64 protein-coding genes, 1 tRNA gene and 1 pseudogene (1 of these 66 running past the window's edge) are annotated in these 54,989 nt (G+C 60.2%); 13 read left to right on the top strand and 53 right to left on the bottom strand.

The window, feature by feature from the left end; all coding sequences use genetic code 11:
• Together B2M20_RS07155 and B2M20_RS07150 are read left to right on the top strand one after the other, a co-directional pair.
• Positions 1-141 carry the 3' end of a DUF3572 domain-containing protein gene (locus tag B2M20_RS07155; protein ID WP_079446384.1) on the top strand. The gene continues 162 nt to the left of window position 1, outside the view, so the window shows 141 of its 303 coding nt (coding positions 163-303); its start codon lies beyond the left edge, outside the window; its stop codon occupies positions 139-141.
• Complete coding sequence (locus B2M20_RS07150) at positions 138-1,430, top strand: DNA polymerase IV (RefSeq protein WP_079446383.1); 1,293 nt, start codon at positions 138-140, stop codon at positions 1,428-1,430. The genes B2M20_RS07155 and B2M20_RS07150 overlap by 4 nt, the downstream gene beginning before the upstream one ends.
• Positions 1,431-1,517: 87 nt before the next feature.
• On the opposite strand, the gene B2M20_RS07145 is transcribed toward B2M20_RS07150, so the two are convergent.
• Complete coding sequence (locus B2M20_RS07145) at positions 1,518-2,405, bottom strand: cell envelope integrity EipB family protein (protein WP_079446382.1); 888 nt, start codon at positions 2,403-2,405, stop codon at positions 1,518-1,520.
• 221 nt (positions 2,406-2,626) lie between these two features.
• Here B2M20_RS07145 and B2M20_RS07140 point away from each other — a divergent pair, with 221 nt between their 5' ends.
• The 3 genes from B2M20_RS07140 to B2M20_RS07130 all read left to right on the top strand — a co-directional run bounded on the left by B2M20_RS07140 (position 2,627) and on the right by B2M20_RS07130 (position 5,254).
• Positions 2,627-3,094, top strand: coding sequence for a RidA family protein (locus B2M20_RS07140; protein ID WP_079446381.1), 468 nt, complete (start codon positions 2,627-2,629; stop codon positions 3,092-3,094).
• Positions 3,095-3,099: 5 nt separating this feature from the next.
• A complete protein-coding gene (locus tag B2M20_RS07135; protein WP_079446380.1) occupies positions 3,100-3,852 on the top strand; it encodes a glycerophosphodiester phosphodiesterase family protein in 753 nt (250 codons plus the stop codon).
• A gap of 157 nt (positions 3,853-4,009) precedes the next feature.
• Positions 4,010-5,254 (top strand): GNAT family N-acetyltransferase, encoded by a 1,245-nt coding sequence (locus B2M20_RS07130; protein WP_173815942.1) that lies wholly within the window; start codon positions 4,010-4,012, stop codon positions 5,252-5,254.
• Positions 5,255-5,321: 67 nt separating this feature from the next.
• On the opposite strand, the gene tsaA is transcribed toward B2M20_RS07130, so the two are convergent.
• The 4 genes from tsaA to rplM form a co-directional block, all read right to left on the bottom strand.
• On the bottom strand, positions 5,322-5,813 hold the full coding sequence (gene tsaA / locus B2M20_RS07125) for a tRNA (N6-threonylcarbamoyladenosine(37)-N6)-methyltransferase TrmO (protein ID WP_079446378.1): 492 nt from the start codon (positions 5,811-5,813) through the stop codon (positions 5,322-5,324).
• A gap of 130 nt (positions 5,814-5,943) precedes the next feature.
• Complete coding sequence (locus tag B2M20_RS07120) at positions 5,944-6,957, bottom strand: lytic transglycosylase domain-containing protein (RefSeq protein WP_079446377.1); 1,014 nt, start codon at positions 6,955-6,957, stop codon at positions 5,944-5,946.
• Between the two features lie 138 nt (positions 6,958-7,095).
• The gene (gene rpsI / locus B2M20_RS07115) at positions 7,096-7,572 is read right to left on the bottom strand and encodes a 30S ribosomal protein S9 (protein ID WP_079446376.1); all 477 of its coding nucleotides are present in this window, start codon (positions 7,570-7,572) and stop codon (positions 7,096-7,098) included.
• A gap of 2 nt (positions 7,573-7,574) precedes the next feature.
• Complete coding sequence (gene rplM / locus B2M20_RS07110) at positions 7,575-8,039, bottom strand: 50S ribosomal protein L13 (protein ID WP_079446375.1); 465 nt, start codon at positions 8,037-8,039, stop codon at positions 7,575-7,577.
• 497 nt (positions 8,040-8,536) lie between these two features.
• On the opposite strand from rplM, the gene B2M20_RS07105 reads away from it, so the two are divergent.
• Positions 8,537-9,814 carry an O-acetylhomoserine aminocarboxypropyltransferase gene (locus tag B2M20_RS07105; protein ID WP_079446374.1) on the top strand — a complete coding sequence of 426 codons (1,278 nt, stop codon included), beginning with the start codon at positions 8,537-8,539 and terminating at the stop codon, positions 9,812-9,814.
• Positions 9,815-9,897: 83 nt separating this feature from the next.
• Here the strand turns inward: B2M20_RS07105 and B2M20_RS07100 are convergent, their stop codons facing one another.
• On the bottom strand, positions 9,898-11,154 hold the full coding sequence (locus B2M20_RS07100) for an MFS transporter (protein WP_079446373.1): 1,257 nt from the start codon (positions 11,152-11,154) through the stop codon (positions 9,898-9,900).
• Between the two features lie 287 nt (positions 11,155-11,441).
• Positions 11,442-12,524, bottom strand: a complete 1,083-nt coding sequence (locus B2M20_RS07095; protein WP_079446372.1) for a COX15/CtaA family protein — start codon at positions 12,522-12,524, stop codon at positions 11,442-11,444.
• Between the two features lie 96 nt (positions 12,525-12,620).
• On the opposite strand from B2M20_RS07095, the gene B2M20_RS07090 reads away from it, so the two are divergent.
• Positions 12,621-12,827, top strand: coding sequence for a DUF2842 domain-containing protein (locus B2M20_RS07090; RefSeq protein WP_079446371.1), 207 nt, complete (start codon positions 12,621-12,623; stop codon positions 12,825-12,827).
• Positions 12,828-13,020: 193 nt separating this feature from the next.
• A complete protein-coding gene (locus B2M20_RS07085) occupies positions 13,021-14,214 on the top strand; it encodes a GNAT family N-acetyltransferase (protein ID WP_079446370.1) in 1,194 nt (397 codons plus the stop codon).
• A 22-nt stretch (positions 14,215-14,236) separates the two neighbouring features.
• Here the strand turns inward: B2M20_RS07085 and B2M20_RS07080 are convergent, their stop codons facing one another.
• The gene (locus tag B2M20_RS07080) at positions 14,237-16,402 is read right to left on the bottom strand and encodes a GumC family protein (RefSeq protein ID WP_079446369.1); all 2,166 of its coding nucleotides are present in this window, start codon (positions 16,400-16,402) and stop codon (positions 14,237-14,239) included.
• 247 nt (positions 16,403-16,649) lie between these two features.
• Between B2M20_RS07080 and B2M20_RS07075 the strand changes: the two genes are divergently transcribed.
• The 4 genes from B2M20_RS07075 (at position 16,650) to B2M20_RS07060 (ending at position 21,341) form a co-directional block, all read left to right on the top strand.
• Positions 16,650-17,264 carry a polysaccharide biosynthesis/export family protein gene (locus B2M20_RS07075; RefSeq protein WP_079446368.1) on the top strand — a complete coding sequence of 205 codons (615 nt, stop codon included), beginning with the start codon at positions 16,650-16,652 and terminating at the stop codon, positions 17,262-17,264.
• A 3-nt stretch (positions 17,265-17,267) separates the two neighbouring features.
• A complete protein-coding gene (locus tag B2M20_RS07070; protein ID WP_079446367.1) occupies positions 17,268-18,401 on the top strand; it encodes a glycosyltransferase in 1,134 nt (377 codons plus the stop codon).
• Between the two features lie 108 nt (positions 18,402-18,509).
• A complete protein-coding gene (locus B2M20_RS07065) occupies positions 18,510-20,042 on the top strand; it encodes an undecaprenyl-phosphate glucose phosphotransferase (RefSeq protein ID WP_079446366.1) in 1,533 nt (510 codons plus the stop codon).
• 33 nt (positions 20,043-20,075) lie between these two features.
• Positions 20,076-21,341: an O-antigen ligase family protein gene (locus B2M20_RS07060; protein WP_079446365.1), complete on the top strand. Its 1,266-nt coding sequence runs from the start codon at positions 20,076-20,078 to the stop codon at positions 21,339-21,341.
• 392 nt (positions 21,342-21,733) lie between these two features.
• Here the strand turns inward: B2M20_RS07060 and B2M20_RS07055 are convergent, their stop codons facing one another.
• The 8 genes from B2M20_RS07055 to B2M20_RS07020 form a co-directional block, all read right to left on the bottom strand.
• Positions 21,734-22,915 (bottom strand): saccharopine dehydrogenase family protein, encoded by a 1,182-nt coding sequence (locus tag B2M20_RS07055; RefSeq protein ID WP_079446418.1) that lies wholly within the window; start codon positions 22,913-22,915, stop codon positions 21,734-21,736.
• Between the two features lie 156 nt (positions 22,916-23,071).
• Positions 23,072-23,149: transfer RNA gene (locus tag B2M20_RS07050), tRNA-Pro, on the bottom strand.
• An 81-nt stretch (positions 23,150-23,230) separates the two neighbouring features.
• Positions 23,231-23,827 (bottom strand): MerR family transcriptional regulator, encoded by a 597-nt coding sequence (locus B2M20_RS07045; RefSeq protein WP_079446364.1) that lies wholly within the window; start codon positions 23,825-23,827, stop codon positions 23,231-23,233.
• A gap of 38 nt (positions 23,828-23,865) precedes the next feature.
• Positions 23,866-24,186: an integration host factor subunit alpha gene (locus tag B2M20_RS07040; RefSeq protein WP_079446363.1), complete on the bottom strand. Its 321-nt coding sequence runs from the start codon at positions 24,184-24,186 to the stop codon at positions 23,866-23,868.
• A gap of 128 nt (positions 24,187-24,314) precedes the next feature.
• Positions 24,315-25,292: a beta-ketoacyl-ACP synthase III gene (locus tag B2M20_RS07035; protein ID WP_079446362.1), complete on the bottom strand. Its 978-nt coding sequence runs from the start codon at positions 25,290-25,292 to the stop codon at positions 24,315-24,317.
• Positions 25,289-26,350: a phosphate acyltransferase PlsX gene (gene plsX, locus B2M20_RS07030; protein WP_079446361.1), complete on the bottom strand. Its 1,062-nt coding sequence runs from the start codon at positions 26,348-26,350 to the stop codon at positions 25,289-25,291. The genes B2M20_RS07035 and plsX overlap by 4 nt, the downstream gene beginning before the upstream one ends.
• Positions 26,351-26,592: 242 nt before the next feature.
• Complete coding sequence (locus B2M20_RS07025; protein ID WP_244553446.1) at positions 26,593-27,156, bottom strand: YceD family protein; 564 nt, start codon at positions 27,154-27,156, stop codon at positions 26,593-26,595.
• A gap of 34 nt (positions 27,157-27,190) precedes the next feature.
• Positions 27,191-27,730 carry a ubiquinol-cytochrome C chaperone family protein gene (locus B2M20_RS07020; RefSeq protein ID WP_079446359.1) on the bottom strand — a complete coding sequence of 180 codons (540 nt, stop codon included), beginning with the start codon at positions 27,728-27,730 and terminating at the stop codon, positions 27,191-27,193.
• 105 nt (positions 27,731-27,835) lie between these two features.
• Here B2M20_RS07020 and B2M20_RS07015 point away from each other — a divergent pair, with 105 nt between their 5' ends.
• Complete coding sequence (locus tag B2M20_RS07015; RefSeq protein ID WP_079446358.1) at positions 27,836-28,309, top strand: outer membrane protein assembly factor BamE; 474 nt, start codon at positions 27,836-27,838, stop codon at positions 28,307-28,309.
• Between the two features lie 45 nt (positions 28,310-28,354).
• Here B2M20_RS07015 and B2M20_RS07010 read toward each other — a convergent pair whose 3' ends face one another.
• The 37 genes and pseudogenes from B2M20_RS07010 to B2M20_RS06830 form a co-directional block, all read right to left on the bottom strand.
• Positions 28,355-29,782, bottom strand: coding sequence for a DUF1254 domain-containing protein (locus tag B2M20_RS07010; RefSeq protein ID WP_079446357.1), 1,428 nt, complete (start codon positions 29,780-29,782; stop codon positions 28,355-28,357).
• A 203-nt stretch (positions 29,783-29,985) separates the two neighbouring features.
• Positions 29,986-31,518 carry an acyl-CoA carboxylase subunit beta gene (locus B2M20_RS07005; RefSeq protein WP_079446356.1) on the bottom strand — a complete coding sequence of 511 codons (1,533 nt, stop codon included), beginning with the start codon at positions 31,516-31,518 and terminating at the stop codon, positions 29,986-29,988.
• Positions 31,519-31,615: 97 nt separating this feature from the next.
• The gene (locus B2M20_RS07000) at positions 31,616-31,885 is read right to left on the bottom strand and encodes an EscU/YscU/HrcU family type III secretion system export apparatus switch protein (protein ID WP_079446355.1); all 270 of its coding nucleotides are present in this window, start codon (positions 31,883-31,885) and stop codon (positions 31,616-31,618) included.
• Positions 31,882-33,546, bottom strand: coding sequence for a flagellar hook-length control protein FliK (fliK, locus tag B2M20_RS06995; RefSeq protein ID WP_079446354.1), 1,665 nt, complete (start codon positions 33,544-33,546; stop codon positions 31,882-31,884). The genes B2M20_RS07000 and fliK overlap by 4 nt, the downstream gene beginning before the upstream one ends.
• A 48-nt stretch (positions 33,547-33,594) precedes the next feature.
• Positions 33,595-34,380 (bottom strand): ATP12 family chaperone protein, encoded by a 786-nt coding sequence (locus B2M20_RS06990; protein WP_079446353.1) that lies wholly within the window; start codon positions 34,378-34,380, stop codon positions 33,595-33,597.
• 50 nt (positions 34,381-34,430) lie between these two features.
• A complete protein-coding gene (locus B2M20_RS06985; protein ID WP_079446352.1) occupies positions 34,431-35,684 on the bottom strand; it encodes an RluA family pseudouridine synthase in 1,254 nt (417 codons plus the stop codon).
• A gap of 180 nt (positions 35,685-35,864) precedes the next feature.
• Positions 35,865-36,602: a tetratricopeptide repeat protein gene (locus tag B2M20_RS06980; RefSeq protein ID WP_079446351.1), complete on the bottom strand. Its 738-nt coding sequence runs from the start codon at positions 36,600-36,602 to the stop codon at positions 35,865-35,867.
• Between the two features lie 68 nt (positions 36,603-36,670).
• Positions 36,671-38,002, bottom strand: coding sequence for a replication-associated recombination protein A (locus B2M20_RS06975; RefSeq protein ID WP_079446350.1), 1,332 nt, complete (start codon positions 38,000-38,002; stop codon positions 36,671-36,673).
• Positions 37,999-39,393: a DegQ family serine endoprotease gene (locus B2M20_RS06970; protein ID WP_079446349.1), complete on the bottom strand. Its 1,395-nt coding sequence runs from the start codon at positions 39,391-39,393 to the stop codon at positions 37,999-38,001. The genes B2M20_RS06975 and B2M20_RS06970 overlap by 4 nt, the downstream gene beginning before the upstream one ends.
• 364 nt (positions 39,394-39,757) lie before the next feature.
• On the bottom strand, positions 39,758-40,171 hold the full coding sequence (gene rplQ / locus B2M20_RS06965) for a 50S ribosomal protein L17 (protein WP_079446348.1): 414 nt from the start codon (positions 40,169-40,171) through the stop codon (positions 39,758-39,760).
• A 116-nt stretch (positions 40,172-40,287) separates the two neighbouring features.
• Complete coding sequence (locus B2M20_RS06960) at positions 40,288-41,319, bottom strand: DNA-directed RNA polymerase subunit alpha (protein WP_079446347.1); 1,032 nt, start codon at positions 41,317-41,319, stop codon at positions 40,288-40,290.
• Positions 41,320-41,413: 94 nt separating this feature from the next.
• Positions 41,414-41,803 (bottom strand): 30S ribosomal protein S11, encoded by a 390-nt coding sequence (gene rpsK, locus B2M20_RS06955; RefSeq protein WP_006021048.1) that lies wholly within the window; start codon positions 41,801-41,803, stop codon positions 41,414-41,416.
• A 108-nt stretch (positions 41,804-41,911) separates the two neighbouring features.
• On the bottom strand, positions 41,912-42,280 hold the full coding sequence (rpsM, locus tag B2M20_RS06950; protein ID WP_079446346.1) for a 30S ribosomal protein S13: 369 nt from the start codon (positions 42,278-42,280) through the stop codon (positions 41,912-41,914).
• Between the two features lie 353 nt (positions 42,281-42,633).
• Positions 42,634-43,218, bottom strand: a pseudogene (locus B2M20_RS06945) (adenylate kinase); the annotation flags it as partial.
• 337 nt (positions 43,219-43,555) lie between these two features.
• Positions 43,556-44,887, bottom strand: a complete 1,332-nt coding sequence (gene secY / locus B2M20_RS06940; protein ID WP_079446344.1) for a preprotein translocase subunit SecY — start codon at positions 44,885-44,887, stop codon at positions 43,556-43,558.
• 116 nt (positions 44,888-45,003) lie between these two features.
• The gene (rplO, locus tag B2M20_RS06935) at positions 45,004-45,489 is read right to left on the bottom strand and encodes a 50S ribosomal protein L15 (RefSeq protein ID WP_079446343.1); all 486 of its coding nucleotides are present in this window, start codon (positions 45,487-45,489) and stop codon (positions 45,004-45,006) included.
• 120 nt (positions 45,490-45,609) lie between these two features.
• A complete protein-coding gene (rpmD, locus tag B2M20_RS06930) occupies positions 45,610-45,804 on the bottom strand; it encodes a 50S ribosomal protein L30 (RefSeq protein WP_079446342.1) in 195 nt (64 codons plus the stop codon).
• A gap of 78 nt (positions 45,805-45,882) precedes the next feature.
• Positions 45,883-46,458 carry a 30S ribosomal protein S5 gene (gene rpsE / locus B2M20_RS06925; RefSeq protein WP_079446341.1) on the bottom strand — a complete coding sequence of 192 codons (576 nt, stop codon included), beginning with the start codon at positions 46,456-46,458 and terminating at the stop codon, positions 45,883-45,885.
• A 111-nt stretch (positions 46,459-46,569) separates the two neighbouring features.
• A complete protein-coding gene (gene rplR, locus B2M20_RS06920) occupies positions 46,570-46,932 on the bottom strand; it encodes a 50S ribosomal protein L18 (protein ID WP_079446340.1) in 363 nt (120 codons plus the stop codon).
• An 11-nt stretch (positions 46,933-46,943) separates the two neighbouring features.
• Positions 46,944-47,477: a 50S ribosomal protein L6 gene (rplF, locus tag B2M20_RS06915; protein WP_079446339.1), complete on the bottom strand. Its 534-nt coding sequence runs from the start codon at positions 47,475-47,477 to the stop codon at positions 46,944-46,946.
• Positions 47,478-47,492: 15 nt separating this feature from the next.
• Positions 47,493-47,891, bottom strand: coding sequence for a 30S ribosomal protein S8 (gene rpsH, locus B2M20_RS06910; protein ID WP_079446338.1), 399 nt, complete (start codon positions 47,889-47,891; stop codon positions 47,493-47,495).
• 13 nt (positions 47,892-47,904) lie between these two features.
• Positions 47,905-48,210, bottom strand: a complete 306-nt coding sequence (gene rpsN, locus B2M20_RS06905; RefSeq protein ID WP_079446337.1) for a 30S ribosomal protein S14 — start codon at positions 48,208-48,210, stop codon at positions 47,905-47,907.
• 43 nt (positions 48,211-48,253) lie between these two features.
• Positions 48,254-48,811 (bottom strand): 50S ribosomal protein L5, encoded by a 558-nt coding sequence (gene rplE / locus B2M20_RS06900; protein WP_079446336.1) that lies wholly within the window; start codon positions 48,809-48,811, stop codon positions 48,254-48,256.
• Positions 48,804-49,118: a 50S ribosomal protein L24 gene (rplX, locus tag B2M20_RS06895; protein WP_079446335.1), complete on the bottom strand. Its 315-nt coding sequence runs from the start codon at positions 49,116-49,118 to the stop codon at positions 48,804-48,806. Before rplX ends, rplE begins: the two co-directional genes overlap by 8 nt.
• Positions 49,118-49,486 (bottom strand): 50S ribosomal protein L14, encoded by a 369-nt coding sequence (rplN, locus tag B2M20_RS06890; protein ID WP_009797128.1) that lies wholly within the window; start codon positions 49,484-49,486, stop codon positions 49,118-49,120. Before rplN ends, rplX begins: the two co-directional genes overlap by 1 nt.
• A 39-nt stretch (positions 49,487-49,525) precedes the next feature.
• The gene (gene rpsQ / locus B2M20_RS06885; RefSeq protein ID WP_009797129.1) at positions 49,526-49,774 is read right to left on the bottom strand and encodes a 30S ribosomal protein S17; all 249 of its coding nucleotides are present in this window, start codon (positions 49,772-49,774) and stop codon (positions 49,526-49,528) included.
• A 10-nt stretch (positions 49,775-49,784) separates the two neighbouring features.
• Complete coding sequence (gene rpmC, locus B2M20_RS06880) at positions 49,785-49,991, bottom strand: 50S ribosomal protein L29 (RefSeq protein ID WP_079446334.1); 207 nt, start codon at positions 49,989-49,991, stop codon at positions 49,785-49,787.
• Between the two features lie 5 nt (positions 49,992-49,996).
• Entirely contained in the window at positions 49,997-50,410 is a 414-nt protein-coding gene (rplP, locus tag B2M20_RS06875; protein WP_079446333.1) for a 50S ribosomal protein L16, read from the bottom strand.
• A 27-nt stretch (positions 50,411-50,437) separates the two neighbouring features.
• On the bottom strand, positions 50,438-51,133 hold the full coding sequence (gene rpsC / locus B2M20_RS06870; protein WP_009797132.1) for a 30S ribosomal protein S3: 696 nt from the start codon (positions 51,131-51,133) through the stop codon (positions 50,438-50,440).
• 19 nt (positions 51,134-51,152) lie between these two features.
• Positions 51,153-51,539, bottom strand: coding sequence for a 50S ribosomal protein L22 (rplV, locus tag B2M20_RS06865; RefSeq protein WP_079446332.1), 387 nt, complete (start codon positions 51,537-51,539; stop codon positions 51,153-51,155).
• A gap of 9 nt (positions 51,540-51,548) precedes the next feature.
• Complete coding sequence (gene rpsS / locus B2M20_RS06860) at positions 51,549-51,827, bottom strand: 30S ribosomal protein S19 (protein WP_079446331.1); 279 nt, start codon at positions 51,825-51,827, stop codon at positions 51,549-51,551.
• Positions 51,828-51,842: 15 nt separating this feature from the next.
• Positions 51,843-52,676 carry a 50S ribosomal protein L2 gene (rplB, locus tag B2M20_RS06855; RefSeq protein ID WP_079446330.1) on the bottom strand — a complete coding sequence of 278 codons (834 nt, stop codon included), beginning with the start codon at positions 52,674-52,676 and terminating at the stop codon, positions 51,843-51,845.
• Positions 52,677-52,704: 28 nt separating this feature from the next.
• Positions 52,705-53,001, bottom strand: coding sequence for a 50S ribosomal protein L23 (locus B2M20_RS06850; RefSeq protein ID WP_079446329.1), 297 nt, complete (start codon positions 52,999-53,001; stop codon positions 52,705-52,707).
• On the bottom strand, positions 52,998-53,618 hold the full coding sequence (rplD, locus tag B2M20_RS06845) for a 50S ribosomal protein L4 (protein ID WP_079446328.1): 621 nt from the start codon (positions 53,616-53,618) through the stop codon (positions 52,998-53,000). Before rplD ends, B2M20_RS06850 begins: the two co-directional genes overlap by 4 nt.
• Before the next feature lies 1 nt (position 53,619).
• Positions 53,620-54,360 (bottom strand): 50S ribosomal protein L3, encoded by a 741-nt coding sequence (gene rplC, locus B2M20_RS06840; RefSeq protein WP_079446327.1) that lies wholly within the window; start codon positions 54,358-54,360, stop codon positions 53,620-53,622.
• 103 nt (positions 54,361-54,463) lie between these two features.
• Positions 54,464-54,772, bottom strand: a complete 309-nt coding sequence (rpsJ, locus tag B2M20_RS06835) for a 30S ribosomal protein S10 (protein ID WP_002712302.1) — start codon at positions 54,770-54,772, stop codon at positions 54,464-54,466.
• A gap of 102 nt (positions 54,773-54,874) precedes the next feature.
• The coding region (locus B2M20_RS06830) for an EF-Tu C-terminal domain-related protein (protein ID WP_476638868.1) at positions 54,875-54,989 on the bottom strand (115 nt) is incomplete at its 5' end.

Below are 54,989 nucleotides of genomic sequence, written 5' to 3'. Positions count from 1 at the left end.
CTCACCGGCGTGCTCGATTTCATGCTGCGCGATGACGCAACCGTGGAGGCATTTTCGGAGTTTTCCGGACATCATCCCACCACTATCGCAGCCGCCCGGCTGGCGCTCAGCGAATCCTTTCAGAAACGCGACGTCCCGTGACCGCAGGTCCGTCGGATGGTCCCTTATGCTTTTGCCGCGATTGTCTTGATGACCTCAGCTTTACGGCGCCCCGTTGCAGCGCGTGTGGCTCACCCCGGCTGGTGCGACATCGGACGCTACCGGCACTGGCCCTCGCCCACATCGATTGCGACGCGTTCTACGCAACGGTCGAAAAGCGGGACAACCCGGCCTTAGCAGACAAACCCGTAATCGTAGGCGGTGGTCGGCGCGGCGTGGTTCTGGCCGCCTGCTATACTGCTCGGACGTATGGCGTGCATTCTGCAATGCCGATGTTCAAGGCCCTTGCGCTTTGCCCCTTTGCGACCGTGGTTCCGCCCGACATGGCGAAGTATGTGCGGGTCGGTCGTGAGGTGCGCACCACCATGCAGGCGCTGACGCCGCTGGTAGAGCCGCTGTCGATCGACGAAGCCTTTCTCGACCTGAGCGGCACCCGGCGTGTTCACGGCATGATTCCAGCCAAGGTGCTGGCGAAATTTGCAACTGACGTCGAGCGCGAACTCGGCATCACGGTATCGGTCGGACTGTCGTGCAATAAGTTCCTCGCTAAGATCGCCTCTGACCTCGATAAGCCCCGCGGATTCACGGCGCTCGATCAGGACGAAGCGTGCATTATGCTCGCGGACAAACCTGTAAGTTTCATGTTCGGCGTCGGTCCGGCCACCCAGGAGCGTCTGTCGGAACGCGGCTTTCGGACAATCGGCGATCTGCAGCGTGCCAACGAAATGGAAATGATGAAGCAGTTTCCGGCCGAGGGTCGCCAATTGTGGCGGCTGGCACGGGGCATCGACGACCGGCGGGTGATCGCAGATCGCGGCGCCAAGACCATCTCGAGCGAAACAACGTTCGAGTCCAACATCCGCGATTTCGCCACGCTCGAACGGTTCCTCTGGCGGCTGTCGGAGAAGGTCTCCTCGCGACTGAAGGCAAGTGAGCTAGCGGGATCGACCATCACGCTGAAACTCAAGACCGCCGATTTCCGGCAACGGACCCGTTCGCAATCAATCCCCGTTTCGACGCAGCTTGCGGTAAAGATTTTCGCAATGTGCCGAGAAATGCTGACGAAGGAAATCGATGGCACAGCTTTCCGCCTGATGGGAATAGGCGTCAGCGCGCTCCGGGCGGAATCGCAAGCTAACGTGGCCGATATGCTGGATCTTCGCTCAGCTCATGCTGAGCGGGCAATGGATGACCTTCGCAAGAAGTTCGGGAGCGCGGCCGTAATCCGCGGCCTGGCCTATGAAGGACCCGAAAAACCACGTCAGCAATAAGACAACGTCAGTAAAAGACTGGCTCATATTCCCAAAATACCCGGAAGCCATCGTTCGGGAGCATCCGTGAATATCTTTTGCCTGACATCACTTGCAGGGCCTGGCACTCCTGACATCGCTGACGTCGAATTTATCCATCGTCCCGGAAATCACGAAATCATTGTAGTCGAGCACCAACGCCCGCGACACGCCATCCTCGAACAGCTCGAAAGACATGGAGTAATTCGGGATCTGTTCACCGCCGGTACGTGCAGCGTCGCGTTCGTAGTAGCTGACAGTGACGGGCCATCGCGTCAGGGTCTTCATCTGACTATGGGTGGTCGATGGATCGGGCGACGATCTCGTCGCTTCCCCCCGTATGGGCTTTCCGATAACCGAAAAAGTGTTGTAGACTTTCTCACCGTTGTCGGCTCCGTCATACACGGTTAGCTCGAGCATCGACTTTCCTTCTTTTGCAGCCGCGATGATCCGCTGGATCTGTTCGGTCGGAAACACCGCCTTGCCGTCGACGGTGAACGTTTTGGTCGACGGCCGTTTCAGTTTCACGGTAATCTTGTCACCGGTGCGCTCAGCGACTCCGTCAACCTCGCTCTGATCGTCATCGTTCATGCGAGTCATGATCTTGAAACGGTAAGTCCTTCCCTCCGCGTCCTCCCAGCTCGTGGACTGCATATCGCTCAGCGTGGTTTTACCTTCGCCGTTGTCCATTTCTGAAACTTGCCTGAAATCAGACGTATAGCCCTCGCAAGTGCTTCCGGAAAACTTGTAAAGGATTCGTCCGCGGGCGCTGTCCAGGGACGTGCTGCCACGAGACTTCGCCAGGCTCAAATTATACAGAGCCTGGTGGGATAAAAACGGAACGCCGGCAGCGGCGTGCGCGGCATCACCAGATGTCGGCAGGAAGGCAGCGGCTACGGTCGCCGCCAGAAACCCTGACCAAAGCCACAAGGCGGAGCGATGGAAATGATGGCGCATATCGTCTCTCGATGGACCAAATCCGACCATAGTCACCGCTCCATTGCGCTGCAACTGGGGAGGTACGGCCGCACACTGCGATTTTGCGGCCTATCCCGAAAGTTTGATCGCCCGTCAGATACTTGCCCGAACTCGGCATTGGCTTGCATGTCGTACGACGATAGGCGAGATAGGCTCCTCAACGGATTTTGAGTGGAACATCCATTACTGGGGGGTCTGACATGGCGGGAGTGATTGAGCAGAAGTTGGCCGCGCAGGGCATCACCCTGCATGAACCAGCATCGCCCGTGGCGAATTACGTCGGCTTTGTCCGTACCGGTAACCTGCTGTTCGTATCCGGACAGCTCTGCCTCGATTCCGACGGCAACTTGATCGCGAAGGGCAAGCTGGGCGCAGGCGTTACCGTTGAAGAAGGCAACGCCGCTGCGCGCGGCTGCGCCCTCAATCTGCTGGCGCAAGTCAAAGCCGCGCTCGGCGATCTCGATAAGGTTGTCCGCGTCGTCAGACTGGGCGGCTTCGTCAACTCCGCTCCCGATTTTCTCGATGGACCCAAGGTGTTGAATGGCGCATCGGATCTGATGGTTGCAGCGTTTGGCGACAAGGGCCGCCATTCACGCAGCACCGTCGGCGTCGCCTCCCTTCCCGCAGATGCGGCGGTCGAAATCGAAGGTCTGTTCGAAGTCGCCTGACTCTGATGCGCGCACCCGACTGGCTGACAGCACGCCCGATCGCCCACCGCGGCCTGCATGACCATGCGCGTGGCATCGTGGAGAACATGCCTGAGGCGATCCGGGCGGCCATCGCCGGAAACTTCAGCATCGAGGTGGATATCCAGCTTACCGCCGACGGCGAGGCCATGGTCCACCATGACGATGAACTTGGCCGACTGACCGAGGGATCGGGAGCCTTGCAGACCCAGACCGTGGCCGAACTCAAGCGGGTCGTTTTCAAGCACACGTCAGAAAGAATGATGTCGCTCGCGGAACTCTGCGCGATGGTCGGCGGCCATGTGCCGCTGGTGATCGAGGTCAAAAGTCATTTCGATAGCAGCACGCGGCTGGTGCGACGCATGGCGGAGGTGCTGTCCGGCTATGACGGGCCGGCAGCCGGTATGTCTTTCGACCCGGATCAGGTCATGGCGATGCGCGAATTGATGCCGTCGCGCCCGCGCGGTATCGTCGCCGAACGCCATTACACGAAGACCGACTGGCCGAAGACTACCTCGCTCCAGCGCGCCGCGATGACCCATCTGCGTCATGCCTTTCGCACCCAACCGCATTTTGTGGCTTACAACGTGAACGAACTTCCAGCTCTGGCACCTTGGATTGCAAGAAACATTTTCAGATGTCCCTTGCTGACGTGGACGGTGCGCACTGCGGAACAGCGCGCTCGTGCCGCAAGACACGCCGATCAGATGATCTTCGAGGGTTTCCACCCGAACACATGATCCGGCGACCCTTGTTCTCGTCTACATCGCGTCCAACCTCTGATGTCGTGTGATGGAATCAAAGGTGTCTCCATAGGTTTGATTTGACAAATTTTTTCGCGATAATCCGGCGTCTGCTTCTTCGCTCGGAAACACTATAGGACCAGTTCAACCCCTGATGTCGTCATCCGAAATATCGCTCGCAGCCGTTGGATCCGTCAGCGAAATTCCGGCTGGCGACTGGGATGCTTGCGCCAATCCGGCGGTCGCTCCTAGCGGAGCGCCCGGCGGTGCGATCTCAGCGCCACCTCAAAATTCATTTTCAAGTTCAAAAGAAACATACAATCCATTTGTTTCGCATGCCTTTTTCTTAGCTCTTGAAGAATCCAACTCGGCTTGCTCCCGAACCGGTTGGGGGCCGCGCCATTTGATTGCGCGCCAAAATGGAGCAATCGTAGGTCTCGTTCCCTGCTATTTGAAGTCACACTCGCAGGGTGAATATGTCTTCGATCACGGCTGGGCAAATGCCTACGAAAGCGCCGGGGGGCGCTATTATCCCAAGCTTCTGGCTTCGGTTCCGTTTACGCCGGCTACCGGTCCGCGGCTTCTGATCTGCCCCGGCAGCGACCAAGCGGCCGTCTGCGCCGCGCTGGCCGGTGGCCTCGTCGGCTTGTGTGACGCGACCCGCACGTCGTCGGTCCACGTCACTTTTGCCCGCAAGGAAGAATGGACGTTCCTCGCAGAGAACGGATTCCTCCAGCGTACCGACCAGCAGTTTCATTGGCAGAATAACGGCTATTCCAGTTTCGAGGATTTCCTCGCCAGCCTCAACTCGCGACACCGCAAGGCGATCCGCCGTGAACGTCGCGATGCGCTGGCCAACGGCATCACCATCCACGTCCTCACCGGCAGCGATCTCACAGAGGAAATCTGGGACGCTTTCTTTCAATTCTATATGGAAACGGGATCGCGCAAGTGGGGCCGGCCCTATTTGACCCGGCCGTTCTACTCCCTGATCGGGGAAAACATGGGCCGGGATATCGCTCTGATCATGGCCCGGCGTAACGGCCGCTGGATCGCGGGCGCCATCAACTTCATCGGCTCGGACACGCTGTTTGGACGACACTGGGGCGCCATCGAGCATCATCCTTTTCTGCATTTCGAGGTCTGTTATTATCAGGCGATCGATTTTGCCATCCATCGTCGCTTGAAAACCGTAGAGGCTGGCGCTCAAGGCGAGCATAAGATCGCGCGCGGTTATCTTCCGCAGACCACCTACTCGGCGCACTATATTGCCGATCCGGGGCTGCGCCGCGCGGTGGGTGACTACCTCAATCGCGAACGTCAGTATGTCGCCGCAGCGGCCAGCGAACTTACGGAGGCCGGCCCATTTCGCAAGACCGGCGACGATGGCATCTCATGACCTCCTGAGCACAGGCATCGGGAAGTCATGACAAGCTCTGATCCCGGCGTGCGGGAGAACTGAACCGTCAGCCGGTTTCGAAATCGCCATCCTGCGGCGGAGCAATCGGCGTGAATTGGCAGCGGTTCGGCTTGATGTCGATCAGCGGCGTTTCGTCGAGACAATCCAGTCCGCGCACCAGCACGGTTGATCCCTCGATACCGACCAGCTTGACCAGCGACGTTCCCAGCGGATTGGGACGCACCGGGGATCGTAACGAAAACGTACCGTGGGTTGCGCCACTGCTTTTTGGGGTCTGTAGCACGATGTCGCGGCGCGACAGGTGCAGCCAGTAAATCACCTCGATGCTCTCGTACTTCTCGAGCCCCTGCAATGCAGGCTTCCAGGGATCAAAAATCTCGAGACGGCAAACCGGGCCGTCTTCACGCCCTTGACGCGGGGTCTTCAGACGGGATGTCCACGGCGTACGAATACGGCCAATGAACACCAGGCCGGCGTCCGTCGGCGGCGGTAGCTCGACGACGACCTCTCCTGCCCTGACTTCGCTTTCTCGCACCATCGCCGTTAGCTCCTCGCATCCCTGATATCACGATCCCGATCGTTATTCACCGCCAAGTATAACCAATCTCGCCCTGATGACGCAGGGGGCGCGTGCCGAACGGCGTCGCGCACCGCCGTGGATGCCGGGTTTAACCTTTCACGTGCGGGTTTCGCAGCACGAGGCAGGCGCCGCCAGCACGCCGAATCTGTTTGCATAGACCATCGGCTTCCGGGCGGGTATCGGCCCCGATCCGCACCTGATAGAATGTCCGGGTACCGCGGCTGCGCCATATCGAACCCAAAAGACTCGGATCGCGGTCGCCGATCACGGCGCCAAGCCGCCGGATGGCTCGTGCGTACATGGCCATGGCGCGGACGCGGCTGAAGCCGGCTGCGAGTTGTACGCCCCATAACTTGTCGGCACCGAGCTTCACATGCTGTTCAAGCTCCGAAACGAAAGGATTGGGCGCGCGCGTCAACAACGCCATCAACTCACGGCAACTCGTCGTCGATGGCTGCGCTGGTAGCGTGCCGCTCCTACCGGCGGCAGCCCAGTCCTCAACCGGCGATCCCGTGATCGCGACAACGTAGTTGCGCGTCTCCGCCGGCATGCCCCCCTTGCCGTCAAGCCAGTCCTGCACCCGGCGCGGTCCGGCATTATAGGCTGCGGCCGCCAATCCCAGATTGCCGAACTGCCCGCGCAACTCGTTCAGGTATTCGGCTGATTTCGGCAGAGCCTGTACCGGATCGAACGGATCGAGCAGCCGTCGCTCATTTGCCGTCCCCGGCATAAACTGCGCAATGCCCTGGGCGTGCTGACCGCTGCGCGTCAACGGTCCCACCGCGTCGGGCTGAAACCGGCTTTCTTGCCAGATCACGCGCGCGAAAAATTCCAGCGGCAAGCTCTCGGCCTTCGCCGCCGACTCGACCATCAGACAGATCGATTCGCGCGTGTCTTGATCTGCCTTATCGGTCTTGTCGGTTTTGTCTTGATTTGTCTTGTCGGCCTTGACGGCAGGTCCGGGATCAGCCGCTGTCTCCGCGCCGACCTGCGCTAGGGCACTTGGCACCAGCAGCGTGATGGCGAATGCGCATCGCGCGAGAACCAGCAGACGTGGAACCACGCCGATTCTCTTCCCAGACGGCGACGAAGCCAGCTTCATCCCGCAAGCATAACAGGCTTCTTGAGGAGCCCGATATACCCTCTCCGGCCCCGGAAGGGATCATCGCGTTGGATTCCGAGAACCGGCATTCGCTGCCACCAAGCAGCAGCGAATGCCATGAACGATCCAATTGCGCCTTTAGCGTTTCGAGAACTGGAATGAGCGGCGGGCTTTCGCCTTGCCGTACTTCTTGCGCTCAACCACGCGGGAATCGCGGGTCAGGAAGCCACCCTTCTTGAGTACGCTACGCAATTCGGGCTCGAAGTTTGTCAATGCCTTGGACAAACCGTGACGGACAGCTCCCGCTTGACCAGACAGGCCGCCGCCGGCGACGGTGCAGACCACGTCATATTGACCGGCGCGCGCGGCGGCAACAAGCGGCTGCTGAATCATCATTCGCAGCACAGGACGCGCGAAGTAAATGTCGACCTCTCGGGCGTTGACGAGAATTTTTCCGGCGCCCGGCTTGATCCAGACGCGGGCAACCGCGTCCTTGCGCTTGCCGGTGGCGTAAGCACGGCCGTACTTATCGACTTTCTTGGTGTGCTTCGGCGCTTCCGACTCGGCCGACTTCAGCGACGACAACTGATCGAGAGACTGCATGGTATCGGACATAATTATGCGGCCCTCTTGTTCTTGCGGTTCATTGCGCCGATATCGACGACTTCCGGCTGCTGGGCCTCATGCGGATGCTCCGCGCCGGCGTAGACACGGAGATTGCCAAGCTGCACGCGTCCCAGCGGTCCACGCGGGATCATACGTTCAATGGCCTTCTCGATGACGCGCTCCGGGAAGCGACCCTCGAGGATCGACTTCGCAGTGCGCTGCTTGATGCCGCCAATATATCCGGTGTGATTGTAATAGACCTTGTTGTCACGCTTGCGGCCGGTGAGAACCACCTTGGCGGCATTGATGATGATGACATTGTCGCCGCAATCGACATGCGGCGTATAGATCGGCAGATGCTTACCACGCAGCCGCATCGCAACGAGTGTGGCGAGCCGTCCGACCACCAGTCCGCTGGCGTCGATCAGCACCCATTTCTTCGTCACTTCGGCGGGCTTAGCCGAGAACGTTTTCATGTGAGAGATCCGTGAAAAGAAACCTCGGCGCCCACGCACCGAACCATTGGGATTCTAGAGAAGCGACCATCTCTAGTCAACGCCCCTAATAAGGTATTTCTATATAATAATCATATACTTATGAAAACGGTTCTATATTACCTGTGAAATTTCCAAGTGTTCGGAAGAGAATAGGTAGATGTCGCATGTGGTTGGATCGGGCGACGTGCCAGAATAGCGTTCCCTTCCCGACCACTAGCTTGCCGAGTTGGAGCTAACGCAAAACCTCATGATCTGTTCTGGACCACCAGATGAGTCACGATGCCTCCGACGACAGCATATCCGCGGGACTTTCAACAAGGAGCGGCTCGGCGTGAGCACGTGATTTTGGTTTAAAGCATCGCGGCCACCGTCGCGACGCGCGGAAAAAGCCGACGCTTGAGGCAGCGCCTTGACGGCGACCCGCGATCCCATCAGCATCCACCGTGTCACATTCGACCGAGTACACAGGACACGAGATGACCGATCGCATCCCAGGCTTTGCAACGCTTGCTGTCCATGCCGGCGCTCAGCCTGATCCGACCACCGGCGCACGCGCGACGCCGATCTATCAGACCACCTCGTTCGTGTTCAACGATGCCGAGCACGCGGCCTCGCTGTTCGGATTGCAGGCATTCGGCAACATCTATACCCGCATCGGCAATCCGACCAACGCAGTGCTGGAAGAGCGAGTCGCCGCGCTCGAAGGCGGCACTGCAGCGCTCGCGGTAGCCTCGGGACACGCCGCGCAGGTCATCACGCTTCAGCAACTCATGAAGCCCGGTGATGAGGTCATCGCGGCGCGCAAGCTCTATGGCGGGACGATCAATCAGTTCACGCATGCATTCAAGAGCTTTGGCTGGAACGTGGCGTGGGCCGATCCGGACGACGTCGAGACTTTTGAACAAGCGGTCACGCCGCGAACACGGGCGATCTTCATCGAATCCATCGCCAATCCGCGGGGCTCAATCACCGATATCGAAGCCGTCGCCACCGTGGCACGCAAGGCCGGTGTCCCCCTGATCGTCGACAATACGATGGCGAGCCCATACCTGATCCGGCCGATCGAACACGGCGCCGATATCGTGGTTCATTCGCTCACAAAATTCCTCGGCGGCCATGGCAACTCGCTTGGCGGCATCATCGTCGATGCAGGTACATTCGACTGGTCGAAGGACAACAAGTTTCCAATGCTGAGCGAACCGCGTCCGGAGTATCATGGAATCCGGATACAGGAGACATTCGGAAATTTCGCATTCGCGATTGCTTGCCGTGCGCTTGGCCTGCGCGATCTCGGCTCGGCGCTTTCGCCGTTTAATGCATTCATGATCCTGACGGGTATCGAAACGCTGCCGTTACGGATGCAGAAACATTGCGAGAATACGCAGGCGATCGCTGAATGGCTGGCCGTCCACCCTGCGGTCGCGGCCGTCAACTACGCTGGATTGCCCGGCGACAAGTACAATACCCTTGCCCGCAAGTATTCGCCCAAGGGAGCGGGCGCGGTCTTCACGTTCAGCCTGAAAGGCGGATACGACGCCGGCGTCAATCTGGTATCGAAACTCAAGCTGTTCTCGCACCTTGCCAATATCGGCGATACCCGATCGCTTGTTATCCATCCGTCATCGACCACGCACAGCCAACTCGACGATGCGGCTAAGACCAAAGCCGGTGCCGGACCCGATGTCGTTCGCCTGTCAATCGGCATCGAGGACAAAGAAGATCTGATGGCCGACCTCGATCAGGCCATGGCGTGAAGAAGTGCATATGGTCGTCTGCTGCCCAACCTGAGCTCCGATTCAACTGCGTTGTATCAAACTCTGTTCTTTGGGATCAGGCTTTAACGCGATAAGTCCGTTGCCGCAGATCGTGACTTTTCTCCCATGACCGGCGCCTGCCGGACTTCGGTCAGATAATTGAGGGTCAGCGACACCCAGATGATGCCGTAGAGCAGCATGAAGCAGCTCGAATTGATGCCGAGCCAGTCCAGGATCGCACCGAACGTGATCGGCAGCAGGAAACCGCCGAGGCCGCCCGCCATGCCGACAATGCCGGACACCGCGCCCATGCTGTCGGGAAAGTCGTCGCCGATATATTTGAACGTCGAAGCCATGCCGCAGGCAAAGGCGATGCCGAGCGTGAAGAGAAGCATCGTGAAGAACCACGACGGCAGAGCGATGCTGAAACTCAGGGGATCGCGGATCGTGTGCACGATCAGGTCGGTCTTGGGATAGGACAGCAGGAACAGGCAGACCCAGGCAACCCACAGCACCCACCACGTCACATTATGAGCGCCGAAACGGTCCGACAACCAACCGCCGAGGGCGCGGAAGGCGCCGCCGGGGAGCGAGAAGCAGGCGGCGAGAAGCGAGGCCTGCGCGATGGTGAAGCCATACTCCGTCTTGAAATATTGCGGCATCCAGATCGACAGCGCGGTGAAGCCGCCGAAGACGATCGAGTAGTACTGGCAGTATTTCCAAACCCGCGGATTGCGCAGCACGGACAACTGCTGCCACATCGATGCGACTGGACCGCCAACGCCAGGATCAGGCTTGGACAACACCCAGAACAAAAGCGCCGTGACCAGCAGCGCGACTGCATAGACCTTGGGAACCATCTGCCACCCATAGGCATCGATCAGCCACGGCGCGACGAACATGTTGAGCGCCGCGCCGATTGTTCCTGCACCGAAGAAGCCCATCGCGAAACCGCGGCTCTCTTTAGGAAAGAAGCGCGCGACGTAAGGTGTGCCGACCGAAAATGAAGCGCCGACGAGACCGAGCGCCAATCCGAGCAGCAAAAAATGCCAAAGCGCGGTCGCATAGGCGGACAGCCAAAGCGGGATCGCGCAGGCAATCAGCAACAGCAGCATGATGATCCGTCCGCCGAAGCGGTCGGTCCAGATGCCCAATGGCAAACGAAATATCGCACCGGTGAGGACGGGTGTCGCCGTGAGGAGACCGAACTCGGTCGAACCAAGCCCAAGCTGCGCGCGGATCGGGATGCCGATCACGCCGAACATCATCCAGACAGCGAAGCAGACGGTGAAGGCCCAGGTGCTGATGAGCAGGACCGACAGATTGCCAGATCTCGCCATGATTGACCCCAATTCAGACCCGCCAACGACCGGGAGAGAATTTTGCGGTTTCCGCGTTATCGATGCTGACTATGACTCCGACATCATGATGCAAATTCGCGAATCCGCATAGCGCCAGATATTCGGCTTTGTGTCAGGTTGAGGTTAAGGTGACGATTTTAATCAATCGTAGCCGCTTCAGCATAGCCCGGAGTCATGCGGCCTCAAACTCGCGAGCAGCCGACTTGCGATCTCGTACGGACCAAAACAGAAAACCAGGTCGCGCGGAATGCCCACCAGGACCGGTCTTATCCCGCCGCCACGCGCAGTCGTTGCCCTTCCAGCGCCGTGTTACCGGCCATCAACCGTTCCGCCTGAACAACCGCGAGCGTGAGGACGAGGATCGCAACCCCCTGATGCACCAGCGCGAGCGGGATCGGAACCTCGTGCAGGAGGGTCAGGATACCAAGCGTCGCCTGTAGCGTCATTGCTGCGGCGAGCCAAAGCGCACCGCGAACGACGGCGGAACTTGCCCGCGACACGAGCGCATCAATCAGATGAAAAACAGCAATCGCAAACAGCGTATACGCCATCATGCGATGCTCGAACTGCACCGTGAGCGTATTGTCGAACAGATTGCGCCACCACGGTTGTTCGAAAAACAGCCGCGCGGAGGACGGAATGAACGATCCGTCGATGTCGGGCCAGGTGTTGAAGACCTTGCCGGCGCGCAATCCGGCAACCAGCGCTCCGAAATAGAGCTGCACAAAAACGAGCACCAGCAGTATGCCGCTGGTCACGCGCAACCGCATCGGCGACAGCAACGTTGGACGATCCGACAATCGCCGCACGGTCCAGACGATGGCCGCGAAAATCAGCAGAGCCAGCACCAGATGGGTCGCGAGACGGTACTGTGAAACCTCGATGCGCTTGGTGAGGCCGGACGCGACCATCCACCAGCCGACCGCGCCCTGAAGTCCGCCAAGACCGAAAATGATCCAGAGCCGCCGCTTAAGATCCGACGGCAGCGCGCCGCGCCACATGAACCAGAGAAACGGCAACAGGAACGCGATACCTATAAAGCGTCCCAGCAGACGATGGCTCCACTCCCACCAGAAGATCGTCTTGAACTGATCGAGCGTCATGCCCGCGTTCATCTCGCTATACTGCGGTATCTGCTTGTAGCCCTCGAAGGCCTGGGCCCATTCCTCTTGCGAGAGTGGAGGCAGCGTGCCGGTCACGGGCTTCCATTCGACGATCGAGAGACCGGATTCAGTCAGCCGCGTCGCGCCTCCGACCAACACCATCGCGGCAATCAGCAGCGCTATGAACACAAGCCACCCGCGCACGGCGCGCAGATGGAATTCCTTTTTTGCGATCGGACGGGTCATCAAAAAAGCCACAGTTGAAGGTATTTTTCGTGCCCTTTATAGTCCACCGCAGCCCCGGCGCAAGCCTCGTCCCGGTCACGAGTTGCACTTTAAGGTATGCGGATACGCACCCGGAAATTCCTCGGCACGATCGCTTTGCTCGTGCTGGTCGTCGTCTGGTCGCTGCTGGGCATGGCGGTTGCGCAAATGCCGTGGCTCGCGGCATCCGGTCTCTACCAGGCGATCTTCTATGTTGTCGCCGGACTCGGCTGGGTCTTGCCGGCTATGCCTATCGTGAGTTGGATGGCGAAACCCGACGCGTGAAGCGTCTCACGGTCACCTCCCCGGCGGCGAGCGCAAGCCCACAGTCCGGGTCTTCGATCCATCGCCTTCGACGCGAATGCCTACGGGAACCCCTTCTCGCCGCTCGCATATGGCCATTACTCTTTGTTGACATCTTTTATGCGAAAGTCCGCCCAGACCAAAAGCTAACAAAAAATTGATAACAGGCTCAGCAATGACCATGGCGGCTCTGATCGAAAGTCCGACCGCGAAGTCACAGCTACGATCAGGCGAACGGCGTATCGCGCATCTCGAAATCCTCCAGGATCTACGCGAAGCCGAGCCGATCTGGCGCAATCTCGAGGTGTCGCAGTTTTCGACGCCCTATCAGCGATTCGACTTCCTGTCTGCCTGGCAGCGACACGTCGGAACCGACAAGCAACTTCCACCCAGCATTATCGTCGCCTTCGACGCTCAGCGACAACCACTCCTGCTGCTCCCGCTCGTATTGGGCACGGAAAGTGGCGTTCGTGTCGCACGGTTCATGGGCGGCAAGCACACGACTTTCAACATGGCGCTCTGGCAGCAGGATTTCGCGGCCTCCGCCACGCGTGCGGATCTCGACGCGCTGGTTCGAGGAATCGGCGAGCTTCCAATCAGAATCGACGTGCTGGCATTCACGCGGCAGCCGCGGCACTGGCGCGACCTGCAAAATCCAATGGCGCTCTTGCCGAGCCAGCCCTCTGCCAACGGCTGTCCGTTGATGATATTTTCGCCGGGAGCGCCGCCGTCGGCGCGCATCAGCAACTCATTTCGACGTCGGCTCAAAGGCAAGGAACGCAAGCTCGAAACACTGCCCGGCTATCGCTATTGTATGGCGTCGACGGACACCGAGATTAAGCGGATTTGTGATGCGTTCTTCGCAATCAAGCCGCTGCGAATGGCCGCGCAGAAGCTTCCGAACGTGTTCGCCGAGACGGGCGTCGAGAGTTTCCTACGCGCGGCTTGCCTGACACCGCTGACGGATGGCGGGCGCGCCATCGAGGTCCATGGCCTCGAATGCGATGCCGAGGTGATCGCGATCTTCGCTGGCGTCGCGGACGGACACCGCTTCTCGATGATGTTCAACACCTACACCATGTCGGAAAGCGCCCGCTACAGTCCCGGCCTGATCCTGATGCGCGATATCATCGATCATTATGCTGGGCGCGGCTACACCTCGCTCGACCTCGGAATCGGATCGGACGACTACAAGCGCCTGTTCTGCAAAAGCGACGAGCCAATCTTCGACAGCTACCTGCCGCTCACCACACGGGGCAGAATGGCTGCCATTGGCATGTCTTCACTGGCCCGTGCCAAACGCTTCGTGAAGCAGACGCCGGCGCTGAAGCGGTCGGCCGAGATGTTGCGCGGGATAATGCATCGCTGACACCCCCCCGCGCGGCGACCGATCAAGCCGCCTCGCGAGGGCCGAGCTGAGTGTCCGAGCGTAGTGATGCCGGATCAAGCATCGTCACTGTCGTAAAGCCGATAGCCTTGAGTTGGCTACTCATCCGCATCCGCGCATCCGCGTTCATCGACGGGTCGGGAACGACGATCGCGCGCGCCTGCTCCGTCAGGAGTTTCGCCGGGAGGTCAGTTGCAGTGCCCGCGACGAGCAGCACGTGATCGTAGACGCCCAACAGAGCATCGAGCGCAATTGCAAGGCGCGGCGATTGCAGCAGCGAGCGATCGGCATCAGAACGCCCGGCGCCGACAAGATGGAGCGGCGAGAGCCGGTCGCGGGTGATCACCTGTCCGAAAGACGTCTCACCCAGCATCAGGTCAGCCAACCCAGGCGCCGCCGGATCGACCGAAGTCGCCGTCAACGCCGACGATGACGGAGAAAGGTCGACCAGGACTACCTTGGCACTATTGGTCAACAGGCGCGCGAGCGCGAGCGCCGCGAGCATGATGCTCTCGTTCTCGCCGGTACCCATAACCGTGATTCTGTGCGCCGCTTCGCCTGCCGCTCGCAGGTCATTCGCGAGATGATCGATCTCTGCCAGGTCCGCTGCCGGCGCGGGATCAACGCGGAACTCGCGTATCCTCGGCGCAGCAGGCAACGCTAGGCCGGAGTTAACTGCTGCCAGGTTTCGCGGCGAAGTGATGCGCAGCAGCTCGCCGGTCGCGATAGTGCCCGCGGCCAGCATCAGGGTCGCCAGCGTGGCGATCAAGACGATTGGCAGCTTCTTCGGGTAAGCCGGCGTGTTCGAGACGATGGCCCGCGAAATAACGCGGCCATCGGACGGTGCCGTATCAATGTTTTCTCGCGTGGTAGCTTCGCGGTATTTTGCGAGATACGATTCCAGCAGGTCACGCTGCGCCTTGGCTTCGCGCTCCAGCGCACGCAGCTTGACATCGTCCCCGTTGGAAGACGTCGCCAGCTTCTTCAACTGATCGAGACTAGTGTTGAGACTCTCGACCCGGCCGCTGGCAATGCGGGCGTCGTTTTCCAGCGACCGCGAGATCTTGTCCGCCTCCTCGCGCAACTGACGATCGAGATCCGCAAGCTGGGCCTTCAATTCCCTGATCCGCGGATGCCGGTCGAGCAGGGTCGACGACTGCTCCGCCAGTTGTGCGCGCAGCGTCACGCGCTGTTCCGAAAGGCGGCGGATCAGTTCCGAATTGAGAACTTCCGAGGCTTCGATCGATTTGCCGGTCTGAAGCATCCCGCGGATCAGTCGCGATTTCGATTCCGCGTCAGACTTCAGCGCACGCGCGTTGTTCAGTTGGGTATTGATTTCACCCAGTTGCTGGTTCGACAGCGAAGTGTTGTTGGTGCCGATGAAAAGGCTGGATTTAGACCGGAATTCCTCCACCCGCGACTCGGCGTCGGCGACCTTCTTGCGCAAATTGTCGATTTCTCCGGACAACCATTGACCTGCAGCCTTCGCCTGCTCCTGACGCGCGTTCAGTTGCAAGACGAGATATCCGTCCGCGATGGAATTCGCGATGCGGGCTGCGAGCTCCGGATCATGCGATTGGAATTCAATGACGATCACGCGGGATTTATCGACGGCGTAGGCGGTCAGTCGGTCGTAGTAGGATTCCAGCACGCGCTCTTCCGGTGTCATCCGAAGCGGGTCGCGGCCAATTCCGAACAGCGCAAGCAGCGACTTGATCGGCGACACGCCGCGCAACACCGGATCGAATTCCGGATTCTCCGCGAGCTTGTTCTTTTTGATGACCTCGCGGGCAAGATCGCGTGACAGCACCAGTTGCACCTGGCTGGCGACGGCTTCCGGATCGAGCGCGTTGCGCTCTTCGTTACGCTCCCCGGTCGGGCGTAAAAAAACGTTCTCGCGCCCATCGATCAGGATGCGGGCTTCGGACTTGTATCTGGGTGTGATCAGATTGACGATAAGAAGCGAAAGCGCGAAGGCGAGAAGCGTTGGGATGATGATCAAGCGCTTTTTGCGCAGCAGCACCCGCCAGATCGAGCGCAGATCGAGGTCACCGGACTCCGGATTCGGCACGGTTTCGGACGCCGCCGGACCTGACGAAGATATCGCCCCGGATTTAGTCTCCAGATCCGACATCGTGTTCTTGACAGCACGCCAGAACGCAAACCGCATTGCTTACTCCCGCTGGACGCTTAGAGCGCTTTCGGGTGAATCTGACACTCGCCCACTGAACCGGAGGCAAATGTTGGAGCCTTGAATAGGACCACTCAGCCGAACGGGACGATTACAGTCGATTATAGTTTCTGCCGAGTTAACCACGCCTGCCAAGCGGGTTCCACCGGGTGCGTCGCGACGTCTTCGATTACGATTTATTAACCACAAAAGCCTTTAGTGGATTTGGATATTTCATGGATGCCCGATGCGAAACGTGTGCGCCGTCACTCTGTGCCTGCTGACCGCGCTGGCGTTGTCGGGATGCATGCGGCAGCCGACGGCGATGGTCCGTCCGCACAACGCTCTCGATGCGCTGGCCTATGGAGGGCGGATGGCGTCGCCGCCGCCGGTTGTGCACGATCCCGCCTACCGGCTCGATGCCGGCGACCGGCTGCGCATCGTGGTCTACGGCCAGGAGGGCCTCACCAACACCTATCTGGTCGGTGCCGGCGGCAGCATCACCATGCCGCTGATCGGCGCCGTCACCGCGCGCGGCCGCACGCCGGCTGAACTGTCCGCCGCCATCGCCGCGCGGCTGCGCAACGGCTACATCCGCCAGCCTTACGTCGCCGCCGAGGTCGAGGCCTACCGGCCGTTCTTCATTCTTGGCGAGGTGGCGGCTCCCGGCCAGTATCCGTTCGTGCCGAATATGACGGTCGAAAGCGCCGTCGCCATCGCCGGCGGCTTTTCCCCCCGCGCCAGACGCGACCTCGTCATCGTCACCCACACCGATGCCCGCGGAACCGTCCGCATCAGCGTCCCCCCCGCTACGCCGCTCAGCCCCGGCGACACCGTCCTCGTCGACGAACGCTGGTTCTGAGGCATGACGGAGCCACCTGATCGACCGCTCCGCATTCTTCATGCCGTTCGCGCGCCGGTGGGCGGGATCATTCGGCATATTCTCGATGTCGCAAACGGACAGGCCGATCGCGGACATCTCGTCGGCATCGTCGCCGACAGCCTCACCGGCGGCGAGCGCGCAGCTGCAGCTTTCGCAGAGATCGCCCCGCGAATGAAACTCGGTATCCACCGTATTCCGATCCGCCGGAACCCGCATCCTAGCGACCTGTTTGCGTGGACGCAGTTCGCCGCGCTGGTGCGGAAGTTGAAGCCGAATGTCCTCCACGGACACGGCGCCAAGGCCGGCGCCTTCGTGCGGCTTAAGGGCTCATCGAAAGGCACAATCCGCGTCTACACACCGCACGGCGGATCCCTGCACTTCCCGTCGACGACCATGAAGGGAATGTTTTACAGCCGCCTCGAACGCGCGCTGATGAACCGCACCGACCTGTTTCTGTTCGAGAGCGCATTCGCGCGGAATACCTATCAGCGGATCGTCGGCATCCCGGCCGGACTGGTGAAATGCGTCTTCAACGGCGTAACGTCCGGCGAATTTGATCCCGTTATGCTAGCCGACGATGCGACCGATATTGTCTATGTCGGCGAGTTCAGACATATCAAGGGTGCGGACCTACTGATCGACGCGGTGGCGCGTTTGCGGGACAGCGGTAGACGCCTCACGCTCACGCTTGCAGGCGACGGCGAGGAAACAGGAGCGCTGAAAGCCCAGGTCGAGCGCCTCAATCTTGGGGAAACGGTCCGCTTCATTGGACACGTCAAGGCTCGCTACGGATTCTCGAAAGGCCGATTGCTGATCGTGCCGTCGCGCGGCGACTCCATGCCATACGTCGTGATCGAAGCAGCGGCAGCAGGCATTCCCATGATCGCGGCGAACGTCGGCGGCATCCCGGAAATTTTCGACTCGTACACCGACGCACTATTCGCCCCCGGCGTCGTCACTGCCTTGGCGGATGCCATAGAGGCCGCATTGAATGACCCTGCGGCCGCCGCCGCGCGCGCAATATCGTTGCGCGAGCGCATCCTCATGCATTTCTCACAGAATGCGATGGTCGAGGGCGTTATGGCAGGTTACCGTGAGACGTTTGCGAGACGTTAACCATTTCTGAAATGCCGGGAGTTGCGCGAAACCAAATCTTCCCGATTTAGTCCTTAAGTCGCTCTGAAAACGCTTGCTGCATGTGCGGCGTGATGTGGACTTGAGGACATGGACCTTTTCAACGCTCGCTCGAGGACCGATTCAGCAGCGAGCAGCGGCTTTGGAATACCTGTGGAGCGTCGGCGACGGCTGTCACCGGCGGCGCTTGCCGTCACCAATCAAAAGGTACGGCCGGCCTATTCACCCGTCATCATCACCGGCATCGTTCGTGCCGCAGATTTCTTGCTGCTGAGCCTGATCGGCATCGCGCTTTACCTCGGATACGTAGCTCGCATCGACGGTTTTAGCTGGAGCTTCATCGCATCAATCCTCGCCATGTCCGCCACCGCGGTCGTGTGTTTCCAGGCTGCGGACATCTACGACATCCAGGTTTTTCGTAGCCAGTTGCGGCAGATAACGCGGATGAGTTCATCTTGGGCGTTCGTTTTCCTGTTGTTCATTTGCGCCTCGTTCTTCGTCAAGCTCGGCGATTCCGTCTCGCGGCTCTGGCTGGTCGCATTTTTCCTTGCTGGTCTCGCCGGCCTCATTGCCGGGCGGCTTCTGCTGCGCACCATGATCCGCCGCTGGGCACGCGACGGCCGACTGGAACGCCGCACCGTTATCATCGGCGCGGACATGAACGGAGAAAATCTGATCAACGCGTTGCGAGCGCAGGAAGACTCCGACATCGAGATTCTGGGCGTGTTCGATGACCGTAACGACTCGCGCGCGCTCGACACCTGTGCCGGTAGTCCCAAGCTCGGCAAGGTCGACGACGTGCTTGAATTCGCGCGGCGTACCCGGCTTGATCTCGTGCTGTTCGCGCTCCCGATCTCGGCGGAAACGCGGATCCTCGCGATGTTGAAGAAGCTGTGGGTGCTTCCGGTTGATATCAGATTATCAGCGCATACAAACCAACTGCGCTTTCGCCCCCGCGCCTATTCCTTTCTCGGCGCGATTCCGATGCTTGACGTCTTCGAAGCCCCGATCACCGACTGGGATATGGTGATGAAATGGCTGTTCGATAGGCTCATCGGTGGTTTCATTTTGCTACTCACCTCGCCAGTGATGGTGCTGGTCGCGCTCGCGATCAAGCTGGATAGTCCCGGCCCTGTGCTCTTTCGTCAGAAACGCTTCGGCTTCAACAACGAGAGAATCGAAGTCCTCAAATTCCGCTCGTTGTTTCACGATCAGGCCGATCCCATGGCTACGAAGGTCGTGACCAAGAACGACAGTCGCGTCACCCGGGTCGGACGATTCATCCGCAAAACCAGCCTGGACGAATTACCGCAACTCTTCAACGTCGTCTTCAAGGGCAACCTCTCCCTTGTTGGACCACGTCCCCATGCCGTACAGGGCAAATTACAGACGCGGCTGTTCGATGAGGCCGTTGACGGCTATTTCGCGCGTCACCGCGTGAAGCCGGGAATCACGGGATGGGCGCAGATCAATGGCTGGCGCGGCGAGATCGACAACGAGGAAAAGATCCAGAAGCGTGTCGAGTTTGACCTCTATTACATCGAGAACTGGTCGGTGCTGCTCGATCTTTATATCCTGTTCAAGACGCCGCTGGCGCTGTTGAAATCCGAAAACGCTTATTGATCCGGCCTGGCACGTTGAGTTTGCGAAAGTGTAATGGCGTATCCTGCAGCAGTTGACAGTTGGCTCCGGTCATCGACGCAAGCACCTGGCGTTGCCGCGCTCCAACGCGCGCTGTTGTGGGCAGTGGGAGCTGGCGGCGCGATCGTTTACATCGAACCCAGCCCCTACGAGTTTGCGACTCTGGCGGCAATGGTCGTGTTCTTCGCAACCGGCCTACGAATGCGGCTCGCCTTCGTTCCCCTGCTCATGCTGCTCTTTCTCATCAATATCGGCTACACGATCTGCGCCATACACCTGATGGACAAGACTCCGATCGTGAATTGGATCATGACATCGTGGTACATGGCGGTGACGGTCATTTTCTTCGCGCTGGTTTTCTCGGAAGATACAGAGGCGCGGCTTGACCTGATGCGGCGTGGCCTGATCGTCGGCGCGGTTATTGCGTCGGTAGCTGGTGTCGCGGGCTATTTTCATCTGGTGCCAGGCGAACATGACGTGCTGACCCTTTATGGTCGCGCGCGAGGTACCTTTAAGGATCCGAACGTGCTGTCCGCGTTCCTGATCTTGCCAGCATTGTTCGTGCTGCAAAGCGTCGTCTCGGATCGGTTCGGAAAGGCTGCTCGCAGCGCGATTGCGCTCGGGATCATGAGTCTTGCGTTGCTGTTGGCCTTTTCACGCGCTGCCTGGGGCCAGTTCGTGCTCACGTCGGCTGTGATGCTGGTCCTGATGTTCCTGACCAGCCCATCAAGAAAACAGCGGTCGCGGCTGGTTGTGACCGCGGTGATCGCAGCCGCTGCGATTGCACTGCTGCTGGCAATTCTGCTGTCCCTCGATTCGGTCGAAAGCCTGTTCAAGCAACGTGCGAGTTTCGACCAGAGCTACGACGAGGGTCGTTTTGGCCGCTTCGGCCGGCACATTCTGGGCTTCCAGATGGCGCTGGACCTACCGCTCGGAATCGGCCCGCTGCAGTTCACGCGGTTCTTTCCGGAAGACACTCACAACTCGTATCTGAACGCTTTCATGTCGGGCGGGTGGATTTCCGGAATTTGCTATCCGGTGCTGATCTTCATCACCGTCATCCTGGGCTTTCGATATATTTTCGTGCGAGTTCCCTGGCAACGCACTTATCTTGCCGTCTTCACGGCATTTCTGGGAACTGTCGGCGAGAGCTTCGTGATCGACACCGATCATTGGCGCCATTTCTGGCTGATGCTCGGCATGATGTGGGGCATGTTCGCGGCAACCCACCAGTACATGGCCAGTGACCGGCAGCCTTCCCTTCGACAGGCGCTGCAATAAGGCTCACCGGGGCCGTACGATCGGAAATCTCCGACACGGGTCTTGGGTTTTGCCGGCCGCTTCGCTCCCGTCCGGCCTAGCCACTACATAAAATGCGGTGTTATCCTTGGTCAGGTAACGTCACACTGGAGGTAATCGGCGCAAACGAAGCCTGCTTTCCTTGCCGCGCAGGCGGGTGTTGAGGACGCGCTGGTTTGAAAACCTGATTCAGACGCCACCGGAAACCCTGACGCGGTCATCTTGGTGTTGGTCGGAAAAGGCTGGGGTGTTCGCTTGCTGACTTAAACTGCTTCTATATGTTCGCGAGCAGGACTCTTTGCTGGTTTGCGGTTTGACGCTCTGCACTCACTGAATTTGTGGCTCGTAACTTCCCGAGCCTGGGCGATGTGAGGTTACGGCTCGATCGCGAACGTCAGCCCCGCGTGGTCGACGAGCCGTTTAATCAAGGCCTCCTTCATCGCAGCGCCCGGCGTCCAGAAGCCACCGGCGACGTCCGCTGCGTCGCTTCGCAGACAGATTGCGCATTCCGCGATCATCTTGGAAGTCGATCCGTAGCCGGGATCGCGATCACCGGTCACGACCGCCTTCAATTGCCGCCCGTCGGAGCCGATGCCGAAGAAGAGAAGATCGAAATGGCCGTTCTCGCGCTCTTCCTTCGATGGTCCCTCGCCCGGTTTGGGGCCACCCTGCGCGCCGAGTTTGTTGTTGGCGGCGATGATGGCTTTTGCGGTCGCCTCGCCGGTCTCCTTCGGCCCTGCGATCACCATTTCGTCATAGACGAAATCCCTGCCGTACGGGAACCCGAGCAGGAAATTCGACCGATGCACATTGCGGGTGTTGATGTTGGCCATCACGAACGGCGCCACCCACACCCCCAGATCCTCATCGAACAACGGCTTGTTACCCGGCGGCTGCTTCGGCCCCTCAAACCCCGGCGTCAGCACGAAAGGATCGCGCAGTTTCGGCAACAGACTTGGATCGTTGGCAGCCGCGGCGAAGATCGCCTTCATGCTCGCGGCGGTGCCGCCGGAAAACGTGCCCTTCATCTTACGTACGCGGCCCTTGACGCGGGCGACGCTCGATCCGAACCTCTGCTTTGCAGCCTGCTGAAGAAAGAACACGCCGAGTTCGAACGGCAGCGAATCGTACCCGCAGGAGAACACGATCCGCGCACCGCTCCTGCGCGCCTCCGCCTCGTGCGCGTCGATCATCTGCCGCATCCAGATCGGCTCGCCGCAGAGGTCAAGATAGTCTGTGCCGCTCGCCGCGCAGGCGGCGACGAGACCGGAACCGTAGAGCTGATAAGGTCCGACCGTACTCAGCACCGAGGCCGTCCGGCCAGCCATGGTCCTGAGTGACGCGGGGTTTTCGGCGTCCGCGGCGATCAGCGGGAGATCGCGGGGGGCGCCGATGGCTTCGCGTACCGACGCCAGCTTGTCGAGGTCGCGTCCCGCGATGGCCCACTTCAGATCGCCACCGCCATATTTGGCAGCAAGGTATTCCGCGACGAGCCGGCCGGTGAACCCGCTTGCGCCGTAGACAATGATATCGAACTCCGCTGACGACGATGTCATGGCCTTCCCGAAAATGTCCTGCTTAAAGCATGATTCTGAAGGGTGAAAACCGGATTCGGCTAAGATCATGCTCGATATAGCGGTTCGAACGAAAGCCTGTCTTCAAGTGTAATCCGAGGACGATGCCGCTTCGCGTGAAGAAAACGCTATAAATGGTGGTCGGAGCGAGAGGATTTGAACCTCCGACCCCTAGTCTCCCAGACTAGTGCGCTAACCGGGCTGCGCTACGCTCCGTGCCGTTACGGCCACGTTTCCATTATAGCGTTTTCAAGCGAAGTGATACGGGGTCTTATAAAGAAAATGCGTCAACAAAAGCTACGGCTCACCCTCGCTGAGTGCGTCGTCCAATAGTTGCCTGCAGGCAACAAGTTCAGCCAACACATCCTTTAGTTTCGCAAGCTCGATCGCGGTGGCGCCCACGCCCGGAATCGCCCCACTGTCGGGACCGGACCAGAGCACGTCGTCGAGATCGTGCCGTAGCGGCTTATGCACACCCGGCTCTCGCGCGCGAGACGAACTGTCGTCGACATCCTCGTCGTCGTCTGCGTCCTCGGTCTCGTAGCCGGACTCGTCCTCCTCATCGACTGCGCCGAGAGTGTTGCGGATATCGTCCTCGATCGCGCCGAAAGCCGCGGCAGACGACCCCTCGGTCAGGCTCTGCACTGATTTGATGCCGTGCTCTTTCAGAATCCGTTGCACGCCGCGGATGGTGTAACCCTCGCTGTACAACAGATGGCGAATGCCGCGAAGCAGATCGACATCGTCCGGACGATAGTAGCGCCGGCCGCCACTGCGCTTCATCGGCTTGATCTGCGAGAACCGGGTTTCCCAGAACCGCAGGACATGCTGGGGGATATCGAGATCGTCGGCGACCTCGCTAATCGTCCGAAAAGCATCCGGTGCCTTGTTCAAAGGCTCGCTCCTCTGCCAATCGTGCGCCGAACGCCGGTTTAGTCGGTTTTGGCGCCGGCGCCGTTGCTGTTGATCCGCTGCTTCAGAATAGCCGACGGCTTGAAGACCATCACGCGACGCGGAGAGATCGGCACCTCGGTGCCGGTCTTGGGATTGCGGCCGATACGCTGGCCTTTCTTGCGCACCATGAACGATCCAAAGGATGACAACTTCACCGTCTCGCCCTTCTCCAGGCAGTCGGTGATCTCCTTGAGAACGAGTTCGACAAACGCAGACGACTCGGTGCGCGACAGTCCTACTTTTTTGTAGACTGCTTCGCAGAGGTCGACGCGCGTGACTGTTTTTCCGGTTTCGGTCATCGCCTGCCCCAAGCTCCCGGCGAACAATTTGTAACTGAAATTAAGAGTTTAACGGCCCAGGGTCAACCTATCACATGATGCTTTCGCATGATAGATGACAGCATTGGGCGACGGCTTTGATTCAAGTCTTACCATCGCACGAGGGCCGAGCCCCAGGTAAAGCCTCCGCCCATCGCCTCGAGCAAGACCAGATCGCCGCTTTTGATGCGTCCGTCTGCGACCGCGACCGACAATGCCAGCGGAATAGATGCAGCGGAGGTGTTGCCGTGGCGATCGACGGTCAGGACGACTTTTTCCGGCGCGATATGCAGCTTATGAGCTGACGCATCGATGATTCGCTTGTTGGCCTGATGTGGAACGAACCAGTTGATGTCGTCCGCGCTCGTGCCGGACGCATTGAATGCATCGACAATGACGTCTGTAATCATGCCGACGGCATGCTTGAATACCTCACGGCCCTCCATCCGCAGATAGCCCACGGTCCGGGTCGAGGATGGTCCGCCATCGACATAAAGTTTTGATTGATGACGGCCGTCCGAGCGCAGATGTGTCGTCAGAATACCGCGATCCGAGGGCTTGCCCGGCTGCTCCTGAGCTTCCAGCACGACCGCGCCGGCCCCGTCGCCGAACAGAACGCAGGTCCCGCGATCGGTCCAATCCAGAATTCGCGAGAAAGTTTCCGCGCCAATCACCAGCGCGCGCTTGAACGCGCCAGAACGAAGGAAATTGTCGGCGGTGGCCAACGCAAACACGAACCCGGAACAGACGGCCTGAAGATCGAAGGCGGCACCGTGAGTAATGCCAAGCCCGTTCTGAACCGCGACCGCCGTCGCCGGAAACGTATGGTCCGGCGTCGACGTCGCCAGCACGATCAGGTCAATCGACTGCGCATCGATGCCGGCATGAGCCAGCGCAGCATTCGCCGCATGGATGGCGAGATGTGACGTGAACTCCCCTTCCGCGGCAATGTGGCGCTCTCGAATACCGGTCCGCTGGACGATCCACTCGTCCGAGGTATCAACCTTGGTGGCCAGTTCAGCATTGGTCAGCACCCTTTGCGGCAGATAGGAGCCGCAGCCGAGCACGACCGAACGTATCGCAGTCAAGAGATAGCCTCCTGCACTGCCGACGCCGAAGCAAGGGTGTGGCCGTGGCGGTTGAGCGTTTGATTGATCTTGGTCAGGAGATCGTAACGAACCATCTCATAGCCAACGTCGACCGCGTAAGCAAAACCCTCGGCGTCGGTTCCACCATGACTCTTGACCACGATTCCGTTAAGTCCGAGGAATACGCCGCCATTGGATCTGTTCGGATCCAGCTTTTCCTTGAGCGCCTTGAACGCGCCCCGGGCCAGAAGATAGCCGAGCTTTGAAGCCCATGTTCGCGACAGAGCCGCCCGCAGGAATTCGCTGATCTGCCGCGCCGTTCCTTCGGCAGCCTTCAGCGCGATATTGCCGCTGAAACCCTCCGTCACGATAACGTCCGCCGCCCCCTTGCCGATCCCGTCGCCTTCAACAAAGCCGATGAATTCGAGCTGCGGCAGTTCCATTGCCCGCAGCAGTTCCGCAGCTTCCCGAATCTCCTCCCCGCCCTTAATTTCCTCGACGCCGATATTGAGGAGGCCGACCGTCGGCCGCTCCAGGTCGAATAGAACACGCGCCATGGCGCTGCCCATGATCGCAAGCGTCGTCAGATGGTGCGCATCGCCTCCGATCGTGGCGCCGAGATCAAGCACCACGGAATCGCCGCGCATGGTTGGCCATGTCGCCGCGATCGCGGGGCGATCGATGCCGGGCAGCGTCCGCAGATTGAATCGCGCCATCGCCATCAACGCGCCAGTATTGCCGGCGGACACCGCAACGTCGGCCTCGCCTTTCTTCACCGCATCGATCGCGAGCCACATCGACGAAGTCTTGCGGCCGCGACGCAGCGCCTGGCTCGGCTTTTCGTGCATGCCGACGGCGACATCGGTGTGGATGACCCGGGATATCGCCCTCACCGCAGGGTACGCAGCGAGTTGCGCTTCGATCAGAGCGTTGTCGCCGTAAAGCAGAAACTCGGTGTCGGCATGACGGTTCAGGAAAATCGCAGCGCCCGGAATGACCACCGATGCGCCGATGTCGCCCCCCATGGCGTCAAGCGCGATTCGAACCTTTTTCGGCATGGAAGTCCCGGAAACCCTGATCTTTTGAAGTCTTGAGACGCGCGGCCAAACACGGACGGCAGTGCGCGGTGCTTTATCCGGCGCGGTCGCGACAATAACGTGTCCCCGCCTCGATACAATATCCGAACCCCCCGATTCCTGTAGTTTTGCAAGTTAAAACGAGACATCAGGAATTAAATAAAACTACTTATTTTCAATGCTGTTGCTTTGATTTTCCATAAATTACATCCAGAATTCCGTCCTTAATCGCGCGCCGGTTTCTTCTTGCCGGGCGGGCTCGGATCGATTTTCAGCTTCTTCAGAGCAGCGAAGGGATGATCCTCAGGATCCGCCGCGCTCGCAGGCGCGACGAAAACGGCATCGGATTTCCGCGGATACGGATCGATTCCCAGAAACAAGACGTCGGTCGCGAGGCGCCCGAGATCAATGACACCATTGATAATGGGTTCGGGGGAATCCGGAATCTCCCTGATATCGTCGTCATCATTGACGGGCGCGGCGAACTCGCGAACCTGACTTTCCGGCACAAAGATGAGGTCGACCTCCTCGACGATATCGTTCTCAATCGGATCGAGCGACACCACGCAGGTCTGTCCGACACGCGCCGATACCCTGCCCTGCACATGTACGCTGTCGTCGCGCCCCGGAGTCAGATCGAACGATGCCCGGGCAAACTCGATGTCGCGCAAGCCAGCAGTCTTCGCCAATGCCATACGCACATTCTGATCGGCCTCGATATCACGATGAAGGCCGGTTTCCGGAATCTGCGCAACCGCGATCCGCGAGCTCCAGGGATTTGGAGCCATATCCGACCTGTCCTTAGCGATCATGCCTGCTCTTTCATTTCCGTTGTGCGAGGTCCGGAAATTGCAAGTCTCCCGTCGACGTCGCGTAATCACCACAAGCGAGCGCGGCGATCGCGTCCGCCGTATAGGCGGCAAGCCGTCGCGCGCTTTCGATGTTTCCGCCACTATAGATATTCTTGTCGAGCGCCAGCGCCAGCAGCTCGGGGCCCTCGGCCAGGGCTCGATCGTAGGCGGCCGAGCGACCATAAAAGGCTTCTCCGAAGGCTTGCATGCGCTTCGGAACGCTTAGATCGCCAACGCCCATCTCGCGCAGGTTGGCGTCCATGTCACTGCAGAAATGATCGAACAGGGCCTGCCGAAGAGCCTCGTCAGGCCCCGACCTCAGTTGCCGAAGGACCATCCACAAATGCAGCAGAACCAGATCGAAGCGGCCATTCACGGAGTCCGGGACTCCATACGCCTGATAAAACAAGGGCTCTCGCGCTTGCGCCACGATCGTGCCATAGATCGCTTCAATGGTGCGCCGCGACGGCGCGGGGAACTGTTTTTTGAAGCGATTGAACGGCCAGCGCATGTGGGTACCGAAAGACTGCCCGCAGGGGGTCCGTTGTTGCAATCAGGGACCGTTGCCGGGTACGTCAACCGCGCGCGCGATGCAAGAGGATGAGGTCGTCCCGGAATGACAGTGTCAGTCCCGAAGAAAGCACCCGGATACGCCGCGACGCGACGCCCTCGTCTGCGCGCGACGCTCGCCGCCACGCTGGTGTGCGCGGTCATGGCCGGCTGCACCGGCGAAACCTTTCAGAAGGGCTATATCCTCCCCCCCGGCGCGCTCGAGCAAATCCAGATCGGCGCAAGCCAGGATCAGGTGCTGATCGTAATGGGAACCCCATCCACGGTCGCGACGCTGAACGGCGAGGTGTTTTATTACATCTCGCAGCGCGCCGAGCGGAAGGTCGCCTTCATGCAGCAGAGCGTCATCGATCAGCGTGTGATCGCGATCTATTTCGACAAGAACCGCCAGGTGACCCGGCTCGCCAATTACGGCCTGAAGGACGGCAAGATCTTCGACTTCATCAGCCGCACCACGCCAACATCGGGCCAGGAAATCAGCTACCTCGCGCCGCTGTTTAAGCTGCTGAGCGCGAAGTAGCGCATCCTTAATTAATTCGGACCACGTCCGCTCCAGTATCTGCCGTCACCGCCGGCCCATGATGTCACCATCCACCGACTTGATGGTCGGCGGATTCCATACGCCGGTCAACGCCTCCGATTTCGGCGCATAGAGACGCATGGTGAGGTTGAACGGGCCTTTAGGCGCAGGCAGCCAGTTGGCTTCGTGATCGCTGCCGGGATTTGCGTTCTGGATGTAGAGCGTCAGCGACCCGTCGGCGTCGCGCTTGAACGGCATCCAGCTGCTCACCGCAAAACGATTAACCGGATTCGCAACCTGGAATCCTTCGTTATCGTACAGGGTGACTGACCAGAATGCGTCGACCGGCGGCACCGCGTCTTTGGCGAAGTGGATGGTGTACTTGTTTGCACCGTCGAGCGGCTTGCCGTTTTCATCGCCAACGCTGAGCGGATAGATCGCATCTTCCGGCAGATTGGCACCAAGTCCAGCCTGAGCCACGATTGCACGCTTCAGATAATAAGTCCCGTAGACACCCATCGTATCAGTATTCATGGACCAGTGGTTTGCTACGCGCGCCAATGTCGGGAGCTTCCATGCCATCAGCTTTAGACCCTGTGTCGGCGCGTCTTCGATGGCTTTGCGTGTGGTTGCATCAACTTTGGTAATATCGAAGCTCTTGCCCGGTTCGAGGCCGATCCGCTTCATGCGCGCGATGATCGGTTCATCGGTGATGTGCGGCGGGTTGGCTTTGAGCAGTTCGGCTGCATACGCAAAGAACTTATCGCCCGCCATCGTATCAACCTGCGCCTTCGGCGGAGTCTTGACATCGACGCTGGGGTCGATGGTTTGCGTAACGGCGACCGGGGGTTTGCCCCATCCCGACAGCGGCGTGATCTTGTAGCCCTTCTGCACTTCGTGGACTGAAGCATAGTCGGCGGGACCATCCGTCCTGGTGCGACCGATTATCCAGACATGGGGCGTCGGCGCATTGATGCGCGTGACACCCTCCGGCACGCTTCCATTCCAGCCCGGAGGCGCAACCAGGAAATTGGCCGCCTTGGTGCCTGTCGTGCGCGATCCTGGCGACGCAAACACATCGGTCCACATGTCGAGCATCGGCAGCAGGTAGTAACGGCCACCGGTATCCGGAACCGAAACGATCATGGGCTCGCTGGTCAGGTCCAGCCAGGCGCTCGAGTACAACGTGTCAAAGTTGGGTCGCACCACTGCCCTCATATCCGCAGTGGGGTAGGCCTGGATATTATCGAAAGTGTTGGGAGGACCGCCGATACTTCCGGTCTTCGGATCGGAATTGTTGAGCTGCTTGCGCGTCACGTCCATCGTCACGAGCGGATAGAAGTAGACATACGCCTCCGTAGCGATAGCGTGTGCCTCGTCCGCGGAAATCGATTGGGCAGCGCTCGGGGTCAATGTCGAGACCATGAGAGTTAAACCCGACAATACCGCAGCAAGCGACGATAGACACTTCATGGAGCTCCTCCTCAATATCCCAGGACGGCGACGGATGGCGTGGCCAGACAATCAGCGACTACAGCGTTTTGATTGATCTGGATCAAAGAAGTCCGCTATGGGTCATTTTCGACGGTATCGGCGAGGGTTGTGGAATGGTTGACGTCCGCTTTGCCCTGAAAGCAACCAGGCCGGCGTTAGGCGGAAGCGTTGAGCGAGATTATTCACAACGGAATATTGTCATGCTTCTTCATGGGCGCGTCGACGTGCTTGTCACGCAGCATCGCCAGCGCGCGAGCGATGCGCTTGCGGGTCGAGTGCGGCATGATGACGTCGTCGATGTAGCCTCGCTCGGCGGCGATAAACGGCGACAGGAATCGATCCTCGTACTCCTTCGTGCGCGCGGCGATCTTCTCCGCGTCGCCGATATCGCCGCGGAAGATGATCTCAACCGCGCCCTTGGCGCCCATCACCGCGATCTGAGCGGTCGGCCAGGCGTAGTTCACGTCGGCGCCGATCTCTTTTGATGCCATCACGTCGAACGCGCCGCCGTAGGCCTTTCGCGTGATGACTGTGACGAGCGGCACCGTACATTGCGAATAGGCGAACAAGAGCTTCGCGCCGTGCTTGATCAGCCCGCCGTATTCCTGCGCGGTGCCCGGCAAAAAGCCCGGCACGTCCACGAAGGTCACAATCGGAATATTGAAGGCATCGCAAAAGCGAACAAAGCGCGCGGCCTTGCGTGACGCATCCGAGTCGAGCACGCCGGCCAGCACCATCGGCTGGTTGGCGACGAAGCCCACCGTGCGCCCGGCAATGCGGCCGAAGCCGGTGACAATGTTTTTCGCGAACGTTTCCGCGATCTCGAAGAAGTCGCCCTCGTCCACGACCTTCAGGATCAGTTCCTTGATATCGTAAGGCTTGTTGGGATTGTCCGGCACCAGCGTATTGAGCGAGTCGTCGGTGCGCTCGATATCATCGAAACTCGGCCATTCCGGAACACCGTCGGTGTTGTTGCTCGGCAGGAAATCGATCAGGCGCCGCATCTGCAAGATCGCCTCGACATCGTTTTCGAACGCGCCATCGGCAATCGACGACTTGGTGGCATGCACGCTGGCGCCGCCGAGTTCTTCCGCGGACACCACCTCATTGGTGACTGTCTTCACCACATCGGGGCCAGTAACGAACATGTAGCTCGTGTTCTTCACCATGAAGATGAAGTCGGTCATGGCAGGCGAATAGACATCGCCGCCCGCGCACGGCCCCATGATGACGCTGATCTGCGGGATCACTCCCGAGGCCTGCACATTGCGGCGAAAGACATAGGAGTAACCGGCCAGCGCTGCGACGCCCTCCTGAATGCGCGCGCCACCAGCATCATAAAGACCGATGATCGGTGCCTTGGCCTTCAATGCCATGTCCTGGATTTTCGTGATCTTCAGCGCATGCGTCTCCGACAGCGAGCCGCCGAATACGGTGAAGTCTTTCGCGAACATGAAAATCTTGCGGCCATTGATGGTGCCCCATCCGGTCACCACGCCGTCGCCCGGCACTTTCGATTTCTCCATGCCGAATTCGATCGAACGATGCTCGACGAACATGTCGAATTCTTCGAACGAGTCTTTGTCGAGCAAAATCTCGATGCGCTCACGAGCCGTCAGCTTACCGCGCTTGTGCTGGGCTTCGATGCGCTTCTCGCCACCGCCACGCTTTGCGGCCATCCGCCGGGCGTCGAGCGTTTGGAGGATGTCTTTCATAGCCCTGCCTGGGTCTGGTTCAGTAAACTTGGATTAGACCCTAACTGCCGTTTTTAAGGCTGTCACCAACAGCGCGGCGCGGAGGCGCCACCACCTATCACGGCGCGCGCGCCGACATCCGCAGCACGAACACCAATACCTCCGCAACAGCCTTATACAATTCGGCTGGAATCTCGTCGCCGAGTTCGACATGCGACAGCGCGCCGGCCAGCACTTCGTTTTCCTCGATCGGGATGTCGTTCTCCTTGGCCACCTCGATGATCTTCGTGCCGAGCGTTCCCCTGCCCTTGGCGACCACACGCGGCGCGCCGCTGCCTTTGTCATAGTGGAGGGCGATGGCGACTTGATCCTTGATCTCCACACTCATAGGGCGCGATCCAGAAAGTGGCCGGCCGGCGCGGGCTTCGGCTGCGGCGGCGCTCCCTCGCGGATGATGATATCTCCCGGCTGCAATTCTGCGCCGCTTAATGCCTGAGTGAGTTGCGAGGCGCCGGCGCGCAACCGGCTCGCGGTGGAAGGACGCTCGGCCCAGAGCCGCACCGTCATGGTTTCCCCGGCCAGCGACACCAGCGCGTGAACCGGCCCTGCGGGTTCAACGTCGACTGAAAATCGTGCGCGCCAGACCCGCGTCGCTGTTTCTGTATTGTGACCGGCGGCGTCGCGCGAAACCTCAAACTGCGCAATGGCCGTGCCGGTTGCGACAGCAAATGGAATCTCGAAATTCCAGCGCGGCGTGGTCTGATCGAGCCGCGCTCCCGCGGTATCGACGCGATCCGGAAGCGAGGCGATCTGCAACAACACCTGACGGGAAATCGCAGCATCAGTATCATCAAGCAGTCGTCGCGCGATCTCTTCCGACGATGCAGCCGATGACAATCCCGGCAACGCGACGGGCTGCGCGGTTGGCAATGCGCCGCCAAAGGGCGGCGACGGCATGCTGGTACGCACGACAAAGACATGGTTCTCAGTGGGGCCGTTCGCTGGCCCATTCCTGAACGGCTGCGTAGCGGCCGCCGGATCGCCGTCGGGTCCGAGGGCCGCGCCGGGATCGTTGCTGATCCCTCGATCCTGAAGTACCTCCTGCAGAACGTTCAGGGCTGCACCCGCCGTGGCGGCGCGAAGCCCTGCATCCGATACTCGGGAAAATAATGTCTGGTTCGCAGGCGTATCCGGATCATCGGTTACAGCCAGGCGCGCCTGCGGCAGATACACATCCTGTGCGTCGATATCCGGCGACAGCGGCGGCGCGCTCGATGCCATCGGCGAAGCTGCCTGCTGCGCTTGTTGAGATCCTGCGCCCACGGCGGGCGGCGCACCGCGAGACATGTCCCCGACCGAGATCGAAAGCGCCTCACGGAGCACAAGCAGTGCAGCCTTCATATCGGGTAGCGTATTGGCCGAGGCGGCAGGCTGCCCCGTCTTCAAGCCGGCCGCCAGCGAGGCTTCGAGAAAAAGGCCGGAGTTACGGAACGCGGTCTTGATATCGCTCCCCGTAAGACCCGGATCGAGACCAGGCCGCAAAGTGAGCAGCCGGTCCAGAACCTGTCGCACGTTAGGGGGCAGACTGCCAGAGCCGGCGGCTGCCAGCAGGTTGGCGTAGAGCGGCGAAAGGCTGCCTTGCCGCGCCGCCGCCGCTTGCGCCGCGGACGATACCGAGAGAGCTTCCAGCGCCGTCAGGAGGGGAGCCGGAGGAGCCTTGGCGCTTATCGTTGCAGCCGCAGCATCCGGCGTCAGTGTCAACGCATCCGCCGGTCCGGCAGCATGCGTACCCGATGAGCCCTGATCCACAACCGCAAGCCGAAGCCCTTGCGCGGTCTGCGAGACCGCTAACCGCAGGGTCTGGCCGACTTGAAGCGGAATTTCCGACAGCACCTCGATCGCCAGATCGGCGATGGCAATACGGACGAGATTGTTGGCAAGGATTCCCTGGACCTTTACGTCAATCACCCTGCCGGGCTGCAGCACGGCTTCGTTTGCTGCGCCTTGCGCCGCAATGACCGGGAAAATCGGGTTGATCGAGATCGCCATGAAGCCTCGTTTTACCCGTCAGGCTAACTTCTGTGTCTAAACCTCTCCTTAACCGATTGGTCCAGCCCGCGCCCGAAGGACGGCAGCCGCGGCCCGGAAATCGACCAAACGCGACGCCCTCTGGACGGCCGCCTCCTCATCGACCCCCCATTGCTCGCTGTTCCAGTCCTCATCGACGTGGGCGGCGGCCCAGACCTCGTCCGCATCCAGCCGCCCGGCCATTAAAGCGAGAGCGAGCAGCACGGAGCCGGTCAACGTCGTCACGATATGCAACGCCCCAACCACCCAAGGGTCTGACGGTAGCGCCTTGCGCGCGGCTGCGACCGCCTGAGCCGGTTGATGGACATGCACGATGCCTTCGGTCAGGATGAAACGCGCTTCCAATGTTTCGGCGGCCCAGAAAAGCACGCGGTCCCAATGTGCGGTTTCGCGAGCCACCAGCGCGTCGGGATGGCCGGCGCGATAGAACAGGAGGTCCGTTTCGAGATACTTGGCAATATCCTCAACCACTGCGTCGACACGACCGGTTACGCCGTCGATGATGCTGTTGGCGAGCCGCGTTAGCGGCATGGTCATGGGGTTGATGACGTCCCGTTGCGCCTCCCATTCCGCGGCCATGGTCTCGGCAATCTCGCGTGCAGGCGCCGCCAGCACGTTACGTGACGGCGTGCGAACCGGCCTGTCGTCGAGCAGGACGGCGAACCCTTCCGGCGTCTCCCTCACGCTCGCGGAGGTATAGAAACGGTTGCGGTGCCCGGCTCGCGCAGAGTTGCGTATCGATTCTTCCGGGTTGAGCGACGAGGAGCCAAGATCTTCGTCAAACAATTCACGCATGGCATACTCTCATATCGCCCTGAGGTCGGCCCCGACGCAACGGCACGGACCTACTCCTCCGGCGCGTGCTCGATCGGATCGAACCGGTCGGCTTCAAGACCGAGCAGATTCCAGGATTGCAACATGTGTGGCGGCAGCGGCGCCGTAACGTCTATGACGCCGCCCCGCGGATGCGGAATCACGATGCGGCGCGCCAGCAGGTGCAGCCGTTTCTGAAGACCTCCAGGCAATTGCCAGTTTTCCTTGTTGAAATACTTTGGATCGCCGACGATGGCGTGATTGATATGCGCCATGTGCGCGCGGAGTTGATGGGTCCGGCCCGTGACAGGCTTCAGCGACACCCAGGCGAGCTTCTGCGCCGAGGTTTCCACCACCGCGTAGTAGGTCACCGCATGGCTCGCGCCCTCGTCGCCATGCGAGGCGACCCGCATGATCGACTCCTCCTCATTCTCTTCCTTGGCAAGATAGGTCGAGATACGGCCCTGCTTCGGCTTTGGTACGCCCGCGACCAGAGCCCAGTAAATCTTGCGCGCTGAACGCTGGCGGAACGCGCCGGTCAGCGCCGTGGCCGCGAAACGCGTCTTGGCCACCAGCAGACAGCCGGCCGTCTCACGATCCAGCCGGTGCACGAGGCGCGGTCGCTGCCCTTTTGCGTCGCGCATCGTTTCCAGCATCCCGTCGATGTGCCGCGACAGGCCGGATCCGCCCTGCACCGCAAGCCCGGCCGGCTTGTTCAGCACCATGACGTCCGCATCTTCGAACAGCACCATCTTCTGCAATTCGTCGCGTGTCTTTGCCTCGGCCTCGGACAGATGAGCCGTGGTCTTCGGCGTGTCGAGCTTGAGCGGAGGGATGCGGACCTTGTCGCCTTCGCCTATGCGATCCTTGCTGTCGGCGCGCTTGCCGTTCACGCGCAACTCGCCTTTGCGGACAATGCGCTGAATGTGGGAGAATGACAGACCGGGAAAGCGTGCTTCAAGAAAGCGGTCGACGCGCATGTTGGCTTCATCGGCCGTCACCGCGACAGTCTGGACCTTTGTCGGCAGAAGCGCTGGTTCGGGTTTAGTCGGCTTTTCGGCGAAACATGCAGTGTCGGCCGGCGTACCTGCGCGCTGCGGCCTGCCCGGCCGAGTCCCCTGCCACCGCTCGCCCGATGATCGCTCAGCGACGCCACGACCTTTCCGGCTCGTCCCTTTTTCTGGACGAGCAACTTTGGCCGAATCGCTCCTGGCCGAAGCGCCTTTAACGCGTTCGCTCCCGCGACCGCCGGACTTCGCTAACGGTCGCCTGACTCGCCGGCTCATTAGTTCCTCTGGAGTTTAGTTCTTCTGCCTCGACTCAACTTTAAGCCTTAGTCATATTCGTCTGATCGAGCACGATCTTCGAAAACGGCTCCACTTTTCAAATTACACTCTGTTCACCCACAAGTGTGGGTAGCGCAGAAGCCCGGCAGCGTCACGGTGAAATCGCGAAGCATCCGATCGCTATGGGCAAGCCCCCTGCCTCTTCAGTAACACGAGGTCGATCATCGCCCCGCGCGAAAGCTTGAGTTTGTTGGCTTCGCCTGCGGCCGCACATGCGCCCGCGGCGTCGTCCGTCTGCAACCGCGCAAGTCCAAGGCTGACCCATCCATCGGCGAATTCCGGCGCGTCGCGCACGCCTTCCTCCAGGATCGTTTTTGCCTCGGCCGGACGCTTGGCCTTCAACAGCAAGCGCCCGTAATCAGCTTTCAGCGTTCGCCGCGGCTTCGGTTGTCGCAACGCAATCTTGAACAGCTCTTCGGCGTATTCGAGATCGCCGAAGCGCGCCGCCGTGATCACCGCAAAGCCTTGGTAGATCTCGCTCCGCTCAGGGGCAAGCAGCCAAGCCTGATTGAATCGTTTTGCCGCTTCTGACAGGTCACCGCGATCGATATGAGCCCAGCCCCGCTCAATAGCTGCAGCGGAAACCGCCTCGCGCGAACCCATCTCATCCGACGCCGCCAGAAAGTCGGCATCGGTCTTTTGCTGTTCGGGAGTTTTCTCCGAGAAACCATAGAACGGCTGTTCGTCAATCCGCGCCGAGAACGTCTTCTTCGTCACCGTCACGCCCGGCGCAACTTCGACCATCTCGGCGCGCGCCGCGTTCGTGATGCCAAGCAGCACCAGTGCCAACAGCCATCGGGTAATATGTCTTCGCATCGCCTGCACCTGTTTACGCCTCGCACCTTGTCGGAGCGTCATAAGCCACTCCGCTTTTTGAAACAGCCTTACGACCGTGGATCGACAGCGTGTTGACGTCGATGAAGTCGTCACGACGAGCGCTCCCGGCGCAGTTTCGCCCAGTAGTCCATGCGCTTGCGGATTTCGCGCTCGAACCCCCGATCCGGCGGATCATAGAAAGTCCGGCGGCCGAGCATCTCCGGGAAGTAATCCTGTCCGGAAAACGCATCGGGCATGTCGTGATCGTATTGGTAGCCGCCGCCGTAACCTTCGGATTTCATCAGACCGGTCGGCGCGTTGAGGATGTGCTTCGGCGGCAAGAGAGAGCCGGCGTCCTTCGCGACGCGCATCGCCGCGCCGAACGCTTTGTAGGCGGCGTTGGACTTCGGCGCGGTGGCCAGATAGATCACCGCCTGCGCGATCGCGAGTTCGCCTTCCGGTGAGCCGAGAAAATCATAGGCATCCTTGGCCGCGTTGCAGATCACCAGCGCCTGCGGATCCGCCAGCCCGATATCCTCGACTGCCATTCGCACCACGCGGCGCGCGAGAAATAACGGGTCCTCGCCGGCCTCGAGCATCCGCGCCAGATAGTACAGCGCCGCATCGGGATCGGAGCCGCGCACCGACTTGTGCAAGGCAGAAATCAAGTTGTAGTGGCCGTCGGCGGATTTGTCGTAGATCGGCGCGCGGCGCTGCAGCACGCCCTGCAACTGCTCGGCATTGAAGACCTCGCCCTCGCGCGCCGACCGCCAGACCTCCTCGACCAGCGTCAGCGCCGCGCGGCCGTCGCCGTCGGCCATGCGCACCAGCGCCGAGCGCGCCTCAGCATCGAGCGGCAACGGCTTGCCCTCGACCTGTTCGGCGCGAGCGAACAATTTCTCGATCGCCTCCCAGTCGAGCGAACGGAACACAAGCACGCGAGCCCGCGACAACAACGCCGCGTTCAGTTCGAACGATGGGTTCTCAGTGGTCGCACCGACCAAAATGACGGTTCCGTCCTCCATGACAGGCAGAAACGAATCCTGTTGCGCGCGATTGAAACGATGAACCTCATCGACGAACAGGAGCGTTCCCGTCCCCGACTCGCGGCGCGCGCGGGCGGCATCGAACGCCTTCTTCAGATCGGCGACACCGGAGAACACCGCCGACAGTTGCTCGAAATGCAGCGCGGTCGCATTCGCCAGCAGCCGCGCCACTGTCGTCTTGCCGGTCCCCGGCGGTCCCCAGAAGATGAGCGAGCCTAGCGTGCGGGTTTCCAGCATCCGGGTCAGCGCGCCGTCCAATCCAAGAATGTGATCCTGCCCGACCACGTCCGACAGCGTCTGCGGTCGCAGCTTGTCCGGCAGTGGATGCGGCGCATCACGTTCCAGACCCGCCGCGGAGAACAGGCTGTTGGAGGCGCGCTGGCGGTTCGGGCTCATCCGCCTAGCATGACTTGAATCTGCTGGCCTCCACGCATCAGCGTGATACGCCAGAGCCGCCTCGCTTCGCGAACGGCCTGTTCGAGATCGGCCGTCTTAACGATCTTCTTGTTGTTGACCGCGAGGATGATGTCGCCTTTCCTGAAGCCGACATTCGCGGCCATTCCATTGTCCGCCAATGCGATGACCACGACCCCTTCGGCACCGTAATCGAGATGAAGTTCGTCGGCCAGCGCCGGCGAGATATTCGCAACCTTGGCGCCTTGAAATGGTGATGGCGCGGTGATCGCCAACTCGTCGCGACCGGTGTCCGGCGCCGCCTCGAGCGGAACGGTAAGCTTGATCGGCCTCCCATTGCGTTGGACTTCCAATTGCGATGTGCCGCCGAGCGGACGCGTCGCAAACCGATAGTCAAACGCATTGGGGTCCTCGACAGGCTGTCCGTCGATCAAGACGATCAGGTCGGATAGTTTGAGACCGGCACGCGCCGCCGGACTTCCAACCGCAACGCTGGCCACCAGCGCACCGGCCGGCGCCTTGAGGCCGATGGTTTCGGCAATCTCCGGGGTTATCGTTTGCAGCCGCGCTCCGAGCCAGGGCCGCTGCACCGCCTTGCCACCATTCTTGGCGGATGCCACGACAACCCGCACCATGTTTGCCGGAATGGCGAAGCCGATGCCCTGCGACCCTCCGGAGCGCGAGAAAATTGCGGTGTTGATACCTGCGAGACGACCCGTGATGTCAACCAGCGCCCCACCCGAGTTTCCCGGATTGATCGCCGCATCGGTCTGGATGAAGAACTGATAGTCTGTAATTCCCACCTGCGTGCGCGCCAACGCCGAAACAATGCCGTGCGTCACAGTCTGCCCGACGCCGAATGGGTTCCCAATCGCCATGACGAGGTCTCCGACCTGCAACTCATCCGAATTCGCGAAATCGAGCGTCGGGAACTTCTCATGCACATCCTTCAGCCGCAGGACCGCAAGGTCGGTCCGCGTGTCCTTGAGCACGATCTCGGCCTCGAACTCGCGCTTGTCCGGCAGCGCGATCTTGACCTGGTCGGCACCCTCAATCACGTGATTGTTTGTCACGACAAGGCCGGACGGATCGACCATCACGCCTGAGCCGAGCGAGCGCTGCATCTGTTCCGGCTGCCCGCCCGGAACGCCAAAGAACCGGCGGAAGACCGGATCCTCGAGCAATGGATGGCGATGCTGGATCACCTTGGCGGCATAGACATTGACGACAGCCGGCGTCACCCGCTGCACGATCGGTGCATAGGAAAGCCGCAATTCGGCCTGGGAGGCCGGAACGTGGCGGTCCTGAGCATGACCAGGCGCCGGCATCGTCAGAGCGAGGAATAGCGGGGCGAACAGGCGGAACGACGTCATGAATTCACTCCCGGGGTCAGGACCGCAGATATAGGCTTCGCTAACCTTCAAGAGAAGCAAAAGACGCTTTTTTCACGTCCGCGACGTCGCGCGGATGCCAAGACAGAACGCCATGTCATCGTCTGCACGCACATGATCGTCGCGACAGCACAACCACACACATCGCGAGTCCATCACAGACGCCGCGAAGTGCCGCACAAATCGGAACCACCTGCCGCATCCCCGTAATGGAAGCCTTTTAGCGTGCGCACCTACGCGAACCGGTGTCCACTTCGCTCGAAACGCTCTCTAGGGCAGGCTCGAACCAACAAAAAAGCGGCGCCCCACGATGCGCCGCCTTTCTAAGTTTTAAAAGAGGTCGAGCTTACGCGGCTTCCGAAGCTTCCTGCACCGGCCCGGAATCCTGGCCCTTGGCATCGACGTCGCGATCGACGAACTCGATCACTGCCATCGGCGCGTTATCGCCGTATCGGAAGCCGGCCTTGATAATGCGGGTATACCCACCATGACGGTCCTTGTAGCGCGGCGCCAACACGTCGAACAGCTTCTTCACCTGATCGACGTCGCGCATCTCGCTGATCGCCTGACGGCGCTTGTCGAGGCCACCCTTCTTGCCGAGGGTCACCAGTTTTTCGACGATCGGACGTAGTTCTTTTGCCTTCGGCAGCGTGGTGACAATCTGCTCATGCTTGATAAGCGCCGCCGCCATATTGGCAAACATTGCCTTGCGATGCTCCGCGGTGCGATTGAGCTTCCGGTGAACCTTACCATGACGCATTGATGTGATCCTCAGTCTTGTCCGGTTGCGACTGCTCGGCGGTCGCGCTGCTCAGGTGGGCTGCCTGCGTTCGCCCTATTTTGGGTTTCTCTCCCCCACTCCGGGGAAGAGATCACTCAGTAATGGTCCTCGAAGCGTTTTGCCAGCTCATCTATATTTTCCGGCGGCCAGCCCGGCACTTCCATGCCGAGATGCAGACCCATCTGGGCCAGCACTTCCTTGATCTCATTCAGCGACTTGCGCCCGAAATTCGGGGTGCGCAGCATCTCCGCTTCCGACTTCTGCACCAGATCGCCGATGTAAACGATGTTGTCGTTCTTCAAGCAATTTGCGGAACGTACCGACAGCTCCAGTTCATCCACTTTCTTGAGGAAGGCAGGATTGAACGCCAGATCCGGAATGATCTCGGTGGCGACTTCCTTGCGCGGCTCCTCGAAGTTGACGAAGACATTGAGTTGATCTTGCAGAATACGCGCGGCGAAGGCCACGGCATCCTCGGGCGTCACCCCGCCATTCGTTTCGATGGTCATGGTCAGTTTGTCGTAGTCGAGAATCTGACCCTCGCGAGTGTTTTCGACCTTGTAGGATACCTTGCGCACCGGCGAATACAGGCTATCAACCGGTATCAGTCCGATCGGCGCATCCTCGGGCCGATTACGCTCGGCGGCAACATAACCCTTGCCGGAGGCAACCGTGAATTCCATGCGAATCTCGGCGCCATCGTCGAGGGTGCAGATCTGAAGGTCGGGATTAAGCACCACGATGTCGCCGACGGTCTGGATGTCACCTGCGGTGACGCTGCCGGGACCTTGCTTCTTCACGACCATGCGCTTGGGGCCTTCCCCCTGCATCTTGATCGCGATGTCCTTGATATTCAGCACGATGTCGGTGACGTCCTCGCGAACGCCCGCGATCGAGGAGAATTCGTGTAGAACGCCATCGATGTGTACCGACTGCACCGCGGCGCCTTGCAGCGAGGACAGCAGGATTCGGCGTAGCGCGTTACCGAGTGTCTGGCCAAAACCGCGCTCAAGCGGCTCGGCAATCAGGGTTGCAAAGCGCGAGGGATCGCTGCCGGGAACGACCTGCAGCTTGTTCGGCCGAATGAGCTCTTGCCAATTTTTCTGGATCGTCACTGTTTCACCCATGCCATCAACATCGCTGGCGTTGGAGGACGCGGATCAATCCGCGCAAAGATAAAAACCTCGAATTGGCGGAACAACAAACCGCCGCTGTCGAATATCAAACGCGCCGGCGCTTGCGCGGACGGCAACCGTTATGAGGAATCGTGGTCACATCGCGGATCGAGGTAACGGTGAAGCCCGCAGCCTGCAGCGCGCGCAGCGCCGATTCGCGACCCGAACCCGGACCAGCTACCTCGACCTCAAGGGTGCGCATGCCGTGCTCCTGCGCCTTCTTGGAAACATCTTCCGCCGCCACCTGCGCCGCGTAAGGGGTCGACTTGCGTGATCCCTTAAAACCCATCGTCCCGGCCGATGACCAGGCGATCGTATTGCCCTGCGCATCGGTGATGGTGATGGTGGTGTTGTTGAACGACGAATTGACATGCGCGATGCCGGACGCGATGTTCTTGCGCTCGCGGCGGCGAACGCGTGTAGCTTCCTTACCCATTGTCAGCCTTTCCTGTGATCTCAACGCCGCCGTAATGCCAGCGGCTCCACCGACGATGCGAATAGCGATCAGAATCTATTCGCTGTTCGCAATTTCCTATCCGCGCTCTTACTTTTTCTTGCCGGCAATCGACTTGGCCGGCCCCTTGCGGGTACGCGCGTTAGTATGGGTGCGCTGACCGCGCACCGGCAGTCCGCGACGATGACGCAAGCCGCGATAACAACCGAGATCCATCAGCCGCTTGATGTTGATGCCGACCTCACGGCGAAGATCGCCTTCGACGAGATAGTCGCGATCGATGACTTCCCGAATCTGAAGTACTTCCTGATCGGTCAGTTGCGAGACCCGGCGATCGACCGGAATCTTGACCTTCTCGACGATCTCGGCGGCATTCTTCTGACCAATGCCATGGATGTATTGAAGCGCGATGACGACGCGCTTGTTGGTTGGGATATTCACGCCGGCAATACGGGCCACAGACTTCTCTCCTGTTGCCGACTCGCGGTGAGCCGGCCTTTCCTTCGATATTTCAGGCGGGTATCCTCAAACACAAACACGACGCCTGACCCTCAGTTATCTTAGGGTCCGGCATCGTCTGAAACGATCCGCTGGATGCTTGTTTATTAAGGACTTGGTGGCATTTCGTCAACCGTCCCGCCACTTTTGCTCGCTCTTTCGTGACTTTTGAGCCGCCAATTTTTGCTCACCTCACCGTGCTCGTTCCCCATTCCCAAGGGCCCGCCTGGGACCATCATTTACTGGTTTTTCTCGCCTTTAGGTCGATTCTGGCCCGCTTACCACCGGCGGATGCCGAACTTTGACATCGGAACTCCCGACCGTCTCAGGACGCGGCGAATATCCCGCGTGACGTCATCGATAGCCATCATGCCGTCAACCGTCAGCAGCTTGCCGCGCTCCGAATAGTAGCGAATGAGCGGCTCGGTCAGCCCGCGGTAGCTGACCAGCCGCTTCGAGAGCACCTCCGGCCTATCATCGGCCCGCACCTGTTCCCCCCGCGCCGTCATTTCCGCGACACGGCTTTCAACGCGCTGCAGTAGCGCACTTTCGTCGACGCGAAGCTCAACCACGGCATCGAGTGCGAGATTTTTGGATTGGAGCAGACGATCCAGTGCCTCGGCCTGTGGGACGGTGCGCGGAAAGCCGTCGAGGATGAATCCCGTCTTCGCGTCCGCCTGTTCCAGCCGGTCGGAAATGATGCCGATGACGACATCGTCCGGGACCAGCCCCCCGCTCGCCATGATGTCCTTGGCCTTGAGGCCGACCGGCGTACCGGCGGCGACGGCGGCGCGCAGCATGTCGCCCGTAGAAAGCTGAATGATTCCGTAGTGATGAACCAGACGTTGCGCCTGCGTTCCTTTTCCCGCCCCCGGCGGCCCGAGAAGAATCAGTCTCATAAAGAATTGCCCCATCGCCGGGTGAACGGGCAGCCGCGCACCTGCGCTTCGATATCGGGCACACCGCAAAATACGACCTGCGCCCTTCCGGCAACTAATACGGCACCCCGGAGCAAGCGATCAATGCCTCGGACAAGAATAGCAGGAGGCAGATATGTCGCGGCGATCGTATGCGACCCCAAACGAAGAACGCCGGGGCACGAAAGCGATACGCTTGGCGGATCTGACACGCATTCCGCAAAAGTGGATACCATCATCGCAAGCAGAACACGCGCAGGTTATTGACTGAAAGCATTTCTTCTCACTGACCGATTCCGATGAGCAAGAACGCTTCACGTCATCGACGGCGGCCTCTCAACTTGGATTTTTTTATCAGGCCTTCATATTGGTGGGCCAGCAGATATCCCTGCACCTGCGACACTGTATCCATCGTGACGCTGACCACGATCAGAAGCGACGTACCGCCGAAATAGAAAGGTACCGCTGCGTAAGAAATCAAAATCTCGGGAATCAGGCAGACAACCGCGAGATAAACCGCCCCTGGCACCGTGATGCGCGAGAGCACGTAGTCGATATACTCGGCGGTCCGCTCGCCTGGCCTGATGCCCGGAATGAAGCCGCCATGCTTTTTGAGATTATCGGCTGTCTCGGTCGGATTGAAGACGATCGCGGTGTAGAAGAAGGTGAAGAACACGATCAAGGCGATGTACAGGACCAGAAACATCGGCCGGCCGTGACCGAGTTGGGTATTGATCCACTGGAACCATTCCGGTCCGCTACCCGCGTTGAAGTTCGCGACCGTCGTCGGCAACAGCAGCAGTGACGAAGCGAAAATCGGCGGGATCACACCGGAGGTATTGAGCTTCAGCGGCAGATGGGAAGACTGCCCATCAAACATCTTATTGCCGACCTGACGCTTCGGATACTGGATCAGCAACCTGCGCTGGGCGCGCTCCATGAACACAATGAAGGCAATCACCGCGACGACCATGATCAGAACGATCAGGATGATCCCTGTGGACAGCGCGCCTTGCCGGCCGAGTTCGAGCATGTTGGCGAGCGCGGACGGCAGCTCGGCGACGATACCGGCCATGATGATGAGGGAAATGCCGTTGCCGATGCCTCGCGACGTGATCTGCTCGCCGAGCCACATCAGAAACATGGTGCCGCCGGTCAATGTGATCGCGGTGGAGAGCAGGAAAAACATGCCGGGATTGGTGACGACGTTGCCTGCGCCCTGGAGACCGACGGCAATGCCGTAGGACTGGAAGAACGCCAGCACCACCGTAAGATAACGAGTGTATTGATTGATAATCTTGCGGCCAGCTTCGCCCTCCTTCTTGAGAGCCTCGAGCTTAGGCGATACCGAGGTCAACAGTTGCAGGATGATCGAGGCCGAAATGTACGGCATGATGTTCAAGGCGAAAATCGCCATGCGGTCGATACCACCGCCGGAGAACATATTGAACATCCCGAGGATGCCGCCGGCCTGGGAATTGAACACCTTTTGCCAGACCGTCGGGTCGATGCCCGGTAGCGGGATGTAGGTACCCAGCCGATAGACGAGCAACGCGCCGAGCGTGAACCAGATGCGCTTCTTCAGCTCGTCGGCTTTCGCAAACGCCGAGAAGTTTAGGTTAGCCGCCAGTTGTTCCGCTGCTGAGACCATATTCAGCCTTCTCCCGCACCAATGGTGCCGTCACGCTCCGCCAGAACGGGCCAGCCGGCAGACGCCAAACCTCTCATGGTTCCTGTCGTGCGCCAAAGCGGGCGATGACGCAGACGTTAGGCTGCCTCACCTTCGTCCTTCTTCGGCGCAAGGATTTTCACTGTGCCGCCGGCCTTCTCGACCGCCGTGATCGCGGACTTCGAGGCGCCGTGAACCTCGATAGTCAGTTTCGCCTTGATCTCGCCTCGGCCAAGCAGGCGGACGCCACCCTTGGCGCGACGCACCACGCCGGATTTCACCAGCGACTCGGCGTTAACGGTCTCCTTGGCATTGATCGACCCGGCATCAATTGCGGCCTGGAGCCGGTCAAGATTGATTTCGGCAAATTCCACCCGGAAGATATTGTTGAAGCCGCGCTTCGGCAACCGCCGGTGCAGCGGCATCTGGCCTCCCTCGAAGCCTTTGATGCGCACACCCGAGCGCGCCGTCTGTCCCTTGCCGCCACGGCCGCCGGTCTTGCCCTTTCCGGAGCCGATACCCCGGCCGATCCGCATGCGCTTCTTGCGCGAGCCTGCGTTGTCGGCGATATCGCAAAGTTTCATGGTCGCGTCCTCATCGTGTTCGTCGTGCCAGGATCGTCCCGGCCTTCCACGTCTTTTGCCGAACCCGGCGCACTCCAAGCCGTGGACCCCCGGCACAGGCCGGGCATAAATAGCAAATTATTACGTCTCGTCGATTACACGGACGATGTGTCGAACCTTCTCGATCATGCCGCGAATTTCAGGCGTATCCTGCAACTCCGCGGTCCGACCGATCTTGTTGAGCTTAAGCCCGACCAATGTCGAGCGTTGTGAGTGGTGGCGGCGGATTGCGCTGCCGGTCTGCTCGACCTTGATTGTCTTTGCGGCCTTAGCCATCGTCGTCACTCCAAATCCTGTCTTGCCCGGCGGTCGGATTGGGCAGGTGGCAACCGCCGGCCCCAGCCCGGACTCCGCTTATTCGGCAACAGCCTCCGCATCACCGCCCACACGGCGCGATTGCAGCGTGGAAACCTTGATATTGCGGCGGGCGGAAACCGAGCGCGGTGAATCCTGATGCTTCAGCGCGTCGAACGTCGCGCGAATCATATTGTAGGGATTGGACGAGCCAATCGACTTCGCCACCACGTCCTGGATGCCGAGCGTCTCAAACACCGCGCGCATCGGGCCGCCGGCGATGATGCCGGTGCCGGCTGGTGCTGCGCGCAGATAAACGCGGCCTGCGCCGTGGCGGCCTGCGATGTCGTGATGCAGCGTCCGGCCCTCGCGCAGCGCCACGCGCGTCAGATTGCGCTTTGCCGACTCCGTCGCCTTGCGGATTGCCTCCGGAACTTCGCGCGCCTTGCCGTGACCGAAGCCAACCCGGCCCTTCTGGTCGCCGATCACGACCAACGCCGCGAAACCGAAGCGCTTGCCGCCCTTGACGACCTTCGCCACACGATTGATGTGGACAAGCTTGTCAACGAACTCGCTGTCGCGCTCCTCGCGATCTCTGCTCCGTTCGCGTCCGCCGCGTTCGCGTTCACCTGCCATGGTGTTTTTCCGATCCTTGTGAGGCTTCGCCCCTGTCCTATTCGTTCGATATCAATTTCAAGACACGCATTCTTGTTGCAAAACCGGATCCCGCTTTTGCAGAATACGCGCTTAGAAGCTCAAACCGCTTTCGCGAGCGGCATCGGCCAGCGCCTTGACGCGACCGTGATAGAGATAGCCGCCGCGATCGAAGACCACTTCCTTGACGCCGTTCTTCACCGCCCGCTCCGCCAACAGTTTGCCAACCGCTTTGGCCGCTTCGATATTGGCGCCCGTGTTGCCCGTACCGCGCATCACCTTTTCGAGCGAGGACGCCGAGGCCAGCGTCTCGCCCTTCAGGTCGTCAATGACTTGGGCATATATGTGCTTCGACGAGCGGAACACCGACAGCCGCGGTCTGCCATTTGCGGTGCGACGCAACGACAGCCTCACGCGTTGCTTGCGCCGGGCATTCGTAATCTTCAGTTTCGACATGACCGGCTCCGTTACTTCTTCTTTCCTTCCTTGCGGAAGATCGTTTCGTTGGCGTACTTCACGCCCTTGCCCTTGTAAGGCTCCGGCGGACGATAGCCACGGATTTCGGCCGCGACCTGACCAACGCGCTGCGCGTCATTACCCGTGATCGTGATTTCAGTCGGCTTCGGCACAGCAATCGTAATCCCCTCGGGGACCGCGTAATTGACATCGTGGCTATAGCCGAGCGCGAGCTGCAATGACTTGCCTTGCAACGCGGCGCGATAGCCGACGCCGACGATCTCGAGCTTCTTCTCGAATCCCTTCGTGACGCCGTCGACAAGATTTGCGACTTGCGCGCGCGCTGTACCATACAGCGCCTGCGCCCGCTTGGTCTCGTATCGCGGCGCGACCTTCACCGCGCCATCCTCGAGCTTCACCTCGACATCGTCATGGACGACGAACTGAAGCTGGCCTTTCGGCCCCTTCATCTTGACGGTCTGCCCTTCGACGGTCGCAGTGACACCGGATGGCACCGTGACTGGCCTCTTGCCGATGCGTGACATGGCTTAATTCCTTCCTCAGAACACCGTGAAGAGAACTTCGCCGCCCACATTCGCGTCACGCGCGTCGTGGTCGGCCATGATTCCCTTCGGCGTCGACAGCACCGAAATCCCCAGCCCGTTGTTGACGCGCGGTAGATTTTTCACGGAGGCGTAAACACGCCGCCCCGGCTTGGAGACCCGCTCGATCTCGCGGATCACGGGTTCGCCGTCGAAATACTTCAACTCGATCTCAAGCTCGCTGCGGCCCGAGGAATGCTCGACGCTGGCGTAGCCGCGGATATAGCCCTCGCTCTTGAGGACTTCGAGCACGTTAGCTCGCATCTTGGAGCCCGGGGTCGAAACCTTGGGCTTGTTGCGCATCTGCGCATTGCGGATGCGGGTGATGAGATCGCTGATCGGATCGTGCGTGGACATCTGGCGACCCTCCTTACCAGCTCGACTTCACGAGGCCGGGAACCAGGCCTCTGGAGCCAAGCTCGCGCAGCGCGATGCGACTCAGCTTGTTCTTGCGGTAGTTCGAACGGGGACGTCCGGTCAGTTCGCAGCGGTTGCGGATACGCGTCGCCGACGAATTGCGCGGCATTTCGGCAAGCTTCAGAGTGGCTGCGAACCGTTCCTCCATCGGCTTGGTCTTGTCGGAGATGATGGCCTTCAGCCGCGCGCGCTTCGCAGCCGCGTTCCCAGCCATCCGCCTGCGCCGGTTGTTCTTCTCGATCGAACTCTTCTTTGCCATGCTTGGCTCCTTGCCTTTCCGCGTCTGAGCGCTTCTCAGCGTCTCACTGCCGGAACGGAAAATTGAATGCAGTCAGCAGCGCCCGAGCCTCGTCATCCGTCTGCGCCGTCGTGCAGACCGTGACGTCCATGCCCCAGCTCTCCCCGACCTTGTCGAAGTCGATTTCGGGGAAAATGATGTGTTCCTTGATGCCGAGCGAATAATTGCCGCGACCGTCGAAGCTCTTCGGATTGAGACCGCGGAAGTCGCGCACGCGCGGCAGCGCGACGTTTACCAGGCGGTCGATGAACTCGTACATCTTCGCCTTGCGCAGCGTCACCTTGCAGCCGATCGGCTGGTTTTCACGCAGCTTGTAGGTCGCGATTGCGACACGCGAATAGGTCACGACCGCCTTCTGGCCGGCGATCAGCGCCAGGTCACCAGCCGCCGTCTCGGCCTTTTTGCGGTCGTTCACGGCCTCGCCGATTCCCATATTGAGAACCACCTTGTCGAGACGCGGCACCTGCATGACATTGACGTAGCCGAACTCCTCGGTGAGTCTGGCGCGGATGCTCTTGTCATATTCCGCGCGCAGGCGCGGCACGTAAGCTGTTTCAGCCATCGATCTCCGCTCCCGAACGCTTGGCGACACGCACCTTGGTGCCGTCTGCCTGAATCTTGAAACCGACGCGGGTCGGCTTTCCGTCCTTGCCGACGATCGCGATGTTTGACAGGTGGACCGGCGACTCCTTCGAAATGATGCCGCCCTCCTGGTTCTGGCTCTGCTTCTGGTGGCGCTTCACCATGTTAACGCCGCGCACCAGCGCCCTGCCCTCCGCGGGGCGCACCTCGAACACCTCGCCGGTGCGACCCTTGTCGCGGCCCGACAATACGATAACCTTGTCGCCCTTCCGGATCTTGGCAGCCATCACAGCACCTCCGGCGCCAGCGATATGATTTTCATGTGGTTCTTGGCACGTAGCTCGCGCGGCACCGGCCCAAAAATGCGGGTGCCGACAGGCTCGGACTGGTTGTTGATCAGAACGGCCGCATTGCGGTCAAAACGGATCACCGAACCGTCCGCGCGGCGGATATCCTTGGATACCCGCACCACCACCGCCTTCATGACGTCGCCCTTCTTCACCTTCCCGCGCGGGATGGCTTCCTTGATCGACACGACGATGATGTCGCCCACCGTTGCATAGCGGCGCTTGGAGCCTCCAAGCACTTTGATGCACATGACACGGCGTGCGCCTGAATTATCGGCCACGTCGAGGTTGGTCTGCATCTGAATCATTGATGCACCTTGTCCTCTTTCTGATGCGCAAAATCGCGCTTAAGCAGTTTTCTTCTGTTCGCCCCGAACCACGGTCCAGCGCTTCAATTTCGAGATCGGCTTGCTTTCCTCGATCCACACCATGTCACCCGGCTTGAACTCATTGTTCTCGTCGTGCGCGTGATAGTTTTTCGAGCGGCGAATGGTCTTCTTGTAGATCGGATGGGTAAAGCGGCGATCGACACGCACCACAACCGTCTTGGCTTGCTTGTCGCTGACGACCACGCCCTGCAGCGTACGTTTTGGCATCTCGGACCCCTTATTTCTTCGCGTCGCGCTTTTGCGCGGCGATGGTCTTGATCCGTGCAATATCGCGGCGGGCTTCACGCAACCGCGAAGTGTTCTCAAGCTGTCCGGTGGCTCGCTGGAAGCGCAGATTGAACCGCTCCTTCTTCAGATTGGCGACGGCGTCGTCCATCTGGTCGGGGGTCATCGCGCGGATGTCGGCGGTCTTCATTCCTGCCATGTCGGTTACTCCGCGATGCGCGCGACGAAGCGCGTTTTGATCGGCAGCTTGGCGGCGGCGAGAGTCAGTGCTTCCTTGGCGGTCTGCGCGGCCACGCCATCGATCTCGAAAAGAACCCGGCCCGGCTTGACCCGTACCACCCACAATTCCGGCGCGCCCTTGCCTGAGCCCATGCGGACCTCGGCAGGCTTCTTCGATACGGGCACGTCCGGAAAAACGCGGATCCAAACGCGTCCCGCGCGCTTCATGTGGCGCGTCAGCGCTCGCCGCGCGGCTTCGATCTGGCGCGCCGTGATGCGCTCGGGCGCCATTGCCTTCAGGCCGAACTGGCCGAACGCAAGTGTCGCGCCCGACGACGCGACGCCGTGGATGCGGCCCTTGTGTGCCTTCCGGAACTTGGTCTTCTTCGGTTGCATCATGGCTTACGCCCTCAAACCTTCTCTCGTTCAAGCCGCGTCGCGGCGCGGACGGCTGTCGTCGCCGGCCAGGCGCTTGTCCTGAGCCATCGGATCGTGCTCGAGGATCTCGCCCTTGAATATCCAGACCTTGACGCCGCAGGTGCCGAACGTCGTGAACGCGGTAGCAACGCCGTAGTCCACATCAGCGCGCAGCGTGTGCAGCGGCACACGGCCTTCGCGATACCACTCCATGCGGGCGATTTCGGCGCCGCCGAGACGGCCCGAGCAATTGATCCGAATGCCTTCGGCGCCGAGACGCATCGCCGACTGCACGGCGCGCTTCATCGCGCGGCGGAATGCGACGCGACGCTCAAGCTGCTGCGCGATCGATTCGGCGACCAGCGTGGCATCGAGTTCCGGCTTGCGAATTTCGACGATGTTGAGGACCACGTCGGACGAGGTGATGTCAGCAACCCTTTTGCGAAGCTTATCGATATCGGCGCCCTTCTTTCCGATCACGACACCGGGGCGCGCCGAATGGATCGTCACGCGGCACTTTTTATGCGGACGCTCGATCACGATGCGGGCAACGGCCGCCTGCTTGAGTTCCTTGTGCAGGAGTTCGCGGATCTTGACATCCTCGTGCAGCAGCCTGCCGTACTCGCTCTTGCCGGCATACCAACGGGAATCCCAGGTCCGGTTGATACCCAGACGCAGCCCGATTGGATTGATCTTCTGACCCATCGTTTTCTCCCGCGCCTCTTTAAGCGCTCGCCTCGGCCTCGACCTGACGCACCACGATTGTCAGTTGCGAGAACGGTTTATAGATACGGCCCGAACGGCCACGGCCGCGCGGCGCGAAACGCTTCATCACCATGCCGTTGCCGACAAACGCCTCCGATACGATCAACTCGTCGACGTCGAGGTCGTGGTTGTTCTCCGCATTGGCGATCGCCGATTCCAGACACTTCTTTACGTCGACCGCGATCCGCTTGCGCGAAAACTGCAGGTCCGCGAGCGCCGCGGACGCCTTGCGGCCCCGGATCAGTTGCGCAACCAGGTTGAGCTTCTGCGGGCTCACCCGAAGCATCCGGGCGATCGCCTTGGCCTCGTTTTCCGGGAGGCTCCGTTCGCGCTTTGGTTTGCTCATGACTTAACCTCAAGCCCTCTTGGCTTTCTTGTCGCCCGAGTGGCCATGGAACGTACGAGTCGGCGAAAACTCACCGAACTTGTGACCGACCATCTCCTCGTTGACCGACACCGGCACGTGCTTCTGACCGTTGTAGACGCCGAACACCAAACCGACGAATTGCGGCAGAATGGTCGAACGGCGGCTCCAGATCTTGATGACGTCATGACGGCCGCTCGCCCGCGCGACATCTGCCTTCTTGAGCAGGGAGCCTTCAACAAACGGGCCTTTCCAGACTGAACGAACCATGTCCGGCTTTCCTTACTACTTCTTCCGCTTGTGGCGGCTGATGAGAATGAACTTGTTGGTCGACTTGTTTGAACGGGTCTTCTTGCCTTTGGTCGGCTTGCCCCACGGCGTCACGGGATGACGGCCACCGGAGGTACGGCCTTCGCCGCCGCCATGCGGATGGTCGATTGGGTTCATGACCACGCCGCGGTTATGCGGACGGCGACCCATCCAGCGGGTGCGGCCCGCCTTGCCGATCGAGGTGTTCATATGATCCGGATTCGATACCGCGCCGATGGCGCCGCGGCAGCGGCCGTGCACCAGACGCTGCTCGCCCGAATTCAGACGCAGGATGACATAGTCCTGATCGCGGCCGACGATCTGAGCATAGGTGCCAGCGGAACGTGCAAGCTGACCACCTTTGCCGATCTTCATCTCGACATTGTGGACGATCGTGCCGACAGGCATGTTGCCGAGCGGCATGACATTACCCGGCTTGACGTCAACATAATTCCCCGCGACGACGGTGTCGCCGACAGCCAGACGCTGCGGCGCAAGGATATAAGCCTGCTCGCCGTCCTGATACTTGATCAGCGCGATGAACGCAGTGCGGTTCGGATCATACTCGAGCCGCTCGACGACCGCCGGCACGTCCGTCTTGCCGCGCTTGAAATCGACGTTGCGATAGGCCTGCTTGTGGCCGCCGCCGCGGAACCGAACGGTGATGCGCCCAGTATTGTTGCGGCCGCCCTTGCCGCGCTTGCCCTCGGTCAGCGTCTTGACCGGCTTGCCCTTGTAAAGGGCCGAGCGATCGACCATCACCAACTGGCGCTGGCCCGGCGTCGTGGGATTGTATGTCTTAAGTGCCATAATCTATCGCCTTAAAGCCGTTTCCGCCTCAGAGTCCGGTAGTGACGTCAATGCGGTGGCCCTCTTCGAGGGTCACAACCGCGCGCTTGACATCCGACTGCGAGCCTAAGTTGCCGCGGAAGACCTTTACCTTGCCCTTGCGCACCAGCGTATTCACGCTCTTGACCTTGACGTCGAACAGTTTCTCGACCGCTTCCTTGATCTGCGGCTTGGACGCCTTGCGCGCCACCTTGAACACCACCTTGTTGTACTCGGAGGCCATCGTCGCCTTTTCGGTAATGACCGGAGCGACGATCACGTCGTAATGCTTCGCATCGATTGTCATTTGAAGCGCGCCTCCAACGCATCAACCGCCGCCTTGGTCAACACCAGCTTCTGGCGGCGCAGAATGTCGTAGACATTGATGCCCTGGATCGGCAGCACGTCGATGTTCGGAATATTGCGCACAGCGGTTGCGAACCCGGCATGAACCTGCGCGCCGTCAACGATCAGCGCACTGGTCAGACCGAGGCCGGAAAAGTGACCCATCAGAGCCTTGGTCTTGGCGTCCTTCAATTCGACGCTGTCGATGACAATCAAACCGCCGTCCTTGGCCTTCGCCGATAGAGCATGGCGCAGCGCCAGCGCGCGCACCTTCTTGGGCAGATCATGCGCATGACTACGAACGACCGGCCCGAACGCGCGGCCGCCGCCGCGGAACTGGGGCGCGCGGGCTGAACCGTGACGGGCGTTGCCGGTGCCCTTCTGCTTGAACAGCTTCTTGCCGGTACGCCAGATTTCCGCACGTCCCTTGGTCTTGCGGGTGCCCGCCTGACGCTTGGCGAGCTGCCAGTTCACGCAACGCTGAATCAGATCCTTGCGCGGCTCGAGCCCGAAGATGCCGTCCGATAGTTGAACCGAACCCGCAGCCTTGCCTTCGAGGGTGGTAATGTTCAGTTCCATGTTATGCCCCCTCCTTCTCGGCCGGGACATCCGCCGTGACTTTGTCGTCCGCAGCCTGCGCGCCGCCTGCAACCTTGAACTTGCCTGGTTGCGGCGCTTCCTTGGGCAACGGCTTCTTCACCGCGTCGCGCACCGCGATCCAGCCGCCCTTGGAGCCCGGAACGGCGCCCTCGACCAGGATCAGGCCGCGCTCGACGTCGGTCTTCACCACGCGCAAATTCAACGTTGTGATGCGGTCAACACCCATGTGACCGGGCATCTTCTTGTTCTTGAAGGTCTTGCCCGGATCCTGACGTCCGCCAGTCGAACCGATCGAACGATGCGAGACCGAAACACCGTGCGTAGCGCGCAGACCACCGAAGTTCCAGCGCTTCATGCCGCCGGCGAACCCTTTACCGACCGAGGTTCCGGTGACATCGACGAACTGGCCGACCACGAAATGGTCCGCCTGGATTTCCGCGCCGACCGGAATCAGCGCATCTTCGGACACACGGAATTCCGCAACCTTGCGCTTCGGCTCGACCTTGGCGACCGCGAACTGTCCGCGCTCCGACTTCGGCAGGTAGACCGTCTTGCGCACGCCCGACCCGAGCTGCAACGCAACGTAGCCATTCTTCTCGCCGGTCCGGTGTCCCAACACCTGACAATTGCTCAGCTTCAGCACGGTCACAGGGATATGCTCGCCGGCCTCTGTGAAGACCCGCGTCATCCCGACCTTTTGTGCGATCACTCCGGAGCGCATCGTCGTGCTTCCTGTTCTTTCTGTCCGCTAATGTGCGAACTGTTCCTAAACTTCGTTTCGACTTCCGCGTGCCCTGATCCGAAAAAACGGCGGGCTGCCGAGTTCAGAGCTTGATCTCGACGTCGACGCCTGCAGCCAGATCGAGCTTCATCAAGGCATCGACAGTCTGAGGAGTTGGATCGACGATATCGAGAAGGCGCTTGTGCGTCCGCATTTCGAACTGCTCGCGGCTTTTCTTATCGACGTGCGGCGAACGGTTGACCGTAAACTTCTCGATTCGCGTCGGCAGCGGGATCGGTCCACGGACCTGCGCACCGGTGCGTTTCGCGGTATTTACGATCTCGCGGGTCGACGTATCGAGAATCCGATGGTCGAACGCCTTGAGACGGATGCGGATATTCTGGCCGTTCATTGCCGTGTCTCTCTTTGAAAAGCGAATAGTGAGTAGTGAGTAGCGAATAGCGAAATAGAAGATGTTCTATTCGCCACTCGCTATTCGCAATTCTCTCGTTCCTTACTCGATGATGCTGGCCACGACGCCTGCTCCGACGGTACGTCCGCCCTCGCGGATGGCGAAGCGCAGCTTCTCCTCCATCGCGATCGGCACGATCAGGTGCACTTCCATCGCG

The sequence above is a fragment of the Nitrobacter vulgaris genome, assembly GCF_002028545.1.
In the GTDB taxonomy this organism is placed as follows: domain Bacteria; phylum Pseudomonadota; class Alphaproteobacteria; order Rhizobiales; family Xanthobacteraceae; genus Nitrobacter; species Nitrobacter vulgaris.
This window is presented reverse-complemented; position numbering and strand designations above follow the sequence as displayed.

Bases quoted from the DNA above. Each gene is read 5' to 3' on its own strand.
- B2M20_RS07145 (WP_079446382.1), bottom strand. From the start codon at position 2,405: ATGCGCCATCATTTCCATCGCTCCGCCTTGTGGCTTTGGTCAGGGTTT.
- B2M20_RS07140 (WP_079446381.1), top strand. From the start codon at position 2,627: ATGGCGGGAGTGATTGAGCAGAAGTTGGCCGCGCAGGGCATCACCCTG.
- B2M20_RS07135 (WP_079446380.1), top strand. From the start codon at position 3,100: ATGCGCGCACCCGACTGGCTGACAGCACGCCCGATCGCCCACCGCGGC.
- B2M20_RS07130 (WP_173815942.1), top strand. From the start codon at position 4,010: ATGTCGTCATCCGAAATATCGCTCGCAGCCGTTGGATCCGTCAGCGAA.
- tsaA (WP_079446378.1), bottom strand. From the start codon at position 5,813: ATGGTGCGAGAAAGCGAAGTCAGGGCAGGAGAGGTCGTCGTCGAGCTA.
- B2M20_RS07120 (WP_079446377.1), bottom strand. From the start codon at position 6,957: ATGAAGCTGGCTTCGTCGCCGTCTGGGAAGAGAATCGGCGTGGTTCCA.
- rpsI (WP_079446376.1), bottom strand. From the start codon at position 7,572: ATGTCCGATACCATGCAGTCTCTCGATCAGTTGTCGTCGCTGAAGTCG.
- rplM (WP_079446375.1), bottom strand. From the start codon at position 8,039: ATGAAAACGTTCTCGGCTAAGCCCGCCGAAGTGACGAAGAAATGGGTG.
- B2M20_RS07105 (WP_079446374.1), top strand. From the start codon at position 8,537: ATGACCGATCGCATCCCAGGCTTTGCAACGCTTGCTGTCCATGCCGGC.
- B2M20_RS07100 (WP_079446373.1), bottom strand. From the start codon at position 11,154: ATGGCGAGATCTGGCAATCTGTCGGTCCTGCTCATCAGCACCTGGGCC.
- B2M20_RS07095 (WP_079446372.1), bottom strand. From the start codon at position 12,524: ATGACCCGTCCGATCGCAAAAAAGGAATTCCATCTGCGCGCCGTGCGC.
- B2M20_RS07090 (WP_079446371.1), top strand. From the start codon at position 12,621: ATGCGGATACGCACCCGGAAATTCCTCGGCACGATCGCTTTGCTCGTG.
- B2M20_RS07085 (WP_079446370.1), top strand. From the start codon at position 13,021: ATGACCATGGCGGCTCTGATCGAAAGTCCGACCGCGAAGTCACAGCTA.
- B2M20_RS07080 (WP_079446369.1), bottom strand. From the start codon at position 16,402: ATGCGGTTTGCGTTCTGGCGTGCTGTCAAGAACACGATGTCGGATCTG.
- B2M20_RS07075 (WP_079446368.1), top strand. From the start codon at position 16,650: ATGCGAAACGTGTGCGCCGTCACTCTGTGCCTGCTGACCGCGCTGGCG.
- B2M20_RS07070 (WP_079446367.1), top strand. From the start codon at position 17,268: ATGACGGAGCCACCTGATCGACCGCTCCGCATTCTTCATGCCGTTCGC.
- B2M20_RS07065 (WP_079446366.1), top strand. From the start codon at position 18,510: ATGGACCTTTTCAACGCTCGCTCGAGGACCGATTCAGCAGCGAGCAGC.
- B2M20_RS07060 (WP_079446365.1), top strand. From the start codon at position 20,076: ATGGCGTATCCTGCAGCAGTTGACAGTTGGCTCCGGTCATCGACGCAA.
- B2M20_RS07055 (WP_079446418.1), bottom strand. From the start codon at position 22,915: ATGACATCGTCGTCAGCGGAGTTCGATATCATTGTCTACGGCGCAAGC.
- B2M20_RS07040 (WP_079446363.1), bottom strand. From the start codon at position 24,186: ATGACCGAAACCGGAAAAACAGTCACGCGCGTCGACCTCTGCGAAGCA.
- plsX (WP_079446361.1), bottom strand. From the start codon at position 26,350: ATGCCGAAAAAGGTTCGAATCGCGCTTGACGCCATGGGGGGCGACATC.
- B2M20_RS07025 (WP_244553446.1), bottom strand. From the start codon at position 27,156: ATGGCTCCAAATCCCTGGAGCTCGCGGATCGCGGTTGCGCAGATTCCG.
- B2M20_RS07020 (WP_079446359.1), bottom strand. From the start codon at position 27,730: ATGCGCTGGCCGTTCAATCGCTTCAAAAAACAGTTCCCCGCGCCGTCG.
- B2M20_RS07015 (WP_079446358.1), top strand. From the start codon at position 27,836: ATGACAGTGTCAGTCCCGAAGAAAGCACCCGGATACGCCGCGACGCGA.
- B2M20_RS07010 (WP_079446357.1), bottom strand. From the start codon at position 29,782: ATGAAGTGTCTATCGTCGCTTGCTGCGGTATTGTCGGGTTTAACTCTC.
- B2M20_RS07005 (WP_079446356.1), bottom strand. From the start codon at position 31,518: ATGAAAGACATCCTCCAAACGCTCGACGCCCGGCGGATGGCCGCAAAG.
- B2M20_RS07000 (WP_079446355.1), bottom strand. From the start codon at position 31,885: ATGAGTGTGGAGATCAAGGATCAAGTCGCCATCGCCCTCCACTATGAC.
- fliK (WP_079446354.1), bottom strand. From the start codon at position 33,546: ATGGCGATCTCGATCAACCCGATTTTCCCGGTCATTGCGGCGCAAGGC.
- B2M20_RS06990 (WP_079446353.1), bottom strand. From the start codon at position 34,380: ATGCGTGAATTGTTTGACGAAGATCTTGGCTCCTCGTCGCTCAACCCG.
- B2M20_RS06985 (WP_079446352.1), bottom strand. From the start codon at position 35,684: ATGAGCCGGCGAGTCAGGCGACCGTTAGCGAAGTCCGGCGGTCGCGGG.
- B2M20_RS06980 (WP_079446351.1), bottom strand. From the start codon at position 36,602: ATGACGCTCCGACAAGGTGCGAGGCGTAAACAGGTGCAGGCGATGCGA.
- B2M20_RS06975 (WP_079446350.1), bottom strand. From the start codon at position 38,002: ATGAGCCCGAACCGCCAGCGCGCCTCCAACAGCCTGTTCTCCGCGGCG.
- B2M20_RS06970 (WP_079446349.1), bottom strand. From the start codon at position 39,393: ATGACGTCGTTCCGCCTGTTCGCCCCGCTATTCCTCGCTCTGACGATG.
- rplQ (WP_079446348.1), bottom strand. From the start codon at position 40,171: ATGCGTCATGGTAAGGTTCACCGGAAGCTCAATCGCACCGCGGAGCAT.
- B2M20_RS06960 (WP_079446347.1), bottom strand. From the start codon at position 41,319: ATGGGTGAAACAGTGACGATCCAGAAAAATTGGCAAGAGCTCATTCGG.
- rpsK (WP_006021048.1), bottom strand. From the start codon at position 41,803: ATGGGTAAGGAAGCTACACGCGTTCGCCGCCGCGAGCGCAAGAACATC.
- secY (WP_079446344.1), bottom strand. From the start codon at position 44,887: ATGGTCTCAGCAGCGGAACAACTGGCGGCTAACCTAAACTTCTCGGCG.
- rplO (WP_079446343.1), bottom strand. From the start codon at position 45,489: ATGAAACTTTGCGATATCGCCGACAACGCAGGCTCGCGCAAGAAGCGC.
- rpmD (WP_079446342.1), bottom strand. From the start codon at position 45,804: ATGGCTAAGGCCGCAAAGACAATCAAGGTCGAGCAGACCGGCAGCGCA.
- rpsE (WP_079446341.1), bottom strand. From the start codon at position 46,458: ATGGCAGGTGAACGCGAACGCGGCGGACGCGAACGGAGCAGAGATCGC.
- rplR (WP_079446340.1), bottom strand. From the start codon at position 46,932: ATGTCGAAACTGAAGATTACGAATGCCCGGCGCAAGCAACGCGTGAGG.
- rplF (WP_079446339.1), bottom strand. From the start codon at position 47,477: ATGTCACGCATCGGCAAGAGGCCAGTCACGGTGCCATCCGGTGTCACT.
- rpsH (WP_079446338.1), bottom strand. From the start codon at position 47,891: ATGTCCACGCACGATCCGATCAGCGATCTCATCACCCGCATCCGCAAT.
- rpsN (WP_079446337.1), bottom strand. From the start codon at position 48,210: ATGGCAAAGAAGAGTTCGATCGAGAAGAACAACCGGCGCAGGCGGATG.
- rplE (WP_079446336.1), bottom strand. From the start codon at position 48,811: ATGGCTGAAACAGCTTACGTGCCGCGCCTGCGCGCGGAATATGACAAG.
- rplX (WP_079446335.1), bottom strand. From the start codon at position 49,118: ATGGCTGCCAAGATCCGGAAGGGCGACAAGGTTATCGTATTGTCGGGC.
- rplN (WP_009797128.1), bottom strand. From the start codon at position 49,486: ATGATTCAGATGCAGACCAACCTCGACGTGGCCGATAATTCAGGCGCA.
- rpsQ (WP_009797129.1), bottom strand. From the start codon at position 49,774: ATGCCAAAACGTACGCTGCAGGGCGTGGTCGTCAGCGACAAGCAAGCC.
- rpmC (WP_079446334.1), bottom strand. From the start codon at position 49,991: ATGGCAGGAATGAAGACCGCCGACATCCGCGCGATGACCCCCGACCAG.
- rplP (WP_079446333.1), bottom strand. From the start codon at position 50,410: ATGATGCAACCGAAGAAGACCAAGTTCCGGAAGGCACACAAGGGCCGC.
- rpsC (WP_009797132.1), bottom strand. From the start codon at position 51,133: ATGGGTCAGAAGATCAATCCAATCGGGCTGCGTCTGGGTATCAACCGG.
- rplV (WP_079446332.1), bottom strand. From the start codon at position 51,539: ATGAGCAAACCAAAGCGCGAACGGAGCCTCCCGGAAAACGAGGCCAAG.
- rpsS (WP_079446331.1), bottom strand. From the start codon at position 51,827: ATGGTTCGTTCAGTCTGGAAAGGCCCGTTTGTTGAAGGCTCCCTGCTC.
- rplB (WP_079446330.1), bottom strand. From the start codon at position 52,676: ATGGCACTTAAGACATACAATCCCACGACGCCGGGCCAGCGCCAGTTG.
- B2M20_RS06850 (WP_079446329.1), bottom strand. From the start codon at position 53,001: ATGACAATCGATGCGAAGCATTACGACGTGATCGTCGCTCCGGTCATT.
- rplD (WP_079446328.1), bottom strand. From the start codon at position 53,618: ATGGAACTGAACATTACCACCCTCGAAGGCAAGGCTGCGGGTTCGGTT.
- rplC (WP_079446327.1), bottom strand. From the start codon at position 54,360: ATGCGCTCCGGAGTGATCGCACAAAAGGTCGGGATGACGCGGGTCTTC.
- rpsJ (WP_002712302.1), bottom strand. From the start codon at position 54,772: ATGAACGGCCAGAATATCCGCATCCGTCTCAAGGCGTTCGACCATCGG.